Raw genomic sequence first — 57,671 nt, forward strand, 5'->3', positions numbered from 1 at the left:
CGGGGCCGCCAATGTCGAGCACGCGGTCGACGCCACGACCTCCGGTGAGCTCGAGGATGGCGGCGCCCCAGTCCGGCGTCGTACGGTAGTTGACGGTTGCCTCGGCGCCCAACGCGCGGGCGCGCTCGAGCTTGGTGTCGTCCGACGAGGTGACAATCGCACGCAGGCCAGCGGCCTTGGCAAGCTGCAGGGCCCAGATCGACACACCGCCGGTGCCGAGCAGCGCGACCGTGCCGCCTGGCGGAATCGGATCGAGACCGAACAAGCCGTGCCAGGCGGTGACGCCCGCGCACGTCAGTGTCGCGGCTTCGGCGAAGTCGAGATGGACGGGCATGCGCACCCAGGCCGTGGCCGGCAACACCACTTCCTCTGCGAGCACGCCATCCATGGAGCCCCCCAGCGCGCATGCGGCGACATCGCCGTTCGCGGGGCCGGCGAGCCAGTCGGGAAAGAATGTACTGATGACACGATCGCCGACCTGCAGCCCGGTGACAGCGGTGCCGACTTCGATGACCTCACCCGCTCCGTCGGAGGCCGGCACGAGGGTGCGCCCCGGGGTGCCGGCAGTGCCGCGGGCGACCATCAGATCGCGATAGTTCAGCGCGACGGCGCGGATGCGCACGCGCACGTCGTGTTCGCCGAGCGATCTGCGCGCCATGTCGCGCACGACGAGGCCGTCGATGCCGTCACCCCCCCGGATCGCGTACTGACGGAAGGTGGTCTCAGTGGTCGGAGGGATGGCGACGCATGCAGTCATGGGGACGCTCCGGAAAGATGGGCGAACTCTAGGCTCGGCACATTCGCCGTGGAAGTGGCAAAGTACGCCGATCATGTATGCGCAAATGCATAGGAGGAGACCATGCCCGAGCCGCTGGAGTGGAGCGACCTGCAATACTTTCTCGCCGTGTGCGAGCGCGGTTCGATCGGCGCCGCCGCGCACGCGCTGCGCGTTAACCACTCGACCGTGTTGCGCCGGATCGCCAGCCTCGAACGCACGCTGTCGGTGCGGTTGTTCGACCGATTGCCGCGCGGTTACGTCCTCACCGAGCAGGGCCATGAGCTGGCAGCAAGTGTTGCCGGCGTCACCGAACAGCTCGATGCCGCGCAGCGCAGGGTCACCGGTGCCGACCTGGCGCTGAGCGGCACGATCCGCCTCACGGCCCCCGACACGCTGCTCGATGCGTTGCTGCTACCGATGCTCGCCGAGTTCCGGTCGCTGCACCCGCAGGTGCGCCTGGAGATCGTCGCCAACAACACCTTCCTCAACCTGACCCAGCGCGAGGCCGATGTCGCGGTTCGTGGTTCCAACAAGCCGCCGGAGAATCTGGTCGGCCGGCGCGCTGGCCGGATCCAGACCGCGCTGTACGCCTCGCGCGATTACCTCAAGACACTGAAGCGGGGCCATACGCAGGCCGATTACGACTGGGTGGGCCACGACCCGGCGCTCTCGCACCTGGAGTCGGCGCGGTGGATGCGCAAACACGTTCCCGACGAACGCATGGCGCTTCGCGTCGACAGTCTGGTGGCCATGGCGGACGCCGTCGCGTTGGGATTCGGCGTTGGCTGGGTGCTCTGCCCGCTGGCGGATGCGCGTGGAGGACTCAAGCAACTGGCGCCGCCGCCCGCCGACCTGGACACACAGATCTGGGTGCTGACGCATCCGGACCTCAAACGCGTCGCGCGCATCAAGGCGCTGACCGATTTCCTGTTCGAAAGGCTCTCCACCGATGATCGGCTGGCCCATTAGGTTGACGGGTTTGATAGACAAACGCCCCGGCAAGCCGGGGCGTTCGTGCCTTGCAATGGCGCGCGCCGATCAGGGACTGGTGCGCAGCGTCAGGTTGTACGCCGACAGGATCGGCAGCAGCGGCTGGTAGAAGCTGCGGGTGCGGCTGTTCGGCTGCTTGCCCTTGCAGCTGCCGCTGCCGCCCGACAGCACACCCTGTGCCTGGCCGGGGCCGGTAATGAACGAGCCGCCCGAGTCGCCGCCTTCGGAGCAGGCGGTGGTGCGCGTCAGGTTGAGGATCGTTTCACCGCTGCTGTAGTTGACGGTCTGGTTCTTGGCCTCGATCGTGCCGCAACGCCAGCCCGAGGTACGGCCTGAGCGGCAGATCGCGGCGCCGACGGCGGCTTCGGTGCCGCCCCTGACCGTGACGTCGCCCTTGCCCCAACCGTAGACCGCCGGCAGCAGCGTATTGCCCGCGTCGACCCTAACCCAGGAGTAGTCGTTGCCGGTCTGGCCCGGCTGCGGGAATTTGGATGCGGCGAACGTGCCGATCCTCGGCCCGACCGTCCATTGCGGCGAGAGCTCCAGGTACACGGGCTCGTTGGCGGTGCCGCAGTGGCCAGCGCTGACGTAGCCCGGCATGCTGCCCTGGGTGACCGTGAAGCCGATCGAGCAGGCATAGAGATAGCCGTCGCCGGGGTTGCGCAGATAGCCCAGCCCACCCTGCAGGGTGCTGCGCAGGCTCGGCTGTTCGTCCTCGGTCACCAGGCGCACGTTCTGGACATCGACGCCGCTGGCGGCGACGAAGTCGATGCCGGCCTGCTGCGCGCCCTTGCCGACGCTCACGACGACGCTGTTGCCGGGCAGGTCCACGTACCAGCCGTACACGCCCTTGGGTACCTTGCCTCCGCGCGCCTGCACGGCGTCGAGCTGGGCCTTGGAAGCGTCGAGATCGGCCAGGCTGTGGCGTGCGTTGCGGACCTCGACATCGGCGCCCGCTTGCTGCGGGCGGATCGTGGTGGTCGCGACGACCAGCTTGAAGCTGCCGTTCGCCTGCTCGATCCAGCTGCCGGCGAAGTTGCGTCCCTGCGCCTTGGCCAGTTGCTTCTCCTGCTGCGCCGCGAGGCGTTCGATCTTGAGGTACTGGGACAGCTGGGCCGAGGTCAGGCCGAGGTCACGTTGCATGGCCGCACGCAGCGAAGGCGACACCGAGTCGGACGGTCCCGCCGCCGAAGCGGACATGGCGAAGGCGAGCGGGAGTGGCGAGAGCACGATCAGGCCGCGCTTGGCCCAGGAGGCAAACTTGCGCATCTGCAAATCTCCAGTCGGATTAGGTTCGGATTGCAGGACCCCTGTCGCCCCCTGCGATAGAGGAAACGCAGTTCGCGATGTAGCCCGGCCGGGGGATGCTGATCACGGGCCCATGCAGGCGGCGTGAAGCCTCAAGTGCCGGGCGGCATCCAGCCCCTGCGTTGCGGGTGGCGGACTGAACTGTTCATCCAAGGCGCCGCCCTATCGGGGCGCTTCGCTCAGAGCCGTCCCCGCTATCGACCCGAAGCGGTCATTGGCGCGGCTATTCCGTCGAAGCCGCGGATTGCTGCAGTGTCTTGTCGATTTTTCTTTCAAGTTCTTCCGGCAGATCGGAATCCAGGACTCTCGGGCTCCACTTGGACAGTCCTGCGACGATTCTCTTGCGTCTGTCTTCATCATCGGATCTTGCGCAGAGAAGCAAGGCCGACTTTCCCGGCGTGAGTTCCGCTTTCACCTTGTCGATAAAGCTATTGGTAACGCCGTCGTCGGTCAGCTTTCCGAAGATTTCCCCTGCGATCGTGCCAGCCAGAATCAACGGCCTCATGCCGGTCAGATTGGCGGCGATGAGGCCTATCAGGTGCCCGGTCTGCTTTCGTTTCGAAACGATATTGATGTCCTGCGTAATGCGTACCTTTTCACCGTCCTTCCTGACGACAACCGCGGTCTCATCTATGTCCAGCAGCCCTTCGCCTTCCATGCGGAACAGGGCTGCCCGTGCTTCATCTGCTTTGTAGAGATCGTCAAAAACCAGTGCGATGAGCTTGCTCATGTCGGCTCCTTGAATTCGGCTTGGAATTCCGCTCAACGCCAACTCGATGCGTATGCCAGATGGTCAGAACTCGATGCTGGCCATCATCATGAACGGGTCGCCTTCGAGCCGGTTCTTGACATCGAACTCGTGCACCCAGCGTGCCGAGAATTCGACCGAGCCGCCCTCCCACTTCTTGTCATACGTGACGATCGGGCCAAGGCCCAGCGAACGGCCGCGGAAGCCATCCAGGCGATCGGCGACCACCGAGTCGTCGTCCTGGACCTGTTCGATCCAGCCCCCGACGGCACCGAACCCCCAGCCGTTTTCGAGGCGCTTGATCAGCAGCGAGTCGACGCGGAAGTCCGCGCCGTTCTGGTAGTCGGTGGCGTCATTCCTGGTGTAGAAATCGATCGCCGTCGTGGTGCTCCACTCGAGCGTGCCGTCCTGGAACAACTGGGTGTAGCCGACGGTGGGCGAGTAGACCCAGGTATTCAGGCTGAGCACGGCCAACCGGCCCTCCTCATACGAACCCGTCGGGGCTGAGATGTAGAGCGCCAGCGACATGTGCTTGGTCGGGCTGAAATGGCGGCTGGCTACGACCGGCACGAAGCTCATGTCGAACAGGCCGGTGTCGCTATCGCTGACGCTACCGCTTGTCGACCCGATCCGCAGGTCGACGCCGGCATCGATCTTGGCGATCGGAAGCGCAGCGACCGATGCGAAGTTCCAGGCCCCTTCGCCGGTGTCCCAGATGTAAACAGCGCTGATCGAGAACATCTGCGCCGTAAGGTTCAGACCCAGGGCGCTGCCACCGCCGGGGATCGGACTTTCTCGGGCGGCCCCGATCTCGCCGGCGTAGTAGAGATAGGAGATCCCCAGGTTCCAGCCCGGAGTTGGCGGCACCAGGCCGGCGAACGAGCCAGCCTGCATGCCAGTGATGGGGCGCCCCAGGCCGCCTTCGGAGGCGTTTGCCGAGAACGCGGTACCACTTGCCAGGGCGGCCAGCATGACGCCAACTGCCGATCGCACGAGCTGCCTCTCCACGACGTGGCGAGGTGCACCTTCCGACTTCGTGCTCATCGCCCTGCTCCTTTGCACGTATCAACGCTGACTCGGGTTGAAGTCAGTCCCTCACTGCGTCGCCTTGGCCATGCGGACCTGGGCCTCGTGTTGGGCGGCGAGCTGTTCGAAAGTCGCTTCACTGACGTCCACCATCACGCGAAGGATCGTGCCGGTAAAGGCGAACGGTGTTTCGTACAGATTCGAGACCGGCGAACAGGTGTCGCAGCCAACGTCGAAGCTTTCATTCGCTGTATAGAAGCCACCTATCTGCTTGTCGAAGCGACCTTCGCCGATCTTGTTCTTTCCGAGCCGCAGGATCACCGAGCCGCCGGTCTGGAATTTTCCCTGCTCGTCGACCTTCACCTCGACCGAGATCGTCTGGCGCCCTGCCGGGATCGTATCGGTGGACGAGACGCGGTAGCGGACCTCGTTGTAATAGTTGTGCTCCCAGTGCAGCAGCCCGTCCTTCATGAAGACGGTGAAGCCACCCCCAAGGCCGCCGCAGCAGACGAGTACTCCTTCGGCCCCTCCCTCCGGTATTTCCACCTCGGCGGCAATCGTATGGTGAAGATTCTTGGTATACGGCGATGACCGCTCGGGCACACGAACCGTACCGGCTGGATAGATGAACTTGGTCTTCCCGCGCAGATGGCTGGGTTTCAACGCAGGATCGGCGCGCTCGGCGAAGCGGTCATCGAGAGGAAGGACATTGAATTTAGCGGCCTCGGCCATGAAGCGGTCCTGCAAGTCGCGCAACTTCTTCGGATCCTTGGCTGCGAGGTCGTTCGCCTGCGAGAAGTCTTCCTCGATGTTGTAGAGCTCCCATTTGTCGCTGTCGAAGCTGACGCTGCCGGCGGTGACCCATGGCACTTTGCCGTGCAGACATCCGGCAACCCACCCGTCATGGTAGAGCGCGCGGTTGCCGAACATCTCGAAGTACTGGGTCACTCGTCTGCCGGGGGCATCCCCATCGGCGAAGGTGTAGGCCATGCTGACACCCTCGATGGGTTTCTGCGGCACGCCATCCACTTCACGCGGTTCCGGGATGCCGGCGACTTCGAGGATCGTCGGTGTGATGTCGATGGCGTGGTGGAACTGCGAGCGCAGAGCGCCGCGATCGGTAATGCGCTTTGGCCAGGACATGACCACGCCGTTGCGCGTACCGCCAAAGTGCGAGGCGACCTGCTTCATCCACTGGAACGGCGATGAACCGGCCCAGCACCATCCGACGGGATAATGGTTCTCGAACTGGTCGCTGCCGATGTCGTCGATGTGCTCGAGCATCGCCTGCACGTCGTCCGGAAGGCCCATCATGGTCTTCATCACATTGAGCGTGCCGGTCAAGGTGCCCTCGGCACTGGGACCGTTGTCACCGACGATGTAGATGATCAGCGTGTCATCGCGCATCCCCATCTGTTCGATGGCGTCCACGACCTTGCCGACCTGGGCGTCGACATGCTCCAGAAAGCCGGCAAACACTTCCTGCATGCGCGCATAGAGCCGTTTCTCGTCCGGTGAGCGGGAGTCCCACGACGGAATGGAGTCAGGCCGCGGCGTCAGCTTCGTGTTCTCGGGGATGAGGCCCAGTTTCTTCTGGCTCTCGAAGGTGTTCTCGCGCTGGCGATCCCAGCCGTGGTCGAACTTGCCCTTGTACTTGTCGGCCCAATCCTTGTGCACGTGATGCGGGGCGTGGGCGGCGCCCGGCGCGAAATAGATGAAGAACGGCTTGTCCGGCGCGGCCGCCTTCTGCTGGCCGATCCAGCCGATGGCCTTCTCGGCGATGGCTTCCGACAAGTGCCACTTCGGGTTGTCGTTCGGCATCTCGATGGGTGCGCTGTTCTCGAACAGCGGTGTGCGCCACTGATTCGTCTCTCCACCCTGGAAGCCGTAGAAATAGTCGAAGCCTTTTCCGGTCGGCCAGCGGTCGTAGGGGCCGCCGGCGCCAAGCTCGTGGTCGGGTGTGTTGTGCCACTTGCCGAAGGCGGCCGTGGCGTACTGATTACCTCTGAGGATTTCCGCGACGCACGCCGCTTCTCGCGGCCACTGGCCGTCGTAGCCCGGGAAGCCGGTCGCCAGCTCGGTGATGCAGCCGGTGTGCACGGAGTGATGGTTGCGACCGGAAAGCAGCGCGGCCCGCGTCGGCGAGCACAGTGCGGTCGTGTGGAAGCGGTTGTAGCGCAGTCCTTCGTCGGCAAGCCGCTGCAAGGTCGGCGTGTGCACCGGCCCGCCGAAGGTGCTGGTCTGGCCGAAGCCGACGTCGTCGAGCAGTACCAGCAGCACGTTGGGCGCGCCCAGCGGCGCGGCCGGCAGCGAAATGATGTCTGCCTCTGAGTCGGCGTAGGTGCTGCCGATGCGGCCTTTGAAGCGGGCTTCGGGCAGCGGCAGGATGTCGGATAGCAATTGAGTACCGGACTTGTCCGCGCTTGTGCTCGAAGGGCTTTGCTTCCTGTCGCCCTGCTCTTTCGTTCCCATGTCGCGCTTCCTCTGCAAGCAGAGCTGACGAAAGATGCATCCTTTGCCGTTACCTTCACGTCAATTCAACCCGGTCCGGGGCACTTTCCCAGCGCGTCGGAAAGAATGCCGGAGCGCTCCGAGTGCGAAACTCCCGGGAGAAGATCGATGAGCGCAGCCCGTCCGAACATCGTCTATTTCCTCGTCGATAACCTCGGCTTCGGTGAGCTCGGATGCTATGGCGGCGGCATCCTTCGCGGAGCGGACACCCGACGCATCGATGCGTTCGCCGGTCAGGGCAAGACGCTACTCAACTTCGCACCAGAGGCGCAGTGCACGCCTTCGCGATCGGCCCTGATGACCGGCCGCTATGCCATCCGCTCGGGGAATCACACCGTCGCCATGGCAGGCAGCGAGGGCGGCCTGGTCGCGTGGGAAAGGACCATGGGCGACGTGCTCTCGGAACACGGCTATGCAACAGCCTGTATGGGCAAGTGGCATATCGGCGCGTCCGATGGACGCTGGCCAACCGACCATGGTTTCGACGAGTGGTATGGCATTCCCAGGACATGGGACGAGAGCCTCTGGCTCGATGACCCCTGGTACGACCCGGAGCGCGATCTGGTCAGCCATGTCATGGAAGGGCGGAAGGGAGAACAGGTCCATCCGGTCACGCAACTGACGCTCGATGTCCGAAGGGATATCGATGCGGAGTTCATGGCTCGCAGCAAGGCCTTCATCAAGCGCAGCGTGGACGCGGGAACCCCCTTCTTCCTCTACTTCAACCATTCGCTGATGCATCTCCCGACCATCCCGCGAGCGGAGTTCAAGGGAACCTCCGGGCAGGGCGACTGGGCGGATTGCCTGCTTCAGCTCGATGCCGATTTCGGCACGATGCTCGATTACCTGGATGAACTCGGCATCGCCAACGACACCATCGTCGTCTTCTCCGGCGACAACGGCCCCGAAGAACTGCAACCGTGGCGCGGCCATGCGGGATTCTTCTCCGGCTCCTATTTCACCGGCATGGAAGGGTCGCTGCGGACGCCTTGCCTGGTGCGCTATCCGGGGAAGGTGCCGGCGGGCGGGCGCACCAACGAGATCGTGCACGTCACCGACATGTTCACCACGATATTGCGCTGGGCAGGAACCGATGCGCCTCTCGATCGCATCATCGACGGCGTCGACCAGCGCGATTTCCTGGAGGGCCGGCACGAGACCTCCGCCCGCGAGGGTTTCCCTTACTGGATGGGCGACGTCCTCTACGGCGTCAAGTGGAAGAACTTCAAGCTTGTGATGTACTCCCAGAAGACGCTGATCGAACCTGCCCAGAAGCTCGCCTCGCCGTACCTGATCAACCTGGTGACCGATCCCGGCGAGCGGGAACCCTTCGATCTGCCGCACCTGCACTCCTGGGTCGGCGTGCATTTCGGGAAGATATTGGGGAGCTTCGCCAACAGTGTCAGACGTGAGCCGCTGATCCCGGCGGGCGCGCCGCTCGACCACGTCCCGTTGCCACAACAACGGCACGAGTAGCAGCGACGCGGCGCTGGCTGCCTTCGCGGCTTACTGCCGCGCCATCGCGATGCGGTATCGCTCCTCGGCACCTATCATGTGATCGGCGTCCTTGGCCGCGGCATCGATGTCGATCTGTACCCAGTGGATCTTGCCGTTGAAGGCATTGTCTTTCGGGCCGTAGTCTTCCGACACGGGCTCGCCCGCCTCACAGCCCACGTCCATCGTCTCGTCCATCGAGAAAAGGAAGGCATGCGTGCGTGCGACATGCCCTTCGCCGACTTTCGTGCCGTCGACGTAGAGCGTGATGCCGGCCCCTTTGCCCAGGCCGCCGCCGTCGTAGGCGAATTCCATCCGCACCTGGTGCTTGCCCGCCGGCAGCGCCGAGCCCGCTTCCACTTCGGAGCGCAGCAGGCCAAGGAAGTTGTAGTGGTACTTGAGCTTGCCGTCGTGAGCGTAGAGGCTCCAGCCGCCCATGTGGCCGCCGTGGGCTGCGATCACGCCCTTGGCACCGCCTGCCGGGAGCTCGACCTCGGCAGTGACGGAGTGGGACTTGTTCTTCGTGTTGATCGCCGTGTTCTCGCCGAGCCGGCGCATGCCCGAGAAGAGGAGTTGCGTGTTGCCATGCACGACCGTCGGGCGCCCGGCGATGTCCGGGTTCGTGCGCTCGGCCTTGCGGTCGTCCAGCGGGAATACGTTGTACTTCGACGCTTCGAGGTCGAACAGACGCTTCATTTCGGCGACCTTCTCCGGCATCTCCTTGGCGAGATCATGCGCCTGCGACCAGTCCTTGGTCGTGTCGTAGAGCTCCCAGACGTCACCGCTCAGCGGTGGCTGCGCGCCAACGACCACCCACGGCGGGTTTCCGTGGCGGGTCACCGCAGTCCAGCCCTTGTGGTAGATGCCGCGGTTGCAGACCATTTCGAAGTACTGCGTCTCGTGCCGTTCCGCCGCCTTGGCGTCGTCGAATGAGTAGCGCATGCTGACGCCGTGCAGCGGCTCCTGCATCACGCCATTGACGAAGGTCGGTTGTGGCAATCCCGCCGCTTCCAGGATCGTCGGCGCCACATCGATCACGTGGTGGAACTGCGTTCGCAGTTCGCCTTTGGCCTTGATGCCATTCGGCCAGTGAATGATGGTGCCGTTGCGTGTGCCACCGAAATGCGACGCGACCTGCTTGGTCCACTGGTATGGCGTGTCCATCGCGTGCGCCCAGCCGACCGCGTAGTGGTTCTGCGCGCGGGCCGAGCCCAGCTCTTCTATTTTCTCGATCATGAGTTCAGGCGTGGCGAGGTCGGGTGCCTCCGCGCCGGCCTTGTCGTTCCAGGCGCCGATCAACGAGCCCTCCGCCGAGGCGCCGTTGTCCCCGATGATGTAGTAGACGAGCGTGTCATCGAGGATGCCAAGCTCCGACAGCGAATCGACGACGCGGCCCACATGGTGGTCGGCATACTCGAGGTATGCCGCATAGATCTCCATCTCGCGCGCGAGCACCGGATACAGCCGGGCGTCCATCTTGTCCCACGCCGGAATCTCATCCGGCCGTTTGGTGAGCTCGCAGTCCGGCGGAACGACGCCGAGCTTCTTCTGGCGCGCGAACGTTTCTTCGCGAACCTTGTCCCATCCCTGGTCGAACTTGCCTTTGTACTTCGCGATCCAGTCTCTCGGCACATGGTGCGGTGCGTGCGTTGCACCCGGTGCGAAGTAAACGAAGAACGGCTGGTCGGGCGTGATCGCCTTTTGCTGGCGGATGTAGCCGATAGCCTTGTCCGCAAGATCCTCCATGAGGTGATAGCCCTCTTCGGGGCTGCGCTCCGGCTCCACTGGCGTCGTGCCGTCGTAGAGATTCGGGTAGTACTGGTGGCTCTCCCCACCGATGAAACCAAAGAAATGTTCGAATCCCGAGCCCGTCGGCCAGTGTCGGTACGGGCCGATCGGGGTCGCTTCGAAGACGGGCACTTCGTGGCACTTGCCGAACTGCGCCGTCGAGTAGCCGTTGAGCTTGAGAATTTCCGCCAGCGGTGCGCAGGTATTGGGACGCAGCGAGTTGTAGCCGGGCGCCGAGGTGGCGATCTCGGTGATGCCACCCATGCCTACGGCGTGGTGGTTGCGGCCCGACAGCATCGCCGCCCGCGTCGGGGAGCACAGCGCCGTGGTGTGGAAGCGGTTGTACTTCAGCCCGTTGCCTGCAAGTCGTTCGGCCGTGGGCGTCTGGCATGGTCCACCGAACGCGCTGGAGGCACCGAAGCCAACATCGTCGATCAGGATCACCAGGACATTCGGCGCGCCAGCCGGCGGCCGCAGCGTGGTGATCGGCGGGAACTTGGTGTCCGGATCCTTGGCGTCGTAGGTGGTCAGGCCAACCGGCTTGCGGTCCGGGATCGGCAGGACTTCGCGTGGGATAGCGTCGGGTGTGGCCATACGGACCTCTGCCGTTGGAGATGGCCCGAGAGGAATGCGCCCGCGCGCGTTCAATGCTTGTGAATGCCCGTTTGTGGCAGTCGCCTGGAGCGCGCGATCACCAAATCAAGTCGTCGGGCACCTGGAACTGCGCGTAGTACGCATCATCTTCTGAGGTCGTGGCGGAGGGCTCGGTGCCCGCCTCCTGGCCGTGATCGAGCACGATCATGCTGGCGTCGCGTTCGCGCACCTTGTCGCCGGCCGCACGCGGAAGCAGTTCGTAGCGGTCGCCAAGACGGGCTATCACCAGCGCGCCGGAAGACAGCTTCCTGCGCAGGTCATCGTTGACGAGCACGGTGCGGATGGCGCCGTCGGCGGTGAAGCGATACTCGCTCTCCCCCGAGCGCGGCACCTTCTTGTCTTCGATGATCTGCCGGGCCTGGGCAAGCAGTTCAGCCTTGCGCGCCTGGGCTTTGCGCTCGGCGGCCAGCGCGCGGTCCCGCTCGGCCTTTTCGGCCCGCGCCCGCTCGGCTTCCCGCTGGATCTCGTTGAGTTCGGACGGCCCTTTGGCATGCCGGGCCTTGTTCTGCTCACGCGCAACCTCGGCCACCTTGGACTTCTTGACCAGGCCCGCCTTGAGCAACTGTTCCTGGAGCGGATTCGCCTTTGCCATGTCGCAGTTTCTTGTTCCGGGTTTCCGCCCCATCATACCCGCCGCCCCACCCCCGCCTTGGCCCCTTCCGTCTGATGGAATCCTTGAAGTACCTCGCCGGTTACCCACCACACGTGCAGGCGCGGGTGCGAGAGCTGATCGAACAGGGACGGCTGGGCGCGGTACTGGCCGACAAGTACGGCCAGTCCCACACCGTGCGCAGCGACGGCCAGCTGTACGACTACGTCCAGGCGCTCAAGGACCGGCACCTGCGCCGATCGGTGCCGCTGGGCAAAGTGGTCTACGACAGCAAGCTACAGGTGATGAAGCACGCGCTCGGCACCCACACCGCGATTTCCCGGGTGCATGGCGACAGGCTCAAGGCGAGCCGGGAGATTCGCATCGCCACCGTGTTCCGCGATGCGCCCGCTGAGTTCCTGAAGATGATCGTGGTGCATGAACTCGCGCACATCAAGGAAGCCGAGCACAACAAGTCCTTCTACCAGCTGTGCACGCACATGGAGCCGGACTACCACCAGTTGGAGTTCGACTTACGCCTCTACCTGACTCAACTTGACCTGGGGCAGCGCTGAGGCTGCACCGGCGCCAGCTCAGTTCTTTCTCGCAGTCTGGACGCGGGGGAAGTAGCGCATCACGAAGAACAGGTACACCAGCCAGAGTGCGAACCATGCAGACGCCACGGCAATAAGCCCGACCGTGAAGAGGACCAGGCTCGGAGCCAGGAACAACAGGACGCACCCGAGCAGCCAGAAGCCATCGCCCCGACGCGAGTACCGGGCACGCTCGACATCGTCGATCCGGCCGCCTAGCGAGGCGCCGTAATAATAGAAGGACGAGAACGCGAACGAGAACGTCGCCACACCCATCATGATCAACGTGGCTTGATACGCAAAGGCGTCGATCTGGCCGTCTGCGAACTTCGGATACAGAAAGAACAGCAGGAACGTGAAGATCGCGATGCTCGACGCCGCGAGCTGGTACGACCGGTTGACATTGGCTGCGGCAAGTTCGTCGGCCATGGATCTCCCCTCTCCTCGCCTGGTTCGCAATGGTCGTAAAGATACTACGGCCGAATGCGGCATTCGTTCCCGCAGACAATCAGCACTCAATCAGGCACCTGAAAAAAAGAACCCCGGCCAAGGCCGGGGTTCGCGTTGCACTTCGGTCTACTGAAACGGATCAGAACGCCGCGGCAGCGGACACTGCTGCATTGGCATCGATGATGCCGTTGCCGATCGGCTTGTCGTTGCTGCCCGGGAAGGCGCGCAACGTGCTCTTCAGGATGCTCTCCACCTGCGCCGGGGTCAGCGGCGTGGTGCGCACGGCCTGCATCAGTGCAACGGTACCCGCTACGTGCGGCGCCGCCATCGAGGTGCCCGCCATGCACAGGTAGTTCTCGGTGGTCGGGCCGCTGGTGCCGGCGTTGCCGGTGGACACGATCAGCGTGGTGCAGTCCGGGCTGTCGCCACCTGGTGCGGCCACGTCGATCAGGCTGCCGTAGTTGGAGTAGCTGGCACGGGTGCCGTTCTTGTTGGTCGCGGCCACGGCGATGACGTTGCCGCAGCTGGCCGGGGTGAAGCCGGCGGCGTCGGCGTTGTCGTTGCCGGCAGCCACCACCACGGTGGTGCCACGGGCGACGGCGGCGTTGATCGCGTTCTGGTAGGTGCTGGAGCACGCACCGGCGCCGCCCAGCGACATGTTGATGACTTCGGCCGGATTGGCATTGACCGGAGCGCCGGCGACGGTGCCGCCCGACGCCCAGGTGATGCCGTCGACGATGTCGGAGGTGTAGCCGCCACCACGACCCAGTACGCGCACCGGCACCACCTTGGCACCGTAGGCCACGCCGATCACGCCCACGCCGTTGTTGCCGACCGCGGCGATCGTGCCGGCCGTGTGGGTGCCATGCCAGCTGGAGTTCTGGGCGCGGTAGTAGTCGCCCGGATCGTGCGCGTCGGCGTCGCGGCCACCGCCGTCGCCGGCGACGGTCTTGCTCGAGATGAAGTCGTAGCCCGGCAGGATGTTCGCGAGCAGGTCGCTGTGGTTGGTGTAGCCGGTGTCGAGCACCGCCACGACCACGCCGTTGCCGTTGGTGGTGTTCCAGGCCTGGTCGGCGCGGATGCCACCGGTGCTGGTCTGCATGCCCCACAGGTAGGTGCTGTAGTGGGGGTCGTTCGGGGTCATCAGCGGCTTCATGATCCGGTCGACCTCGACGTACTCGACGTTCGGGTCGGCGGCGATATTGCGCATCAGGCGCTCTGCATCGGCACGGCCCAGCCCATGGCTGGCCTCGACGACTTCACCGCCGACGGACAGCGTGCGCAGGTGACCGACGGCCAGCGCCTGGCCATTGCTCCTGGCGGCGATATCCAGGTTGTGCTGCCGCGCAACGGCAGTGGTGCCGGCGCGGTACTTGACGATGAAGCGATCAAAGCTGGTCTGGTCCGCGGACTGCAGGCCGGCAGTATCCACGCGACCCGCGGCAGCAGCGGAGCCAGCGAACCCGGCGGTCAGTGCAATCGCCATGGCCGTGGCCAGCGCGTGCTGGTGCAACTTGTGCGACTTCGACATCAGGATGTTCCCCTGTGGGATTTTGAAATGTGGCTTGCCTGCATCGGCAACCCACGCCGTGACCCGGCCGCACACTCCAGTGGCCCATTCCTGGAGCGGCGTCTCTCTCGCCGGGACTGACCGGCAGGACGCCGGTCGGTTTCAACCTAGCGAGAAATCCTGCCTGCAAGCAATGCGTGTGCGTGCCTGCGCTCAAGGCCTGTCTGTCCGCGCCGCGGCCGCTTGGCGTTTCACGGCTAAAAAGCAGGGGAAACCGGCAGATCCGACGGATAGTGAACCGGTCAGGGTGATGATCGAAACCGGGAGCGTCGTCACACGTGCTGTTGCGTAGCAGCACAAATGATCCCATTGCAGTGGCTTGGGTTGATGCCACCCGTGCCCGCAGCGTGACGAAATCAGCGCCGCATCAAGCCGCGCTCCGCCCTTAGAAAAACACCCGCACGCCCACCTGTACCTGCGTGTCGACCTGCCGCGCATCGAGTCCTTCGCTACGCCGCTGGTTGCGGCTGCTGTCGACGCGCAGGACTTCCCCCGTGACGCGCAGGCGTTCGTGCGGACGCCAGTTCAGTGCAAGGGTCAAGGCATTGCCATGTTCGCTCAGCGGCGACGACAGCGCCCCGGATCCCTGCCGGCTCTGGAACAGGTCGACGCGCAGCGCGGGCTGCCAGGCCCCGTATTCCCGCGCGAGCATCAGGTAACCGGCATTGAATCCCGTGTTGAGTATGAACTCGTCCACGGGCTCGAAGATTGTGGAACCGTGCATGACCTGGCCCAGCAGTGCCCACTCGCCGAAACGCTGCTCCGCCCCTGCGCTCCAGAAGTACGTGCGCCAGGCCATGACCGTGCGACCGGAATAGCGCACCGATTCGTAGAGGTCGGCATGGTTGTCGTAATACAGCGCAGTAAAACGGCGTTGCGACGACGGTGCCCACCCTACCGCGCCATAGAACCCGGGGCGGTCATCCATCTCGACGAACGGGCGGTACTCCATCGGCACGGGTGCGAACGCCACGGGCGCATAGACATCCGGTTGGCGCAGGCTGCCATCGATGCCCGTGGCGATGTCACCCATGCCCCAGCCGCGCGTGGCGAGCAGTTCGCCCGCCGGATCGTTCTTGAAGAACATCGCCGCGCGCGCGTCGAACGTGCCGTGCTGGCCGCGGTGTTCGACGTGCACCTCCGCCCCGATGGTCCGCAACTCCTCGCCGACCCAGCTGTTGATCGCCGAAGGCGTCAGCGTCCGCGTGGTGCTCCAGGCGACGCCGTCGTGCTCGAGCGAGATCGGCGGGAAGAACGCGCCGGCCTGGATCGACCAGCGCCACGGCGTGGTCGACACCGGGCGATAGCGGACCCAGGCCTCGGTCAGATCGACCGACTTCGGCAGTTCGGGCTGGTACTGCGCGGTGGCGCTCGCCAGCAACGACGGCGTGATCTGGAACGCGACGTTCAATGCGGCGCCGCCCGACACGGCGTCGTCGTCGCCACCGAAGCGGGTCTTGCCCAGGCCGCCGTCGAGCCAACTGGTTTCGTCCGCCGGGGCCACCACGCGCAGGTCCACGTAGCCGTCCACCTGCACCGACTGTGCCTGCACAGGACGTACCAGCAGGTACGTCACCACGGCCACGGCGACGGCTGTTCTTCGCATCAGCTCTCCAGACCCGCCGGCTGGCGCCAGCGTTCGGCGTGGGTCAATCGTCCGAACTCCTCCACCGGCAGTGGTGGAGAGATCAGGAAGCCCTGCGCGTGGTCGCAGCCGAAGTTACGCAGCCAGTCCAGCGCCGTCGCATCGTCCACGCCCTCGGCGGTGACGCGATATCCCAGGTGGTGGCCGAGCTCGACGATGGACCTCACGATGATCCGGTCTTCGCGCGAGTGCGCCAGGTTCGTGATGAATGTCTTGTCGATCTTCAACTCGCGCACTGGCAGCCGGCGCAGGTAGGCGAACGACGATTGGCCGACGCCGAAGTCATCGATCGCCAGGTCGATACCCTGGTCGGCGAGGCGGCGCAGCACGGCGATCGCCGCATCGGGCTTGCCCATGATGGCGCTCTCGGTGATCTCCAGCACGATCTGCGTGGGTGCCACGCCGTGCGCCTGCAGGAGCCCGGCAATGCGGCGCGGAAGATCGACGTCGTCGAGGTCACGCGCGGAAATGTTGATGGACACCCGGATCGCGCGTCCCTCTGCTTTCCAGCGGCTCGCCTGCGCGATGCCAGCGTCCAGCGCCCAGCGCGTGACGCGGCGGATGTTGCCGGTTTCCTCGGCGAGCGCAATGAAGGCGTCCGGGGCCACCGGACCGACGATCGGATGCACCCAACGCGCCAGGCCTTCGGCGCTGTCGATGCGTCCGTCCTGCAAGTTGAGCTTGGGCTGGTAGTGCAGATGGATGCCGCCGAATTCCAGCGCATGGCGCAGGTCGCCCATCAGCGACAGGCGCTCGGGTCGATGCGGGTCGGTCGCGGGGTCGTAGACCGCGACCGGATCGACCGCGCGCAGTGCCCCGATCATCGCCACCTCCGCGCGACGAAGCAGCACGCTGGCATCGGCGCCGTGCTCCGGCGCCAGCGCGATGCCGACGGCGGGCGCGAAGTCGAGCGTGAGGTCGGCTTCGTGGTAGGGCTCGGTCAGCGCCTCAACGATGGCGTGCGCGAGCTCGCGCGCGCCGCCGCGCGCCGAACCCGGGAGGAAGATCGACAGTTGCGTATCGGTCGCACGCGCCACCAGTGCTTCGCCGGCTGTCGCCTGCACGCGGGCGCCCGCTTCGCGCATCAGCCGGTCGGACACCACGTGACCGAGGGTCTTGATGATCTCGGGCAAACGCTCCAAGCCCACCATAAGCAGGGCCGCAGGAGCATCCGGACGCGCGGCACGCGCGTTCTGGATCGCCGCTTCGGTGTAAGCGCGGTTCGGCAATCCGGTCACCTGGTCGTGGCCCGCCTGGTGCAGGATGCGCTCCTCGCGGTCGCGGATCGCGTGCGCCATGTTGCCGAACGCATTGGCCAGTTGGCCGAGCTCGTCGGCGCGCGCCGGCGTGTCCGGTGGGCTGTAATCGCCCAACGCGATGCGCCGGGACAGCGCCGCCAGTTGCTCCACCGGGCGCGACACCCCGCGCGCGATCAGCCACGCACAGACCAGGCCGACGATCAGGCCGAAGGCCAGCAGCGCGGCCCAGGCGAACCCCACCGGCCGGTACGGCTTGAGCGCGTCGTCGACGGAGAAGCCGAGCACGGCGGCCACGCGCGGACTCTGGCCCGAGCCCCGCAACCACACGGCCTGCGAGACGTATTCGCGGCCGCCGATATCGACCACGACGGGCAATGTGGGCAAGCGCCCGCGCGCGGCCAGCGGCACGGCTAGCTGGCTGGGATCACTGCCCCGCGCCAGCACGGTGAAGCCTCCGGAGGCATCGGCGGCGGCCAGCTCGATGCTCCTGGGCAAGCTCGACTGCTGCTGCAGCCGCAATACCACCCGGTCGTCCACGGGGATGGCGGCGCCGATGTAGCCCACCAGGTCCGGGGCGAACACCGGCACGACCACCATCCAGTACGCGCGCTGTTTCCGGGCAACGATCGCCGCGACCGGTTCCTGCAGCGCGCGCTCGACCAGGTCCGCATAAGGGAACGGAGTGCCCACGGGCCACTGCGCGGTAGTGTCCGCTTCGATGCGGCCATCCACGCCGATCAGCAGCATCTGCGTGGCGCCGACGCGGCGGCCGTGGTTTTGCAGCGCCGATGCGAGCGTCGCCCCGTCACCCTGCGCCACGGCGGAGCGCAATGCGAAATCCTGCGCGAGCACCTCCACGCTGGCGGCGGTGCGGTCGGACATGTCCTGGAACTGGTGGGCGAAGGACTGCGCGACCACCTGCAGCTGGCGCTTGCCCTCCCCTACGAGTTCGCCGCGGGTGACCTGGTAGACGAGCAGGCCGGTGAGCCCCTGCACGACGACCAGGGCCACGACAAAGAACGACCCCAGGCGGAAGCGGAAGCCCATGGCCGGCGCCCTCGCCGTCAGTACCGTGTGTGTTCGCGGTCGAACTGCCGCCGCGAGTCCGGAAGCAGCGACAGCGAGAAGCCCAGGCTGCGGCGCTCATCGCCACGCAGCGCGAGACCAGACTGCACCAGGTCCGGTCGCTTGGGCGGCAAGCGCGGATGCCAGACGCGTACGTCGAACTCGCCCGCAGGCAGGTCCTGGAACTTCGCCACGCCGTTTGCATCGGAGTGTGCGACCCACGGTGCGTCGGAAACGTACAGGTAATTGATCATGCCGTCGTGGATGTTGCAGCCCACGGCGATGACTCCGGAACGCTCGAGTTTCAGCGGGTCCGAATGGGCCCCGGGCGCAAGCACGAACTCGAAGGCCTTGATCGGCGAGAACGAATAGACGTGGTGGCGGGTGCGGTCGCTGTTGCGGTAGACGACCTCATCGCCGGGCCGGAACACTTCGACGTAGGGGGTGAAGGCCAACGCCTTCTGGTCGATCACGCGCGTGGATGCCGGACCGCGGGCCGGCGCCCTGCGCGGCTCGCCCGATACGGCATCGCGGACGACCATGCTCACTACCGCGTCGGCGACGGGCTGGCCTTTGCTATCGGTGACGCGGACTTCGAGTTCGGCCGCGGCGGCCGTAGTTTCGAGCAAAGCCAGTATCCAGAACGCCACTGCCTGCTTCCGCATGCCGCTCCCCCTGAAGGCGCCACTGACGGATGGGCGACCCCACGGCCCATGCCGCGAGGTTAGCACTGCCGGCGTTGGGCGCAACGGGGTGCAGCGATGGACATGGCCGCTGTGGTCGTTGGTGCCCGCGAACGCGGCGCAACGCGCCCTTCAAGATGGGCTCCAAGATCGCTAAACCTTCCGCCCCGGAGGAACATCCAAGCGCACGGAGATCCCTTCCGCCGCATGCACGACAACAGCAATCGAGGAACCACGATGCCCAACCTTGCCAGGGCCCGCGCCACGCGCCAGCTCGCCGTGTTCCTTTTTGCTGCATTCCTGTCGGCCTGCGCTGGGTCGATGCCCGCGGGCCAAGCGCCGAAGGAAGCGAACGCCGACCAGGACGCGCCGCGCATCGCCGCCTTCCGACAGCAGGTCGACGCGGACCGCGAGCGCCTGAAGATCCCGGGCCTGTCCACCGTGGTCCTCGAGGACGGCAAGGTGCTGTGGACGGAGGGCCTCGGTTATGCGGACCTCGAGCACAAGGTGCCTGCCACGCCGGACACGCTCTACCACGTCGCCTCGCTGACCAAGACCTTCACCGCGATCCTGGTATGGCAGCTGGTCGAACAGGGCAAGCTCGATCTCGACGAACCGGTGTCGCACTACTCGAGCGACTTCAAGGACGACTCGGTCAAGATCAAGCACCTGCTCAGCCACACCTCCGAAGACCTGCCCGGCGACCACTACAAGTACAACCCGGACCGCTTCGAATACCTCAAAGCCGTGCTCGAGAAGAAGACCGGCAAGCCGTTGCGCCAGCTGTTCGTGGAGACGTTCCTGGATCCGCTCGACATGCAGGAAAGCGTGCCCGGCCCCGACGTCGCCAACGATGCGGCGAAGTGGGCGGTCCTCGGCCAGGACCACCTCGTGCGCTACAAGACCAACCTCGCCCGCCTCGCCGAGCCCTACACCTACTACGGCGAGGGCGAGATCCTGCACGAGGCGCAGCCGCCCGCGGACTTCTGGGCCTCGGCGGGATTGCTCTCCACCGTGCGCGACATGGCGAAGTACGACGCGGCCGTCGACCGCCACGCCCTGCTGAAGCCCGAAACGCTGGCCCGGGCCTGGACGCCCTTCACTTCCAACGCCGGCAAGCCGCTGGCCCATGGCCTGGGCTGGTTCGTCACCGACTACCGCGGCACGCGGCTCGTGTGGCACTACGGGCACTGGGGCACCGGCTTCTCGGCGCTCTACCTCAAGGTGCCCTCGAAGCACCTGTCGATGATCCTGCTGTCCAACAGCGAGGCGCTGGCCGACCACATGTTCCAGATCGGCGAGGACATCACCACCAACGTCTTCGCGTGCGACTTCCTCGATACGTTCGTGCCCGAACTGGCGAGCGCGAGCGGGCCGACGTCCGCGACTGCGGTCGCGGACTGCAACGTCGGATCGCGTGCGGCGCTGGCGAAGTGGATCGAGGATCGCCGCGCCAAGATGCGCAAGGCGATTACGGTGGACCCCGCCCTGCTGCAAGCCTACGCAGGGCGCTATGACGTGCCGGAGCGTGGCGTGTGGACCATGACCGCGGAAGACGGCCACATGTACCTCGTCGGCTCCAGCGGCAAGCAGTACGAACTGTTCGCCGAAGCGCCGAACCGCTTCTTCCTGAAGACCCGGCCGTGGACGGTGATCTTCGTCAAGGAAGGCGGGCGGGTCACGCGGATGGACATCGAGGACACGGGATTGACGCTGCACGCGCCCCGCGTCAAATAAGCCGCGCGTGGATGTGCCGCCATCCTGGATGGCACGTGGACGCCGCCGAAGGTCGAGCCGGTGCAATGAAGAAAGCCCGCCTTTCGGCGGGCTTCCTTGTGCAGCGATACCTGTAGCTCAGTCGTATCCCCACACCTTGAGCTTGGCCGACTTCGCCTTGCCAAGGATCTGGTACTGGATGGTGATCGACGTCAGGCGCGACTTGATCCCGGGAGCATTCATCGGGGCCGTCTGCCCCCCGACCTTGATGACACCGACATCCATCATCGTGGCGTCGGGGCGGTTGTCCCAGTGCAGGGCGAGCTGCGTGACCTTCACGTCAGCGCCTTCGACGGAGAGCTTCACCTGCTTGATGTTCTTGTTCCATATATCGCCGCTGCTCGTGATCTCGGTGCTCGGGTCGGCGGCCTTCAGCGTCTTTTCGCTGAGCACGAACCACTGGTCCCCCGCACTGGCGCTGCCGATGAAGGCAACTGCGCTGACCACAAACGAGGCCATCAAAGTGCGAATGTTCGTCTTCATGGACATCTCCTGGTTGCGGTGGTTGCCGCTGGCTTCGCAGCGGCACGGTCCCCATCCCCATGTATATCCACCACGGCGTTAACGCCCGGTCGTATCGCACGCGCCGCCGGCTAAACCGGGGGCTGCGGATTCACCGGCAGTCGCCGGGGTCGACTCGGGGTAGGCTTCACCCACCCGGCAGCATTGGCCCCATTCCCTTCCCACGTCGCTGAGGATGCCCATGACCCGTCTGCTCGCAATACTGCTGACCCTGCTCGTGCCCGCCCTCGCCTCTGCCGCCAAACATCCCAGTTACAGTTACTTCCGCGTCGGCAACAGCGCCGATATCGCGCCGGCACCACAGCCGGGCATCGTGCTGATGGGTGGCAGCACCGATGTCGACGCGGCCTTCCAGTGGCTGTGCCAACGCTCCGGTGGCGGCGATCTGCTGGTGATCCGCGCGACCGGCACCGACGCGTACAACCCCTACATCCAGGACCTGTGCCCGGGCGAAAATTCAGTCGCCACGCTGATCATTCCCGACTCCGCGGCGGCGAACAACGCAACGGTGGCCGACATACTGTCGAAGGCAGAAGCGGTCTGGATCGCGGGAGGCGACCAGTCGAACTACATCAACGTCTGGACCGGCACGCCGGTGCAGGCCACGCTCAATGCCCTGATCGCCAGCGGCGTACCGGTAGGCGGCACCAGCGCCGGCCTCAACGTGCTGACGCAATTCGTCTACACCGCGCAGGCCAGCCAGGGCGTGACGTCGAGCCAGGCCCTGGCCAATCCGTTCAATCGCTACATGACGCTCGGGCGCGACTTCGCCAACCTGCCCGTGCTCGCCGGGATCATCGGCGATCCGCACTTCGGTGCGCGCGATCGCATGGGGCGCGACCTCGCATTCCTGTGCCGCATCGCCGTCAACGGCTGGAGCAGTGCACCGCGCGGAATCTCCGTCGATGAGCAGACCGCATTGCTGGTGGATGCGCAGGGCAACGCCAGCGTGGTCGGCAGCGGCAACGTCTATTTCCTGAAGGCGCCCGGCCTGCCGGAAACCTGCCAGAGCAAGGTACCGCTGACCTACCGCAACATCGCAGTCGATCGCATCCGCGCCGGCGATGCGTTCAACGTTTCGACCTGGCAACGCACGGGCGGCAGCGCGTACCTGGTCTCGGCGGAGGCAGGCGTGCTGGGTTCGACACAGCCGGGCGGCTCGCCTTACTGACGTCCGTGGATGCGTCGACGGTGCGGGTGAGCTTCCGGTCAATGCAGGCGTCGTCGACGCCTGCGCGGACGGTCAGCCGCATCTCTCCAGGTCGTGGTCACTGTCCGAGGTAACGGTCCCGTTGGGATTGATCCTCAGGTGGAACGTCTCGCGAACCAGGAAGTTGTTGCCGGGCCCTGGACCGATGACGAGGAAGTTGCCTACGAGGGTCGTGTTGTAGTCATGACCGTCCTGGATGGAACCCATCACCTGGCCGTTCAGCCCTCCGGTGGCCCGGTATGCGTCCCCCGTGGTCAATCCCACGCCGGTGACCTCATGCATATCCACGTGCATGCCGCTGCGGACCTGGCTGCCGTTGATATTCAGGCGGAACTGCTCGTGTCGTGGCCCTTCCAACAACACGAGTTCCCCGTTACCGCCGTTGGCGCAAGGGACGAACGTCAGGAAGCTGTAATCGTAGGTATCGTTCACGACAACTTCCGCGTGGGCCGGCGCCGCAATCGCTGTGAGAAGCACGCCTGCAAACATCACACCTCGTTTCATCGGAGCTCTCCGCTCGTTGGGTAGTCCTGCCCGTGAGACTGGCGTGGCCGTTCGGCTCGTGCCATCCCCCGAAGGAGCTACAAGCGAACCGACACCTCGACCGCGCCGCCAACAAGGAAGGCGCCGTTTTCCACTTCGAATGTGCCGACTGCAACAGCAGCAAACCTCCATCGCGTCGCGCGGCCCGAGCCAGCGTCGGCGGCTGCCAGCCGGCCCCCGCATGCCACCGCGGGTCGGCCGGCGCCTGGCCGTAGCCCTTGCTGATGTGCGCAACGATGTCCGGAGTGCCGTCAGCGTTCGATATTCCCCAACGCTCCCCGGAAACATTTAGGGCCCGGTTTCCCGGGCCCTAAATTTTGATTCAATTCGCATCCTCAAGCTTAGCTTGCAACCTCCGGCTTTCCGCCTGGTTAGTTCCCAGGTTCGGGCGGCTGCGGAATGACCCTCGTCGCCAGGCATTCCACATTGGACTCTTGATGGGGCCCGACTACCGACGCCAGGTGCAGCGGTGGATCATAAATCGCGGTGGCGAAACCATCGCCATGGGCGAGATGGGCCGCTACTGCATTGTCGCCGCTAGCCCCGATCAAAATCCCCAGGAATTGATTTCCCGTAAAGGTCACGGTTCCGCCATTCGGCAGGATGAAAGTGCAGTTACCGGTGGCTTCGCAATTGGCGCCAAGATCGAATGGCCCGCCGATGTTGTGACACAGAATTTTCGGTTGTGGGTGAGAGATTGCGGAACCGGCAATCAAGGTGGCGCTGACACCCAGAGCAATCGTCATCAGTGATTTCTTTAGCCCAATCACTCCAGTCTCCTTCTCAAGTCAGTGGGCACTGTCCGTGCCCGTGCGGTAGCCGCACGGTGCGCGGGTCGAAATCGAGAGGCCATTCCCCATGGGGGTTATTTGCTTAAGCGTTCAGCTGCAGCGAGCAATGGCGAGGACTGAATGCGTGAACCCGCCCATCCGCGAGGCCATCGGAGAGCCAATCGAGGTAACTCGATCCGAAAAAAAGAATTTGCGCGCACCGGCGGCGCAGTGCGCTTCGCTTATTGCGCTCTACGCTTTAGAAGCGGAGGTGTTGTCGACATCAGTGAATGCGCGACAGCAGTGCCTGGAAGCGAGGCTCGTCATGCAGGGGCACCAGGTCGCTGTCGTTTTCCATCCAGTCGCGATCGCCCCAGCCGAGGCTGACGGCCTGCTCGAGCAAGTCGATGGCGCGTTCCTTCTCGCCCAGGCCGGTGTAGAAGCAGGCGACGTTGTAGAGCACGACCGGTTCGTTCATGCCCTGCTGCATGGCCTGTTCGGCCAGGGCAATCGCCTTGTCCCGCTCACCGATGCGGTAGAGGTTCTGCGCGGCGAAGTAGATCGCGCGGGTGTCGTGCGGGTTGAGCTTGAGGTGCCGCTCGAGGGTGCCGAGCGCACCCAGGCGCACGCGCATCTCGTCCTGCTTGCGGCCGAGCGAGGCGTACGCCATCGCCAGGAACATCGGCACCTGGAAGTCGGCGGGATTGACCTCGGACGCCCGGGTGTAAAGCTCGACCGCTTTCTCGACCTTTCCCTGCGACGAGGCGGCCATGCCGTAGTAGTACCAGGCCTCGAACAGATTGGGGTTGCGGCTGATGGCGATTTCGAACTCGGCGTCGGCCTCGTCGTAGCGGTTGCTGATGCATAACGCCATGCCACGCGCGGCATGGGCCTCGGCCGAGTCGCGGTCCAGCACCACGGCCTGCTCGCTGGCGCGGTTGGCCTTCTCGACATTGTCCGGCGTCGCCTCGACGTAGCGGTACATGTGCGAATACGCGTCGGCGAGCCCGGCATAGGCGAGCGCGTATTTGGAATCCAGGCTGATGGCCTGGTCGAACATGCGGATGGCGTGCTCGTAGTCGCGGCGCGCCATCGAATACATGTAATTGCGACCGCGCAGGTAGTAGTCGTAGGCCTCCGGGTCGGTGGTGGCGGCCGATTGGATGGCGCGGCGTTCCTGCGGGCTCAGCGTCACCTGCATCGCCTTGACGATGCTGTGGGCGATGTCGTCCTGGATGGCGAACACGTCCTTCATCTCGCGGTCGTAGGTTTCCGACCACATGTGCGAGTCGGTATCGGCCTCGATCAGCTGCGCGGTGATGCGCACGCGGTCGCCGGCGCGGCGGACGCTGCCTTCCAGGATCGTGCTGACGCCCAGTTGCCGGGCCACGGTCGGGATGTCGACCTTCTCGCCCTTGAGGTTGAACGAGGAAGTGCGCGAGGCGACCTTGAGCTGTGGCAGCTTGGCCAGCAGGTTGAGGATCTCCTCGGAGATACCATCGCTGAAATACTCGTTCTCGGCGTCGCCGCTCATATTGACGAAGGGCAGCACGGCGATGGTGCGACGGCCTTCGTCGACGGCGGAGACCGCGCGCGGCGCCGGGGTTGGCGTCGCCCGTGGCGTGGTTCCCCGTTCTGTCGACGCGATTGCCGGCGCATCGGTCGACGTCGTCGCGGGGTTGGTGATGGCCGCCGCAGCGGGCGCATCCACCGGACGGGTGCGCTGCACGCCGCGCGGGCCGATGTCGAACATCCAGCCCATCACGAATGCGATCGGGAAGCCGAGCACGACCAGTGCGATCACCAAGGTGACAGTCCAGTCGGGCAGGTGCAGCCCCGGCAGCATGGTCGAGGCGACCTCGATCACGACCCAGCCGGCGATGGCATAGACCACCGCGACGCGGATCACGCGGCGCCGTCGCAGCTCGGCGAAGAAGCCGAGCCCCGACGACTCATTGCCTGGTTCAGCCATGGGCGTCCTCCAGGGGATGCGCGGATGGTGGGCGTCCCGCCCCAACCGTGCAACTTCGCGACCGTGGAAGCCCGGCAGGCCTGCATGTTGCGGCGGCACGTCATACAGCGTGGCTGATCCGGCCAGGGAATGCGCCTTCACCGACTGCAACAACGTGGCGAAGAGGGTCTGGCGGTCATGGGCGGTTTTCGGGAGGCCAGCTCCGAATCGACCATGCGCTCGGTGAGGCGCTGCAGCCCGCCAGGCGGTTGACCTGTCCGGGGAATCGCGCGCGTTGTTTACGCCGAGGGACCGACCACTGGAGAAAGGCCATGAAGACCTTGCTGCTGTCCTTGCTGCTTGCGGGTTCCGCATTCAACGTCCAGGCACAGCCCGTCACCGCATCGACGGACCTGCTCGAACTGCCCCCGGCCCTGCCGTTCGAAACCTCGCCCTGGGCGACGGTCGTGTTCACCAACCAGACCGACAACGCCATCGATGTGTACGGCCTCGGCTCGAACGGGCCCTTTGGCTTCGACTGGCAGTGCAGCGGAGGCACTTATGTGGAACTGCCGCCGCGGGGCACCTGCGTCCTGAGCGTCCGTTTCGAAGGCGGTGAAGGCCAGCCCCTGGGTGTCATCGATGGCCTGGTGGGATTCCGGTTGTCGACCGGCACGGTGCTCGTGGACCTGCGTGCGTTCACCTATGCACCCATGGCCCCGTTCGGGGTGCGCAACCTGCGCTCGTCGCTGATCCCGCTCGGGTTCGACCTGGAGCTGGTGCAGACGCTCGACGCGCGCTTGTCTACGGTGGAAACGTTGCTGGGGGATGGCAGCGCCGCCAACGACCGCAGGGCCTGTGGCCAGTTGCAATTCTTCGAACAGCGCGTCCTGCAGGAAGCCGCGCACGATCGCGTCCGCGACTGGAGCGCGGCAGTGCTGGTGGTCCAGAAGGACGCGATGTGGCTCAACCTCCACTGCGGCGGGCCGTGGCGGAACCGATGAGCGTTTGGCATCGGCCGCACGCCACTGGTGTGCGGTCGATGTTGAACATGGGCTCGATGCACCCCGGCGCGGCGGGCCAGTCGCGGCACGCTGCCACAAGCAGACTTTGATGCCCTTGCCGGGGAGATCGAAGCACGCGATCTTTCACTGGAAGAGATCGAGAACTTCTCTCCTCCAGCGCCGTGAATGAACCTGACCCCTCTCCCTGGATCGTGAATCCTCAATCGCGTGCCTGGAGATGTCGTGCGGCCGTCGCCGCCGCTGCCCGCAACACGCCGGCATAGAACGGGCGGGCCTGCCCTGCCTCACGGGCCGCAGTCTCCAGCCAATCGATGTAGGCCGTGAGCAAGTCCCGCGCGTTGTATTGGGATCCGAGGTCGGCGATGGTCTTTGCAACGGCATCCCGCACATGCCAGTCAACGTTGGCGCCTGTCTCGGCCTGCCTGGCGAGATCAGCGACTCTAAGAACATGCGGCGTGATTAGACCGACGACTGTGGCCTTCATTGGTTCGACCCTGATTTGCTCCAAGCCGGGGAAGATAGCGCAACCGCCATGAATGGTGCTTCCGAAAACCGCGGACGGCGGCATGAATCAACCTGCCCCCTCTGCCGACGCTGACCTCTGGTCAGGAACGACGCCGTTGTCATATGGAGAGGGAGCGGGCAATGCCATTCAAAAGGAGCGGCACCATGGCAAGAACACCTCTCAACCTCCAGATCCAGCTCTACAACCTGGACTGTCACGACGAAGCGGATGGCTGGGGCGACGCAGAACCCTACTTGTGGCCGGTCTTCTTCAAGATCGACGGCGACGGCTATGCCGTGGGCTCGGCGGGACTGATCGGCTTTCCGCCCATCGAGGTCAAGAACGGAGCCCACGGCAATCTCGGCGACGAGGACGTCGATGAAGGCGACCGCGTCCTCATTCCCACCTCGCTGGGCGCGTGGACCACGCAGCTCAAGCCGATTCCCGTGTACGACCCGACCTTCCGCCAGGTGCTCGGCGACGACCTGCCGGGGATCGCCGGCGTGGTCGTCGTACTGATGGAAGAAGACGGCTGGCCCGACGATATCGCCACCACCGCCTATGCGGCCCTGTGCGATGCCGTGCAATTCGCGGTGGCAAAAGCCGCCGCCAGCTTCCAGCACGCCACATCGCCGCCGACGCCGGAGGAGATCGCCGCGCAGATCGCCGCCGTGAAAGAAGCGGCCGCCACCGCCGTCAGGGCCGCTGTCGTCGATTACATGAGCGGTGCCCAGATCGCCTGGTATGGAACGTTCGGCAACAACGACGACAAGATCGGCGCCGAGGCGTTCACGGTGACCCAGGACGACTTCGAGCAGACCCCGGTGATCGAGTTCCAACGCCGCTGGGACGACGACGAAAGCGATGGCAACGGCGACTGGGAGATCCATGGCGGATTCATCAGCCGCGACGCATCCGGCTCCAGCCCGGCCTCGTGCGACGACATCCAGGCGGCGATCGACTCGCTGAAGGAAGACCTGCAGAGCGACATCGACGCCAACGAGCGCAAGAGGATCCAGCACGCCATCGCCGATCTGTTGCGCAAGGCGAAGCTGATGGGCTGCGCCTGATCCATGGAAGCGACGCGTCCGGGCTGCCGGACGCGTTCTCGTATCGACTCACAAGGAGTGATGACATGAACCTCACCCGATCCACGCTCCGCACCGTGGCGCTCGTCCTGCTCGCGCTGCTCGCGTCGTGCAAGCCCACCGATCCACGCGCGGACCTCGCCCGTTCCCTGAAGGGCGCGAACGTCGAGGGTTACCAGTTCACCATGAACGAGGACGACGCCTTTGTCGTCACTTCGCTCAGCAACCCACAGGCGCGCACCGTGATGAAACTGGGCGATGCACAACGCACGCCCCTGCAATACACGCGCGTCCTCGACCGCAAGTCGAAAGCCCAGACGCTCTATCGGACCGATGTCGTGCGGGACAAATCCAGGCTCGCGCTGGTCGTCACCAACCTGGCGAACGACGCCGTCGTCAGCCGCAGGGACTTCCCCGCACCGCAGGACGACGGCACCCCACCCCCCACGCCCACCACCACCGGCTACGACTCGATCCAGCAATGCATCGCCGATTTCAACTGCGAACACGGCGGGCAGCTCCAGTGCCAGGCGAACCGCAGCTGCCAGGACCAGCTGGCGGCACTGACCTGCTGCCTCAAGAGCGGCGACTGCTACAGCGTGCACCTGGTGATCAAACCGACCGCACCGCGATGCCTCATCAAGGACTTGGTGCCGCCGATCGAAGGGCTGGTACTCGAGCGATAGCACCTCACGAGATATGCAGCGCTGAAGCAGTGGCACGCCGAATTCAGGATCCCACCGCCCAACAAGAAAGCCCCGCGAGCGGGGCTTTTCTTGTTCTCAATTTAGCAACCTCATGTTCGCGCGCCCCACATTGACGACAAGAGGCTCGCAGCCGAAGGTGGAAGTGCGATAAGCATCCACCCGTCGATGCGAAAACGACTTGATGACTATGAGCGACACTCAATCGCTGATTGGACGCAATGTGGAGGTCCAAGGCAATGTCATCTTCGATGGCGAACTTCGCGTTGAAGGGAAAATCAAGGGAAGCGTGATATCCACCGTGGCAAATGGCGCCTTATTGGTAATTGCCAACACGGGCATTGTGGAAGGTGAGATTCATGCCCCTGCCGCGTCCATCAATGGGGTCGTATCCGGCAGCATCTACACAGAGGGACTGCTCGACCTTTCATCAACCGCCTTTGTTGCCGGAGATGTCTATTACAAGTCGTTGGCAATGGCAGCAGGCGCCCGGGTAGATGGCAACCTGGTTTGCACCGCAGATGATCCATCTGGAACGGTAATCCCCCCACCGTAGCTGACGCCAGAAGTGGGATGCGGGAACGCTCCCTGCTCATTGTCGGACGATGTCACGTACAACTCGGCGCGCCGTCTGTCTCTGTAACATCCATCATTAGTAGGAACTCCCTCGCTGTTTTGGGAGCCCCGGGTGCGCTTCGCTTACCGGGCTACGATGGCTGTCTAGCAGGCCGCCTCACCAAACCGCAGCGAGGCGCTATTTCACGAGAGCGCCGCCTGTCGGGGCCGCCACGGGCTTCGCATCCGTCGAAACCGCAGCGGCCGTCGCCGGCGAGCCCAGATACTGCTGCAGGAAGCCAGCAATCCCGGTCCAGACGATGGCTGCGATCTCCGGGTCGTCGAGATCGTGCTCCATGCCGGGGATGGCCATCAGCACGGGAGGCCGCTTCTCCAGGTTGAGCATGCGCACAAGGCGGCGGGTGTGTTCGAAATCGACGCGCACGTCTTCCCGCCCGTGCACGATCATCACCGGAACGGTCAGCGCGTCGGCGTGATACAGCGGAGAGACCGCCTGCATCTCCGCCATGTCGGTACGCGGGTTGCCCAGAAGGCGTTCGAGCTGCGGACGCATCTTCTCCGAGCGTACATTGTCGCTGGCGCTGAAGAACAGGGCGCGGTCGCTGACACCGGACATGGAGATGGCGCACTTGAAGCGATCCGGCCAGCGGATTGCGGAGATGAGCGCCGAGTAGCCGCCATAGCTGGCACCCAGCATGCACATGCGCGTTTCATCCAGCGGATAGTCGGCGAGCGCCGCAACCAGCGCGGCGTCGATGTCGTCCTCGATCATCCGGCCCCAGCTCCGGTAGCCCGCTTCGCGGAAGGCTTTGCCGTAGCCCTCGGAGCCACGGTAGTTCACCTGGAGCACTGCGTAGCCTTGCGAGGCCAGGAACTGCACATCCCTGCTGAAATCCAGGCTGTCGCTCACGCCGACCGGACCGCCGTGCGGATACACCACCAGTGGCCGCTTGCCCGCGCCAGCAGGCAGAGTGAGAAACGCTTCGATCGGCAGGCCATCGCTGCCCTTGGTCTTGATCACGTGCGCGGCGGCGAAGGTCTTGCCCGACAGCCAGGGCGCCATCTCGTCGATCAGCGACGCCTTCTTGCTGGCCACGTCGAGGTGGTAGAGCTGCGGTGGATGGTCCGCGCCCTCCACCCACAGGATCAGCTGGAGGTTGTCGTCGCTGCGATCGATCACCGTCACTTCATTGCCGGAAAACGCGGTGCCAACCCACGCCACCAGCTTGCGGTTGGCGTCGTCGAAGTATTCGGTGACCAGGCGGCCGGCCTGGTGGTAACGGACGGCGATCGGTTCGCGGCGATCGTTGAAGACGGCCTGGGTGATGTCCACCGCCGGCTTGGAGAACACGGTCCGGGTGATCTTGCGCGTGACGGGGTCGAGCGCAACAAGGTCGCGCTGCGAACGGTCTTCGTCGGTCAGTCCGTAGATGGTGTTGCCGTCGAAGGAGAGTCCAACCGGATCGAACTCGTGGTCGTCGTCGCTGTTGAGCACGTCGCGAAAGACGCCGTCCGCACCGTGCACGAGCACCGTGGCGTCATCGCGCTGGATGATCGCCGCGCGCAGGCGGCCGCTGCCGTCGGTGTACCAGCCCCGGTCGTTGGTAACGCCCTGGTTGAGGCGATTACGCGACTTGGCGGTACTGAACCCGTTGATGGACTTGTCGCCTTCCAGCACGACGCGGTGCACGACGAGCCTGCCAGTGCTGTCGTACCCCTCCATCAGGATGGTGTCGGCTTCCTGCGGGAGCATGTCGACCACGCTTCCCGTTCCGGCCAGAGGCAGTTCCTTCACCTGGTGCTTGTCGCCGGCGCGATCGCCGATGACGTAGACGATGTGCGAGCCGTCGCTGGACGCGATCAGCTTGCGATTGCCCTTCCAGCGCAGGGTGTCAAACGCCTTGGCGGCCAAGCGCTGTGAAACGCCGGCGCGCAGGTCGATCAGATTGAGCGTGTAGCGGTCCGTGTCCTCGCGGATGGTTTCCGCCAGGAGATCGCCGGCGGGATTGATGGCCACGGCGATGACGCGGCCGGGCTTCCACATCACGTCGGCGGCGATGGGCAGGCCCGACGGCTTGGGCGCCTCGCGCCCGCCATTGAGGTCGAGGCCGGGATCGACGCGCTTGGCCAGCGCGGCCCGGTAGTAGGCGGGGAACGGATCGGGGTAGTAGCCGGTGTATTCGAACGGCAGGCGCGCGTACAGCGCCGCGTGCTTGGCCTGCAGCCAGTCCATGATCGGCAGCGTGCGGTTGTGGATCTGGATGTAGGCGCTGGAGAGTGCCGAAGCGCGCACGACCAGGTCGCCCGGGTAGACGATCTTTCCTGGTGCGACCGTAAAACGGAACTCCGGCTTGCCGATGGTGAAACGGCTGTACATGAAGCCGTTGGTGAGCTTCATCTGCGCCCATTCGTACTCGCCCGCCTTGGTGGCGAACAGATACGAATTGCGCCCGGCTGGCAGGTAATTGAGCACCGTCGCAGTGCCGCCGCCCACCCGTCCCACATGCACGGTGTTGATCGGTGTACTGGTATCGACCGAAACGACGACCAGCCCTTCGTCGGCCGACAGCTTGGGATCCTCACCCGGATCGATGCGACGCATGGCCAGCACATCCAGCGCGCAGAAAAACAGAACTGCGGCCAGCAACCATTGCGACCACTCGAGACGCACCCGCAACTGGCGCTCGCGACCGCCCTTCCCTACCTGCGACATGCAACTCCCCATTTCAGGCTTGCCGGGCGTGCGCCCTTCCCCGCAACCAGAATATCGCAGCAGGGTGGAGCAGCACGCATCTCCGTCTGTGTCTGCTCTCACGCTCTGGTAACCCCACGCGCCCTACGTTGCCGCCGTCGCCCGAGGTCAAGGAGCGCGCCATGGCTGCGATACGGCTGGTCCCTCCATGGAGCAACCTCGCCCGGATCCTGCGCTCGGCGAAGCTCCCGGCCACAGGCTTGTCGCTCGTTCTGCTCACCGCAGCCAGCGCAAGCGACGCAGACGATAAACCGACATCCGCGGCCGCAGCCGCGTCGGTGGGCGGGACCCTGCAGTGCAACCCCTCCGTCGCGACGGCGGTTCCGCAACCCACGCAGGAGCAACTCGAGGCGGCGGGGCTCGCGGACCTCACGCTCGCGCCGGATTCCGCGCGCCGCGACCTGGTGGCGGCGCCGTTCTCGCATCCCACGGCGGTCACCAACCCGCTGTTCCCGATCGCCTCGCTGCGTTCGGCGATCCTCAACGGCCATGTCGACAACAAGGTCTTTCATACCGAGACCACGCTACTGCCCTACACCCAGCTCATCGAGTGGTCGCCCGGGCAGTGCATCCGGGTCCTCGTTTCGCAGTACATGGCCTGGCTCGGCGGCAGCCTGCAGGAGGTGGCCATCGACCTTTACGCGCAGGCGGACGACGGATCCGTGTGGTACTTCGGCGAAGCCGTGTCCGACTACGACGTCAACGGGCGCATCGTCACCAACGAAGGCACGTGGCATGCCGGCATCGAGGGCAGCGCGGCCATGATCATGCCCGCCAATCCGCAGGTCGGCGACGCCAACCGCGCGGAGAACATCCCGGGCATCGTCTTCGAGGAAGTCGTGGTCAACAAGATCAACCGCACCTATCCGGGCCCGTCCGGTCGGGTGCATGGCGCGATGGTCGGTGTGGAAACGCACGACGACGGCACGCACAGCGGCAAGGTGTTCGCGCCGGGCTACGGCGAGTTCATCTCGACCGACGGTCCCGACATCGAGGCGATGGCGCTCGCTGCGCCGATCGACGCGCTGCCGGGCGGCGTGCCAGCGGCGTTGCGCAAGATCTCGAAGGGCGCCGACCGCATCTTCGCGTCGCATCTGGACACCCCGGCGCAGTGGCAGGACGCCGAGAAGACGGCGATGGACATGCTGGATGCGTGGAATGCATTCCGCACCGGCAACGTACCGCCGCGGCTGATCGAGCCGACCGACCTCGCCCTGCGCAACCTGCTGGCGCAGGTGCGGAACCGCAACCGCACGAAGACCCTCGCGGCTTCGGTCGACGCGGCGTACGCGTCCAACGACCTGCAATTGCGCTATCGGCCGATCGTGAAGATCGACGAGGCGCGGTTCGAGCTCTGGGCCCGGCGCGCGCTGATCACGGCCAGCACGGGTTCCCGCGGCGGCGCGCGCAGCGCGTTCGTGTCCATGAAATGGATCCGCGACCGCTTCGCGAACAGGCTCGACCCCACTACCCGCACGATGGTCGAAACGCTGTTGAAGGACCTGGACGGGGCCATCTTCGACAACGACCTGCCTGCCGCGGCCGAGGCGGCCCGCGACCTGCGCGAGGTGATGCTTGCGCTGAAGTGATCGGGCGAGACACGCGTGCCAACGAGCCTTCCCTGGAGAAGAGCCGTCACGAAAAGTCCCGCCAGTGGCGGGCCTCCGTGGGTGCTCGGGAGCCTGCCCCGCTCAGTTCCCTGCCTGCGACGCCGCTGCTACAAACCGGATCGCCTCGGCTACGGCCTTCGGGTTCTCGCGGTGGATGTTGTGTCCGGTGACGAAGTACTCGTGGATGCCGCGCGACACGCCGGCAAACAGGTCCGCGTGCTCACGCTTCCACAGCGCCTTGCCCTGCTCGGTTTCCTCGAAGACGAACGGCTCGGCCGCCACCTGCGTCGCGGTGAGCAGGGCCACCGGCAGGTCGGGTAGGCTGCGCGGCGTTGCGGCGGCGTTGTCCAACTGGGCGATCAGCAGCTTGTAGTCCTGCGCCATCGCCGGCGGCAGCATCGCCAGCAACGCCTTGTCGTCGGCCAGCACGCGCTCGCGATCGGCACGCAGGAAGTCATGGCGTTGCCCCATGGTCGCCGGGTCGACGAGCACCAGGCCCGCCAGGCGCTGTGGATGCTGGCGTGCGAACTCGGTGGCCAGCAGGCCGCCGTAGGAATGGCCGACCAGCACGACCTTGCGGTCGGGCGCCAGCGCGTCCATGACGGCATTGAGGTCCTGCAGGTGCTGCTCGATGGTCTTCGGGGCGCCGTCCGTGCCGGACTTGCCCAGGCCGGCGCGCGCATAGGCGATGCAAGTGCACTCGGCACCGAGGTTGGCGATCGTGTCCTTCCACACGCCGGCGCCCTGGCCGAAGCCGGACTCGAACACGACGGTGATCGCGCCCTGCCCCTGCCGTTCCGCCTGCAGGTTGTAGCCCTTGCGGGCGACCTGCACTGCGGTCGCCTGCACCCCGCTCTCCTTCACGTCTGCCGCCTGCACCGTCGCCGCCGTGCAGGCCAGCGCCAACGACAGCAACCATCCCTTCATTCCGAACGTCTTGCTCATTTACTGCTCCGTGTTGTCCATGCGCGAATTGTGACCACGCGAACGGATGTGGCGCAGTGCACTTGGTCATGCAACGAGCCGACGTGCTTGCTGCACCTGCAATGAAAGAGGCCCGCAGAAGCGGGCCTCTCGTTTCATCCAGTGGACTCGCGTCCTGCGACCCCGGAGAGTTTCAGTCCGCCAGCAGGCGGGTCATGTCCGCATCCTTCTCCCGCCACAACCCGTTCATCCACTGCTGGAAACGGGCACGGAACGCGCGGTCGTCCTGGTAGTCGCCATGCAGCAACTCATCGGGGATCGGGCGCTGGCGCAGGTGCACGCGGACCGCGGGGATGCGGTCCGACAGCAAGTCCATCATCGAGGGTCGCCCGCCGGGATACGCGATGGTCACGTCCAGGATCGCGTGCAGGCCCTCGCCCATCGCGTCCAGCACGAAAGCCACGCCGCCGGATTTCGGCTTGAGCAGGTGGCGGTACGGCGCTCCCTGTGTGGCGTGCTTGCCCGGCGTGAAGCGGGTGCCTTCGACGAAGTTCATGATCGCCACCGGGATCGCGCGGAACTTTTCGCAGGCGCGGCGGGTGGCCTCAGTGTCGCGCCGGGCCAGTTCCGGGCGACGCGCGATCTGCTTGGGCGTGTAGCGGCCCATGAATGGGAAATCCAGCGCCCACCATGCCAGTCCCAGCAGCGGCACCCAGAACAGCTGCCGTTTCAGGAAGAAGCGCAGCAGCGGAATGCGGCGGTTGAACACCTTCTGCAACACCAGGATATCCACCCAGCTCTGATGATTGGCCAGCACCAGATAGTGCCCGTCCACCTGCAGCACCGCGTCCTCCTGCACGTCGACGCGGGTGCCGGTGAAGCGGTCCATCATCCAGTTGTTCACTCCGATCCAGCTTTCCGCCAGCCCGGTGAGCACGGGATTGCTCGCCCGCCGCAGACGGTCGAACGGCAGCAAGGCCTTCACCAACGCCACCAGCAGCAGTGGAAGCACGTGCAACACGGTGTTGGCTGCGATCAGCAGGGAAATCGGTACCAGACGCAATGGAAGCATTGGAAACACGAGAGTCTCGGACGAATGCCTATTGTCCCGAGGAAACCGAGGCCACGTCATCCTGCCGGCCGGAGCTGGCCCATCCCGCTGTCCGGGCCGTCGTCTGTCTCATGTTTCCCATCATGTCTTCCACCGCCCATGAAACTGCTGCTGTCTCATCGGTCTCGCCAAAAAAAGGCCCCGCGATGCGGGGCCTCTTTCCGTGCAGACAACGGGCCATGCAGGCCCCAACCCTGCCGCCTACTGCGCCAGCGCCTTCACCAGGTCGAACAGGTAATCGCGGCCGACGTAGACCGATCGCACTTCGAGCCGTTCGTTGAGTCCGTGCGCGCCATTGCCATCGGGATCACCCCACATGCCAGGCACGCCGTAGGTCGGGATGCCCACGGCCGACATGTAGAGGCCGTCGGTCGCGCCGGTCGACATCGAGGGGATGACCGGCACGCCGGGGAAGTACTTCGCGCTCAGGGTCTCCATCGGACCGATGATCGCCGGGTCGAGCGCGGGCGACTTGGCCAGGGGCTTGTCCTTGCGGGCCAGGTCGATCGAGATGTTCGGGTTGCCGATGACCCCGACCAGCTCGTCCTTGATCTCCGCCGGCGTATGGCCGGGGAAGATGCGGCAATTGACGTTGGCTTCGACGCGCTGCGGCAGCGCGTTGACCGCGTGGCCGCCGTTGAGCATCGTCGCCACGCAGGTCGTGCGCAGCATCGAGTGGAAACTCTTCTCGGTGTTGACCACCGCGGCCGCCTTGGCGTCGTCCGGGTCCTTGGCCAGCGCCACCATCGCCGCGCCCATCTCGTCCTTGCGCGCGGCACCGGCACGCGCGAAGAAGGCGCGGGTGGTGTCGCTGAACTCGGCCGGGAACTCGTGCGCGCCGACTTTCAACAGGGCGTTGGACATCGCGTAGATCGCGTTGTCGGGCACGGGCTGGGAGCTGTGTCCGCCGGGGTTGGTGGCGACCAGCTTGTAGTCCTGGTAGATCTTCTCGCCGACCTGGATCGACTGCGCGACGAGGTGGCCCTTGCCGTCGGTGTCCCCGCCGCCGCCTTCGTTGAGCGCGAAGGCCGCGTCGACCAGGTCACGCTTGTTATTGGCGAGGTATTGCGCGCCGTTGAACGCGGTGTCGGTTTCCTCGCCGCAGGTCAGCGCCATCTTGACCGTGCGCCCGGGCTTGTAGCCGCCCTGCTTGAAGCGGATCAGCGCGTCGGCCCAGGTTGCCGCCATCATCTTGTCGTCGGCGATGCCGCGCGCGTAGTAGTAGCCGTTCTCCTCGACCAGCGTGAATGGATCGCGCACCCAGTCGGCGCGTTTGGCCGCAACCACGTCGATATGGGCGAGCAGCAGGATCGGCTTGAGCGTGCTGGACGTGCCGGGATAGACGGCCACGATCCCGCCCTCCTTCGGGTGGTCGGGCACCGAGAACAGCGTGATCTGATCGTCGGCGAAGCCCGCCGCCTTCAAGCGCGCCGCGATCTGCCCGGCCGCCTGGGTGCAGCTGCCGGTGGTGACCGAGGTATCGGTCTCGACCAGCTCCTTATAGAGCTCGAAGAAGCGCTGCTGGTCGGGACGCAGCGCGCCCATCTTGCCAGTCGGCACCTGTGCCGCCACCGGACCTGCGACGAACGCCGCTACAGCGAATGCAATCAACGCCAATCTCATGAACCTCTCCCCTTGTTGTGTCCCCGAAGGTCGCGCGAAACCCGCGCAATCCGTGCCCATGGATGGGACATCGGCCCTGGGCTGATTCTTACAGCATCCGGCGGCCAGCGATGCGGTGGACGGCAAACTTGTGCGTCGCCTGGGAGAGAAAAGCGTGTCAGTGCAAAAGCTGGGTCGGGTTTGTGCAAAGTCAGCTCTGCCCACCGACGCATCTGCTGCGGCAGTCGCAATGAAAGAGGCCCGCGGACGCGCAGGCCTCATGGGCGAATCCGACTAGTTGATCGTCGCCAACTGCGGACTGGCCGGCTCGATCCTTGCCGGGTCGCTGGCATCCACCCTCGCCAGGCGCTGCGTCAGCTCGCCGTCCGACAATGCGCCCTCGCGATGCAGCCACTTGAAGCGGTTGCGGTGCTGCTCGGCCGTCTCGTCCTGCGGCATGAAGTCGTACTCGCGGCGGTAGTAATCGGCGCGGCGCGATTCGAGTTCCTTGAGGATGCGCTGGCCGTCGGCGTCGTCGATCACGAGCAGGTTGCCCTTCTCGGACGGGACGATGGTGAAGCGGGTGGTGCGCAGGCGGTAGCCGGCGTAGCAGGCGGCGCCGATGAACAACCACAGCGACGGCGCGAACTGGCCCTTGATCGCGGCCATGCCGGTGAGGACGGCGCCCAGCGCCAGCCAGAACAGGCCGGCGTTGCGCAGCCAGGCATTGCGCTCGACGAAGACCTGGCGGTCGCGACTGATATCCGGATAGCCGACGGACATCGAGCGGCTACCCGAACTGTCCTCGATGAAGTAGTGGATTTCATCCGTGTCGAACTTGTAACGGATGTGGTTGGAATGACGGCTCTGCAGGATTTCCACGGACGCCTCCCCTGACGGTCGTGTACGCGCGCATGGCGCGGTGGGAAATATAGCCGACAACTTTGGAGGGCGCTGCCCGCTCATCCTGAACGCCTCGCCCTTCGGGCACCCTGGCGCCGCTGCGCGGCGCGCCCTCACCCCAACCTCTCCCGCGTGCGGGAGAGGGAGTTAAGCGGAGAGGGAGTTTGGCGCCGCTGCGCGGCGCGCCCTCACCCGGCCCTCTCACCCTTGGACACCCTTCGGGCGCCGCGAGCGGGAGAGGGAGTTAAGCGGAGAGGGAGAGGGAGGTGGCGCCACCGATGTTGCCTGCTTCACGGCTGGGGCCGGAGGCACATTCGCACTATCCGTTCACAACTCGTCCGTTCTCCCACCCACGTGCAGCACGTACTCGAAGTTCTGCACCATGCGGCCGTAGCCGGTTTCGTCGGCGGCGTAGTTGGCACCGATGGTGAGGATGTGGCGGCCGAGCGGCAGCGGCTTGATCAGCAGCCAGTAGCCGTCGGAGGCGGTGCTCGGGGACTCCTTGTCGCCCTCCACCAGCGGGAAGCAGCCGTTGCTGCGGATGCGGTAACGGCTCACGTCGCTCACCGGCGTGCCGTCGATCATGACGATGGCGCTGCCCAGGCGGTCGTTGTTCACCGCGGCGCCTTCCTGCAACACCTTGCACGGCAGCGCCAGCGTCTTGCCGTTGTGCTGCTGCGTATCGCTGTAGCGCATGTTGATGATGGGTACCAGGATGTGGCGCTTGGCGGGGACCACGCAGGTGCGGTTGGCGCTGAAGGTGCCATCGGTGCCGGCGAGGAACCACACGTCACCGCCCTGGTCGTAGCCGCACAGGCGGCCATCGGGATCCAGGTAAGGCGGGAGTGGCATGCGATCGGCCCACTGCCACCAGCGTGCGGTGAGGTCGCCGAAGGTTTCATCACCGACCTTGGCATCGGGCGGAAGCAGCCACTGGTCCGCGGCCGTGGGCTTGGCGGTCCGTGGCGCGGCGGCGATGGCGCCGGTGAGCAGGAGCCCCGCGGCCAGCGCGATCGGGAGGGTGGTTACACGCATCGAGTCTTCCTTGGGTTCTTGCGCCGGGCGGCCGTGATTACGGTCGCCCGCGGTGTGATGGTCGAACGGGTTACTTCCTGCCCTGCGCGGCGTTGCCGGCCGCGTCGCGCTTTGCACGCAACCGATCGAGGTCGGGCGTCCAGTCGTTGCGGATCTTCTCGAGCGAATCCCGGTTGATCTGCGTGTCATCGGCGTACCGGGTGAACTGTTCCACGGCTTCCAGCACGGCGGGATCGTCCATGAGGCGCAGCGTCCAGGCGCGCAGGCGCCTGCCCTCGCCGCTCGTTGGGAATTCGGTGATGAGGTCGCGGGTGCACGCGTCCGCCTTCGGCTGGAACGTGGGCAGCAGGTAGGTCTGGCAATACTTCTCCATGGCGGCCTGGCGCAGTTCCCCCTTCATGGCCTGCTCGAAGTAGGGACGCGCGGCGACGTAATCGCCCTGCGCCTGCGTGATCCGGCCCAGTTGGAACAGGGAGCGGCTGTCGTTCGGCTTCTCCTGCAATGCCATCTTGAGGTCCGAGCGCGCCCATTCCGCATCGCCGAGTTCGTCGAACAGCAGTGATGCGCGCCTTTCCCAGTTCGCCGCTTCGTTCGGACGGAAGCGCACGGCCTGGGACAGATACAGCAGCGCCTGCCAAGGGTCGCCCTTGGAGCGGTAGCCCCGCCCCGCGTTGCTCGATTGCGTGGCGCTCGGCCCCATGCGGGCCGCGGCAGCCAGTTCGTCGGCCACGGTGCCCAGGTCATCCGCGAGCGAGGGCTCGTATCCCACCGCTTCGCCCAGCAGCGCGCCCAGCATCGGATTGCGATCGGTGCGGGCGGCGGCGTACGCCACGGCGAGGCGCAGCTGCTCATCGGAGCCGCCCCAGCGCGGCTCGGCCGACACCTTGCGTTCCAGCGCTACGTAGTAGGAATCCGGATCGACCTTCGTGCAATGCGCAGACGCATACGCCTGCAGCGCATCCGAACTCATGCGGCCGATGCCGCTGAGCCCCATGCAGGCGACACTCAGGCGCGGCTGCAGTTCCAGTGCGCGCAGGTACAGCGGCACGGCCTTGGAAAACAATTCGCTCATGCGGCGAAGCTGGTCCTCCGAGGTCTCGCGCGCCCAGCGGGTGCCGCGCGCCTCCCAGCCGGCCGTGTCGTAGTGGTTGCCCGCGGCCGTGTTGGCGAAGGGGCTCTTGGGAGCCAGTGCGAGCCAGCGCCGCGCCACTTCCCGGGCCCGGTCACTGCCATCGAACGCTGCGAGGGCGACGAAGATCTGGTCGCGCTGGGACTGGTCGCGGTAGTGCGCATCCAGCAGTGCGGCAAACCCCCGCTCCAGTTCGGCCACGCCCTCGGGCGTGCCCAGCAGGCGGTCGATGTCGTCCAGCGACCACTTCGGTTTGCGCAGGATGGAACAGCGCCCCTGCGCGGCGCCGGCGCGCCATTCGTTGCCGGGCAAATCGGGATAGGCGTTGCAGCGCGCCTCGTCGTCTGCAATGGCGTCGGCCTTGCGGACCTGCTCGAAGTATTGCGCCCATTGCGCAGGCGGCGTCGGCCGCTGCCTTTCACCCGCGTGTGCCTGCAGCACCAGCAACACACTCCCCAGTGCGATGCCGGCGACGGCATTCCGAATCCTTGTCATCGTTGCCCCCTTGGCGTGCGCACTAGGCTAGCGCAGTCGGGCGACGATGGCGCGCGATGACGTCCCCAGGTGGGCTGCTGCTTTGCAATACCGGGCCGTTGGCGCCGCTGCGCGGCGCGCCCTCACCCCAACCCTCTCCCGCAAGCGGGAGAGGGAGCCAAGCGGGAGCGGGAGTTGAGCAGGAGAGCGAGGTTGGCGGTCAGCCGTCCTTGTCGGACGAGGTCACGTACAACTCGACGCCATCGGTTTCTGGTGAAGTGACGCTCCAGCTGCCATGGACCGGACGACGTCGGCGCTCGAAGAAGCCACGGGACGTCCACCCGGCATGACAACGGGCTGGCGCGCCGATCTCGACGGATACGGCGGAATGTCCGGTCGCGCGGGCGGCCTGCAGCAAGGCGTCGATGCAGGATCGGCCGACGCCCTCGATCGCATCGACGGACCAGAAGTCCCGCACTCGCAGGATGTCGGACTCGCTGCGGGTGGCGAACCAGGCACGCAACCCGCCCGCTTTGTTGCTGACGAACAGGTATCGCGTTGCGCCAAACGGGGCGCGGTCGAAGCGCCAGCGCGCGTAGGCGGCGTCACGGATCATCACCAGGGCATTGCCATGGTCGGATTCCCGCCACAGGACATCCATGCGCTCATCGGCACGCTCGGTCCACTCCACGCGTAAAGGGCGTGAGCCCAGGCGACGGAACCCGTCGCGTGCGCCGACCACAAGATCGATCAATGCACCGAGGATGCCGGCGAGTGGCGCCGGCAGGTAGCGGCCCAGATACCGGCCATGCCGCAGCACGCGGACATAGCCGACGATCTCCGCAAGTTGCGCGAGACCGGCGCGCTTGACCACCGCGACTGCCTTGGGATTGGGGAAGCCGTAGAGCAGGTCCAGTTCGCGCGCGCCCGCGTTGATCAGTCCCTGTTGGAGCGTGAGCGCCGGACCCAGGGAACGATGTTCCGGAAGCACGGCGAAGTCGACGATCGCACCCGCACGGATTTCACGTCCACGCCACAGCATCCGGCGTTGGCCGGCTGCGCATACGCCCACCCAGTCACCGCTGGGTTCGTGCCGCAACAGTTGCAGCAGCGGGGGTGGGCCTTCGCTGCCCACATAGAACCATTCGTACTTGGCTTCGTGCCCGCATCGTTCATGGCCCAGGTTGCCGCGCCAGATCGAAATCACCGTGTCACGGACCTGCCCCGGGTCGGCATCGTGAACGGTGTATAGCAGCGGCGGGCGCGCGGCTGTCATGGCTCGTGCCCGACCTCCGCCACGGCGGTGACCAGCACCGGCGCAAGATGCAGGTAGCGCGTGGTTCGACGCTTGTTGTCGATGTCCTCGTATACGGCTTCCGCGTGGGCCTGGCTGATGTTCAACATCGAGGCGACCCACGAGGCCGGCTTGCTGTTGTTGTGCGCCCACAGGGCGAGGTCCATCTGCTGGTAGGGCAAGCCGTAGTAGAACTCGTCCTGGCCCTGGCTGAGGCTATAGGTATCGGTGGTCGGGACCGCCGCGCAGATGCGTTCGGGCAGGCCCAGGTGGCGAGCCATGCCGTACACCTGGGTCTTGTAGAGGTGCGCGATGGGCTTCACATCGGCCGAGCCATCGCCATTCTTCACGAAGAAGCCCTGGTCGTATTCAACGCGGTTGGGCGTGCCGACCACGGCGTAGTTCAGCCGGTCGGCGTGGAAGTACTCCAGGGTCTTGCGGATGCGCTGTTTGAAGTTGGTGGCGGCAACGATGGTGAGGTACTGATCGAGTCCAAGGTCGCACGCATGCGGCGAGCCATCCGGGGATTGCGCGACCAGTCGAAACCGGTTGATGCGGCCCTCGGTACCGCCGTCGATCACGATCTTGAACTTCCAGCCTTCACCGTAATCCGGGAGCAGGCTGCGCACGGCCGCATCGCGGGCCTGGTAGCAGCCGATGGCGGCGAGCACCGGCGCAATGTCGACGCTTTCGATGCGAACGCCGAGGTGCTGTGCCAGCAGGCGCGCCCGCACCGCGCTGTCGTCCGACGAATCGCGTTCCGGCAGGATCAGGGTGAGCACTCGTTCGGGGCCGAGCGCGCGCACCGCCAGCGCAGCGCTGACGGAGCTGTCGATGCCACCGGAGATGGCAACGACGAGACCGCGTCGATGCAGCTGGCGTGCGGTGATGTCGCGCAGGCGCGCGGCGATGAGGTCTGCTTCCGCTTCGTAATCGATCGCCAGCGTGTTCCAGTCGAGTGATGTCCGGTCGAGTGATGTCATGAGGCAACGTGGGTAGCCAGCAGGTGGACACGGCGAACCTTCCCCGATGCGGTGCGGGGCAAGGCAGCCACGAATTCGATGTACTTCGGAATCTTGTAGGGAGGCAGGCGCTCACGGCAGTGCGCCTTGATCTGGTCGGCACCCCGCTCCGTCGCCGCTTCGACCACCACGAAGGCTTTGATGGCCTGGCCCATCACTTCGTCATCCACGCCCACGACCGCGGCCTCGATCACGCCTGGAAATTCCGCGATCGCCTCTTCGATGTCGCCGGGGTGCACGCGGTGGGCACCTGTCTTGATCACGTCGCTGCGGCGGCCTGCGAGGAACAGGTAGCCGTCGCCATCGAGATGACCCAGGTCGCCGGTTCGCAGCCAACCGTCCCGCAGCACGTCGCGCGTGGCCTCTACGTTGTTCCAGTAACCCAGCATGACGTTGGGGCCCTTGGCCCAGACTTCGCCGATCTCGCCCGTGGTGGCGGCCGTTCCGTCGTCGCGAACTATCTTCAGGGTCACGCCGTTCACGGGAATGCCCACCGAGCCCAGCTTGTCGTCCAGCCGCTCCGGCGGGAGCCAGGTCAGGCGTGAGGTGGCCTCGGTTTGCCCGTACATCACGAACAAGCGCGGGTGCGGCAACGCCGCGCGCAACTTCCTGGTCAGCGCCGGCGTCATCGGGCCACCCGCCTGCGTGAGGGAACGCAGGCACGACAGGTCGTGATTGCCCAGTTCCGCATGGTTGAGGAGCAACGCGAACGTCGAGGGCACGCCAGAGAAGCAGGTGATCCGATGTGCAGCAAGCGCTTCGACGATCAGGTTGGGAAAGACGAGGTTCTTTTCCAGGTGGATGCGCGCGCCACTGATGAGGTGCGTGTGCAGCACGGACGCGCCGTACGCGTAATAGAACGGAAGGATGCTCAGGACGCTGTCGTTGCAGTCCAGCCCAAGGTAGGCGATCACCGACTCGGCATTCGCCAGCAGGTTGGCATGGCTCAACATCACGCCCTTGGGTGCGCCCGTCGTGCCCGAGGTATAGAGGATCAGCGCCAGGTCGTTGGCCCGGGCGACATCGTCCTGGGTGTCGCCCGGCGACGGCTTGCCCGACAGTTTGGAGGCGCAGAGCGGCTTCTGCTCCGCGAGCGCGACCGAAAGGCGTATGGAAGGCAGTTCGGCGATGGCCAAGGTGGCGTCGCGATGACCTTGTTCATGCACTACATAGCGTGCATCGCAGTGACGGAGCCACGGCGACAGATCGCGAACGCGTGCCTGCACGTCCAGTGGCACCACGACACCACCCGCCAGCCAGGTGCCGTAACAAGCGGTCGCTGCCTCGATGCGGTTGGGGAGCACGATGGCGACCCGATCGCCGCGTTGCAGTCCGTTTCCGCGGAGCATCTCGGAGAACGCTTGTGCCTGGGCCCAGAATTCCCCGTAGCTCGCCCGGCGCTCGCCATCGGTGATCGCGGTCCGCTCAGGTGCAGCGCTGGCGATGCATGCGACCCTGGATGCCAGCGTGCTCACAGCCCAGAGCCTCAGGCTTCGAGTTTGCGCGTGACGAATTCATCGACCGACCGGATCGAGTCGAAGATCGCCGGCGTCATTTCTTCCGGCGACACGGAAATCTTGAAGTTGCGTTCCAGGAACACGATCAGCTCGTGGATTCCAATCGAGTCGACCACGCCGCCCCGGATGAGCGGATCTTCGTCGCCGATGGCGGCGTCGTTGTCTGAGAAAAGGAAGTTCTGCAGTACGAACTGCTTGATCTGTCCGCGCCGTTCCATTCGATGCTCGCTGTTTTTTGTGCACGGATGCGTGCCCGTGGACGCCAGGGCCAGTCCCGACTGCTCCGTGTCCTCTAGGCTTAATAACGCTTACCGGTACGCGTAGCGGTCAGGTCCGGTGGGCTGGGCTCGCACGACAGAGCGCCATTGCGCGCATTCATGGTGGACCAGCATGGTCGACAGGACGCCGACGAACGCCTGATTGTCGGCAAAGCTGGTGGCACCACCGGTCCGGCACTTTTCGAACAGACGGCCCACCGCCGTCGGGTCGAAATAGCCTGCCGAGCGGATCCGGTCGGCGCTCATGAGGTCGGCCACGTAGTCGAGCGGCTTTCCATCGAAGAAGAAGCTCTGGCTGTCGGGGGCACGATAGGGCTGTTTGGTCCGCCGCAGGATGTCGTCTGGCAACAACCCCGACAGCGCCCGCCGCAGCAGGTACTTCTCGGTCATGCCGCGGACCTTGAAGCTCGGGGGTAGGCGGCTGGCGAACTCGATGAGGCGATGATCCAGGTACGGGTAACGGCCTTCGACCGAATGCGCCATCGAGACCCGATCGCCCTGTGCCGACAGCAGGTAGCCCGCCAGCAAGGACTTCGCCTCGACGTACTGGTCGCGCGCCAGTGGGCTCCAATCCATGATGTCGGCGGGCAGGGTCTGCTCGTAGGCGGACAGGGGATCCCACGGGCCGACGCAGGCGCGCAGTTCCGGCGACAGCATCGCCATTGCGCGCATCGACGTGCTCCAGCGCGGCACGTGGGCGAAGATCGGGCGCCCGAGATGCTCCATCCCCTGGCCGAAGAAGGACTGGGCGAAGCCGGATTGGCTGACCGGCGAGTTGTTCAGGTAGCCGTAGAGGCGGCCGAGCAGCAAGGGGCGCGCCTTTGAGTGCGGTTGGCGCGCCCAGAAGCGCCGTACCTTGGCCTCCTTGAACAGATCGTAGCCGCCGAACACCTCGTCCGCGCCTTCGCCGGTCAGTACGACCTTGTACCCATGCCGATGCACGCTTTCGGCGAGCAGCATCAAGGGCGCCGGCGCGGTGCGCAGGATCGGCGTTTCGACGTGCCTGAGCAGACGGGGGAAGGCCTCGCCGATGTCGCGGCGGCTGCAGCGGAGCGTGGTGTGGTCGGTGCCCAGGTGCCTGACCATGGCGGCCTGGTGGACGCTCTCGTCGAACTCGCCGTCCTCGAAGGCAACCGAAAACGTGCGCACCGGGGTATCGGTGAAGCCGCGGATCAAGGCGACGATGCCGGAGGAATCCAGGCCGCCGCTGAGGTAGGCGCCCACCGGCACGTCGGCGCGGAGCTGCAGGCGCACCGCGTCGACCAGGAGTTCGCGCAGGTCCGCGGCGGCCTGGTCGACATCGCGATAGACCCTGGCCGGAGATGTTTCCTCGGCCGGGGGAAACGTCCAGTCCCAGAAGCGGGTCAGGTTTTCGCGACCGTCGCGCTCGATGCTGAGCACGCAGCCCGGCGGCAGACTGCGCACCCGCTCGTAGACCGTGTCCGGATCGGGAATCGACCAGTAGGTGAGCGCCTGCACCAACCCCAATGGAGAAAGCGTGGCGGTGTCCGGCAACACCGCGTGCAAGGCCTTCACTTCGGACGCGAACCAGACGCGGCCGCCGCTCCGTGCATGGAACAGCGGGCGGATGCCTGTCCGGTCACGCGCCAGGACCAGGCGCTGGCGTTCGCGATCCCACAAGGCGATCGCGAACTGGCCATTGAGATGATCGACGAAGCGATCGCCGTAGCGATCGTAGAGATGAACGATGACTTCGGTGTCCGAGCGCGTGTAGAAGCGGTGGCCAGCCGCCTCCAAGGCTTCGCGTAGTTCGACGTAATTGAAGATCTCGCCGTTGAACACCGTCCAGACGGTCTGCCGTTCGTTGTGGATGGGCTGGTCGCCGGTCGCCAGGTCGATGATCGACAGGCGCGCGTGCGCCAACCCCACGCCTGGTTCGGCGTGGAAGCCATAGCCGTCCGGACCGCGGTGCTCGAGGGTATGGATCATGCGTTCCAGGACCGGCCGGGCCTGGTCGGGCATGGCCCCGGGACCGCTGAAACCTGCAATGCCGCACACGGGAGCTGCGCTCGTTATGTCGTGGGTACTTATGGTCCTACGCGTGGCGCTTGGCGATCCGGCCAAGTGCCGCCCCCTCCCCGACCCTCCCCCGCTGCGCGGAGGAGGGAGTTGGAATTGGGAGGCGGGCTATCCCTGGAAACAACGAAGCCCGCGTGTGCGGGCTTCGTAGGGATGCGGCAACCGCTTGGACCTTACATGTTGCGGCGGTACTCGCCGCCCACGTCGTACAGCGCGTGGCTGATCTGGCCGAGCGAATGCGTCTTCACCGCCTCCATCAGGCTGGCAAACACATTCCTGCGTTCACGCGCCGTGGCCTGGAGCCCCTTGAGCCCCTCGCCTGCATAACCGTTGCGGTTGCGCTGGTAACCGGCGACGTTCTCGATCTGCTGGCCCTTCTCGCCTTCGGTCGAGCGGATCAGCTCGATCTCGGTGACGATGTCGCCGCCGTGGTCCTTGGGCAGGAAGGTGTTGACGCCGATCAGCGGCAGCGAGCCGTCGTGCTTCTTGTGCTCGTAGTACAGGCTCTCTTCCTGGATCTTGCCGCGCTGGTACATGGTGTCCATGGCGCCGAGTACGCCGCCGCGCTCGCTGATGGCCTCGAACTCCTTGTAGACCGCTTCCTCGACGATGTCGGTGAGCTTGTCGACGATGAAGCTGCCCTGCCAGGGGTTCTCGTTGAAGTTGAGGCCCAGTTCCTTGTTGATGATCATCTGGATCGCCACGGCGCGGCGCACGCTTTCTTCGGTCGGCGTGGTGATCGCTTCGTCGTAGGCGTTGGTGTGCAGGCTGTTGCAGTTGTCGAACAGGGCGTACAGGGCCTGCAGCGTGGTGCGGATGTCGTTGAACTGGATCTCCTGCGCGTGCAGGGAGCGGCCGCTGGTCTGGATGTGGTACTTCATCATCTGGCTGCGGGCGCTGGCGCCGTAGCGCTCGCGCATCGCGCGGGCCCAGATGCGGCGGGCGACGCGGCCGATGACGGTGTACTCGGGGTCCATGCCGTTGCTGAAGAAGAACGACAGGTTGGGCGCGAAGTCGTCGATCTTCATCCCGCGCGCGAGGTAGTACTCGACGATGGTGAAGCCGTTGCTCAGGGTGAAGGCGAGCTGGCTGATCGGGTTCGCGCCGGCTTCGGCGATGTGGTAGCCCGAGATCGACACCGAGTAGAAGTTGCGGACGTTGCGGTCGACGAAGTACTGCTGGATGTCGCCCATCATGCGCAGGGCGAACTCGGTGCTGAAGATGCAGGTGTTCTGGGCCTGGTCTTCCTTGAGGATGTCGGCCTGCACGGTGCCACGCACGGTGGCGAGGGTGTGGGCGCGGATCTTCTCGTAGACCTCCGGCTCGACGATCTGGTCGCCGGTGACGCCAAGCAAGCCCAGGCCGAGGCCGTCGTTGGTCTCGGGCAGCATGCCGCTGTACTGCGGACGCTGGCGACCTTCGAACATCTTCTCGATCTTGTCGTGCGCCGCGTCCCAGCGCGCGTTGTCCTCGCGCAGGTACTTCTCGACCTGCTGGTCGATGGCGGTGTTCATGAACATCGCCAGGATGATCGGTGCCGGGCCGTTGATGGTCATCGACACCGAGGTGCTGGGCGCGCACAGGTCGAAGCCGGAGTACAGCTTCTTCATGTCGTCCAGGGTGGCGATGTTGACGCCGGAGTTGCCGATCTTGCCGTAGATGTCCGGGCGCACGGCCGGGTCTTCGCCGTACAGGGTGACGCTGTCGAAGGCGGTGGACAGGCGCGCGGCCGGCTGGCCGACGGACAGGTAATGGAAGCGGCGGTTGGTGCGCTCGGGCGTGCCCTCGCCCGCGAACATGCGGATCGGGTCTTCGCCGGTGCGGCGGTACGGATACACGCCGCCGGTGTACGGGTAGTAGCCCGGCAGGTTTTCCTTCTGCAGGAACACCAGCAGCTCGCCCCAGCTCTTGTAGGTGGGCGCGGCGATCTTCGGGATCTTCTGGTGGCTCAGCGACTCGCGGTAGTTCTCGACCCGGATGGTCTTGTCGCGGACCTTGTACTCGGTGAATTCGTCGGTGATCGACTTGAGGCGCGCCGGCCAGTCGCGCAGGAGCTTGAGGGCTTCGGAGGTCAGCGACTGCACCGCGTCGTTGTAGCGCTGGCGCAGCGTCAGCAAGGTACGGTCCGGCGGATCCCCATGCACCATTGCAAGGTCTTCGCTGGTCACCGGAACCGCAGGCGACGGGCTGTCCACTTCGACGGCGTCCGGCGACACGGCATGGTGCGACGACGGCGCGACATCGGCGGCGGCGTAGAGATCGAGCGCCTTGGGCAGCCTGGCGTCGCCCAGGTCATGCAGCGACTGCCAGTACGACTGCGCGCGGTCGGCGACTTCGGCCTGCGATTCGATCTTGCTGTTGATGCCGCGGCCCTGCTCGGCGATCTCGGCGAGGTAACGCACGCGGGCGCCGGGAATCAGCACGGTGGCGCGCGGTTCTTTCAGCGAGGTGTCGAGGTCCGGCGTCCACTTGGCTTCCGGCAGCGCGAGCTTGGTGCGCAGCAGGCGGCACAGGTTGGCGAACATCCAGCTGATGCCGGGGTCGTTGAACTGGGACGCGATGGTCGGATAGACCGGGACGTCCTCGTCCTTGGTCTGGAAGGCGACGCGATTGCGCTTCCACTGCTTGCGCACGTCGCGCAGGGCGTCTTCGGCGCCGCGCTTGTCGAACTTGTTGAGGACGACGAGCTCGGCGTAGTCGAGCATGTCGATCTTCTCGAGCTGGCTGGGCGCGCCGAAATCGGAGGTCATCACATACATCGGGAAGTCGACGAGATCGACGATCTCCGAATCGCTCTGGCCGATGCCGGCGGTCTCGACGATGACCAGGTCGTAGCCCAGCGACTTGAGGAAGCTGATGCAGTCCTTGAGCACGATATTGGTCGCCATGTGCTGGCGGCGGGTGGCCATCGAACGCATGAAGACGCGGTTGGAGCGCAGCGAGTTCATGCGGATGCGGTCGCCGAGCAGCGCGCCTCCGGTGCGGCGACGGGTCGGGTCGACCGAGATCACCGCCATGCGCATGTCGGGGAAGCTGGCGAGGAAGCGGTTGAGCAGTTCGTCGGTGACCGAGGACTTGCCGGCGCCGCCGGTGCCGGTGATGCCGATCACCGGCGTCTTGCCGCCGGCGAGCTGCCATTCCTTGCGCAGGTGGGCGAGCTCGGCTTCGTCCAGCGCGCTCTCCTCGATGGCCGAGAGCATGCGGCCGATCTCGATCTCGTTGTCGAAGGCGACCTTGTGCGGCTTGTCGACCGGCAGGCGCGCGGCTTCGGCGCGGCGCACCACGTCTTCGATCATCGCCACCAGGCCCATGTGCATGCCGTCGTTGGGGTGGTAGATGCGCTCGACGCCGTAGGCCTGCAGCTCGCGGATTTCTTCCGGGGTGATGGTGCCGCCGCCGCCGCCGAACACGCGGATGTGGCTGGCGCCGCGTTCCTTGAGCATGTCGACCATGTACTTGAAGTACTCGACGTGGCCGCCCTGGTAGCTGGACAGCGCGATGCCGTCGGCGTCTTCCTGCAGCGCGGCGCGGACCACGTCCTCGACGCTGCGGTTGTGGCCCAGGTGCACCACTTCGGCGCCCTGCCCCTGGATCAGCCTGCGCATGATGTTGATCGCGGCGTCGTGGCCGTCGAACAGGCTGGCGGCGGTGACGAAGCGCAGCGGAGTGGTCTCGGTGGCGGCTTCGGGGAGGTTGCTGGCGGGGGTGCTCATGTGACGCGCTCAGTACGGAAACGATCGAATCCGCATTGTACCGCGCCGACGCGGGGCGGCCTTTACCCCGATTGGAACGCGGCCTTGCACGGAGATCCGTGATTGCGCGGCAGGTGTGCCGCGCATCGACCTCCACGCTTCGACCTCCGCGCATCCACAATCTGGCGCCCGGGCTACACTCCGTGCCTACTTCCCGGCACCGCCGATTCGAATGAGAAACGACACAGACCCGGCACTCGCGGAGTTGCGGCGCGAGGCCGAAGGCGGAGCGCCGCAGGCGCTGTACCAGCTGGCCAATGCCCTGGTCATGCAGCACGAACTCGAAGAGGCACAGGCCCTGCATCGGCGCGCCGCCGAGGCGGGGCTGGGCAATTCGCAGGTCGAATACGCGCGGATGCTGATGTACGGCGTCGCCTCCGACCCCGACCCCGTGCAAGCCCGCGAATGGCTGTTGCGGGCGGAGGCCGCGGGCAACGTGGTCGCCGGCTACCTGCTGGTGCTGATGCAGTTCGGCCAGGGCCGCCACGGCGAGGGTGCGTTCAACGACCGCTTGCTGGCGGCCATCCGCGCCGAATACCCGCCCGCCCTGCGCGCGGCGGCCATCCATTTCGGACGCAGGGCGAACGCCGCCGACCAGACCCGCTGCCTGCAATTGCTGGAACGCGCGGCGGTTCGCGGCGATGCCGTTGCCGCGCGCCTGCTGGCCGAGCGGCTGATGCGGGGAGAAGGCTGTCCGCCGCAACCGCAGGCCGCCCGCGACATCGCCGAGCAACTCGCGCGCATTGGCATCGGCCCGCTCCCGGCCATCGACGTTGCGCCCATGGACCACAGCCTGCCCGCGGCCGCGCTCGCGCTGGACGAAGTGCTACGGCCGGTACCCGCGCAGGAACAGTCGTCACGCCCTCGTGTCCTGACTGTCGATCACCTGCTGTCGGCGGACGAGTGTCGCCTGCTGATGGCCAGCGCGGAGCCCCGCCTGCAGCGGTCGCAGACCGTGGATCCGGAAACCGGCCTGCCCCTGAAGATGGAACTGCGTACCAGCGAGGACGCCGCCTTCGATCCCATCCTCGAAGACCTGTCACTGCGCCTGGTGCAGGCACGCATGGCGACGGCGGCCGGCCTGCCCCTGGCCCATGCGGAACACCTGACGATCCTGCGTTACCGCCCCGGCCAGGAATACCGGCCGCATCGCGACTATCGACCGCCCGGATCGATCGAGCGCGACCACCCGGAGGCTGGAAATCGCCTGCGCACGATCTGCGTGTACCTCAACGAGGTGGACGCCGGCGGCGAAACCGAATTCCCGGTTTCCGGCGTGAAGGTGGCGCCGCAGGCGGGTCGCGCGGTGATCTTCGACAACCTGCACGCCGATGGCCGCCCGGACGTGGATTCCCTGCACGCCGGACTGCCCGTGCTGCAGGGCGAAAAGTGGCTGGCGACGCTGTGGATCCGGCAGGGTCAGTACCGCGCCTATTGAGTCGCCACGCTGGTCCGCCGCCCCCGGGCGTACGCCTGCGTATCGATTTCCTCGGTACTTCCGCCGTTTCCGGTACGGGCCCGTTTACGGCGATTGGATTAGACTACGCCGCCTGCGGAGACGGCTTCGACCGAACTCAGACCGCAGTTTCCCGCCCATTCAATGACTTACATCACCTTGTTGACGTCATGTGCCACGCGCATATCGATGTTCGACCGGAGCATCCGATGATTTTTGAAACCCTCGACACCTTCGGCCACGAGCAGGTCGTGTTCTGCCACAACAAGGATGCGGGCCTGAAGGCCATCATCGCCATCCATAACACCGTGCTGGGCCCCGCACTGGGCGGCACGCGCATGTGGCCGTACAAGACCGAAGCCGACGCGCTCAACGACGTGCTGCGCCTATCGCGCGGCATGACCTACAAGAACGCGGTCGCGGGCCTGAACATCGGCGGTGGCAAGGCGGTGATCATCGGCGACCCGGCCACGGACAAGTCGGAAGCGCTGTTCCGCGCGTTCGGCCAGTTCGTTGAAGCACTGGGCGGCCGTTACATCACCGCCGAAGACGTCGGCATCGACGTCAACGACATGGAATACGTGTACCGCGAGACCGAGTACGTCACCGGCGTGCACCAGGTCCACGGCGGTTCGGGCGACCCCTCGCCGTTCACCGCCTACGGCACCCTGCAGGGCCTGATGGCCACCCTCAACAAGCGCTTCGGCGATGAGGAAGTCGGCAAGTACTCGTATTCGGTCCAGGGCCTCGGCCACGTCGGCATGGAATACGTGAAGCTGCTGAAGGAACGCGGCGCCAAGATCTTCGTCACCGACATCAACAAGGGCCTGGTCGACAAGGCCGTGTCCGAGTACGGCGCGGAAGCCGTCAGCCTGGACGAGATCTACGACGTGCCGGCCGATGTCTACTCGCCGTGCGCGCTGGGTGGCACCGTCAACGAGCAGACCCTGCCCCGCCTGAAGGCCAAGATCATCTGCGGCGCGGCCAACAACCAGCTGGCCAACAACGCCATCGGCGACGAAGTGGCCAAGCGCGGCATCCTCTATGCACCGGACTACGCGGTGAACGCGGGCGGCGTGATGAACGTGGCGCTGGAACTCGACGGCTACAACCGCGAGCGCGCCATGCGCATGATGCGCACGATCTACCACAACCTCGCGCGCATCTATGAAATCGCCGAACGCGATGCGATCCCGACCTACCGCGCGGCCGACCGCCTCGCCGAAGAGCGCATCAGCGCGATCGGCAAGCTGAAGCTGCCGCTGGGCCGTGCGCAGCCGCGCTTCCAGGGGCGAATCCGCGGCGGGCATTGATTTCCAGTCTGCGACTGGAAATCCCCAAAGTTTGCTTTGCAAACTTCGGGCCCCAGCCATCGCTGCCAAATCCCCGCCGCTGTCGCGGCGCCCCCTTTACTAAAGGGGGCTTGGGCTCCGGTTGGATTGCGGGTGCTGGCGGAAATTGTTTGAACAAAACGCCCGGCTTGGCCGGGCGTTTTGCGTTCTGGCGCAACTCCATCGCGATCGGACTGCCAGCCTGCCCGCCGCCGCATACAATATTGGGCTTCGAGTCACAGGTTGCGCGCTCCGGCGCTGCACCTCCCACCTTCCAAGGACTGCCATGCGCCCGTTCCCCCTCGGTGAAGAAATCGACGCCCTGCGCGATGCCGTTCGCCGCTTCGCCGACGCCGAGATCGCACCGCGCGCGGCGCAGATCGACCACGACAACTGGTTCCCGCAGGACCTGTGGCCGAAGCTGGGCGAGATGGGCCTGCTCGGCATGACCGTGCCGGGCGAGTACGGCGGCAGCGACCTGGGTTACCTCGCCCACCTGGTCGCGATGGAAGAGATCTCGCGCGCGTCGGGCTCGGTCGGCCTGTCGTATGGCGCGCACTCCAACCTGTGCGTCAGCAACCTCTGCGCCAATGGCAACAGGGCGCAGCTCGCCAAATACCTGCCCAAGCTGTGCAGCGGCGAGTGGAAGGGCGCGCTGGCGATGAGCGAGCCGGGTGCGGGTTCGGACGTGGTCGGTTCGATGTCCTGCCGCGCCGAGCTGCGCGACGGCGTGTGGGTCGCCAGCGGCAACAAGATGTGGATCACCAACGGCCCCGAGGCCGACGTGCTGATCGTCTACATGCGCACCGCCGGCAAGGAATCGGGCAGCAAGTGCATGACTGCCTTCATCGTCGAGAAGGACATGCCGGGTTTCTCCACCGCGCAGAAGCTCGACAAGCTCGGCATGCGTGGTTCCAACACCTGCGAGCTGGTGTTCGAGAATTGCGAGATCCCGCAGGAGAACGTGCTCGGCGAAGTCCACAACGGCGTCAAGGTGCTGATGTCGGGCCTCAACACCGAACGCCTCGTGCTGACCGGTGGTCCGCTCGGCCTGATGCAGGCCGCGCTCGACCTCGCCCTGCCCTATGTGCGTGAGCGCAGGCAGTTCGACCGTGCCATCGGTACCTTCGGCCTGATGCAGGGCAAGATCGCCGACATGTACACATCGCTGCAGTCCTCGCGCGCGTTCGCCTACCAGGTCGCCCGCGACTACGACGCCGGCCACAAGAGCCGCATCGATGCCGCTTCCTGCCTGCTGCATGCGTCCGAAGCCGCGGTGCAGGTCGCGCTGGAAGGCATCCAGGCGCTGGGCGGCAACGGCTACATCAACGAGTTCGCCACCGGCCGCATCCTGCGCGATGCCAAGCTCTATGCGATCGGCGCGGGCACCAACGAGATCCGGCGCATGCTGATCGGACGCGAGTTGTTCGACGGGCGGAGCTGAGTCGCTCCCCTCGAGAAAGAAGCCGCCGGGAACGGCGGCTTTTTCTTTTGCCGATACCGGCGGAACGCGCCATTCCACGCCGATACCCACTGCACCCGCGCCAGCGCGCCCGAAGCACCCGCAATGGGTTTGCGGCAGTGCAACAAATCGCCGCATAATCGGGACCATACCGGCCCCGGCGCCGGCCCCCAATCCGGAGTTCCCATGAGCGACGTCGTCATCGTCGGTGCCAAGCGCACCGCCATCGGTTCCTTCCTTGGTCAATTCACGGGCGTACCCACGCCGACACTCGGTACCGCCGCGATTGTCGGGGCGCTGCAACACGCCGGCCTTGCGCCGGACCAGGTGGACGAAGTGATCATGGGCTGCGTGCTGCCGGCCGGCCTCGGCCAGGCTCCGGCTCGCCAGGCTTCGCTCGCCGCGGGCCTCCCCGCTTCGGCTGGGTGCACCACCATCAACAAGGTCTGCGGCTCGGGCATGAAGGCGATCATGCAGGCGCATGACGCGATCAAGGCAGGCTCTTCGAACATCGTTGTCGCCGGTGGCATGGAGTCGATGACCAACGCTCCGCACCTGCTCAACAACTCCCGCACCGGCACCCGCTACGGCAGCGCCGAGATGCTCGACCACATGGCGTGGGACGGCCTCACCAGCCCCTATGACAAGCAGGCGATGGGCGTGTTCGGCGATATGGCGTGCAACAAGTACGGCTTCGATCGCGCCTCGCTGGACGCGTATTCCGAAGCGAGCGTGAAGCGTGCCCAGGCCGCCATCGCCAATGGCGCCTTCAAGGACGAGATCGTCCCGGTCACGGTAAAGGGCCGCAAGGGCGAGGTCGTCATCGATACCGATGAAGAGCCGGGCAAGATCGACCCGTCCAAGATCCCGTCGCTGCGTGCTGCCTTCGGCAAGGACGGCCTGTTGACCGCCGCCTCTTCCTCGAAGATTTCCGACGGTGCCGCCGCCACGGTCCTGATGTCCGCGGACGAAGCTGCCAAGCGCGGCCTCAAGCCGCTGGCCCGCGTCGTCGCCCACGCCACCCATTCGCAGGCCCCGGAATGGTTCACCACCGCCCCGGTCACCGCGATCGCCAACGTCCTGAAGAAGGCCGGCTGGGACGTTGCCGACGTGGACCTGTTCGAGATCAACGAGGCCTTCGCCTGCGTGCCCATGGCTCCGATGAAGGACCTCGGCATCGCCCACGAAAAGCTCAACGTCAACGGCGGCGCCTGCGCACTGGGCCACCCGATCGGTTCCAGCGGCGCCCGCCTGGTGGTGACGCTGATCAATGCGCTGCGTCAGCGCGGCGGCAAGCGGGGAGTGGCTTCGCTTTGCATCGGCGGTGGCGAGGCCACGGCCGTGGCCATCGAAATCATCTGACCTTGAGGGCCTTTCTGGTTGGCTGGGCGGGCTGCATTTCGATGCAGCCGCGTAGACGTACCGTGAAAAACGCAGCCAGATGGGGACGATGTCCTGAACCCTTGGTAGCCTAACAACGTAATAACGAAATAAAGACGGCCACCCCGCTTGACACGCGTAATGGCCTTGTCATCATGTTATAGACGCGCTCCCTGCGCGTTGACCCATCCACGACGAGGAAACGAACATGACTTTCAATAAGGCGCTGATCGCCCTGGCTCTGGGCTTCGCTCTGGCCGCGTGCTCGAACCAGAAGCAGGCCGAAGACGCTGCTGCCGACGCCTCCGCTGACGCCGCTGCGGCCCAGCAGGCTGCCGATACCGCCGCTGCCACCACCGACCAGGCTGCCGGCGACGCCGCTCAGCAGGCTGCTGACGCTGCCGCCCAGGCTGCCGACGCTGCTGCCACCTCGGCCGACGCCGCTGCCACCGCAGCTACCCCGGCTGCTGCCGACGCTGCTGCCGACACCGCTGCCCAGGCTGCCAACGCCGCCGAGCAGGCGAAGGACGCTGCCAAGGACGCGACCAAGGACGCGACGGAAGAAAAGAAGTAACAGTACTTCCTTAACAGGCTGAATCTGTTACAGTGAACAGGGTAAGGGCCGCCGGCAAGCCGACGGCCCTTTCCATGTGGGTCAGTGAACGATAGGAAGCCGGCACTCTGCCGGATCGCTGCGCGCACTGGCGTTGCCTGACGGTAAAAACAGTTTTTTTCAGACAACTCCTCGGAGACATTCATGAACACCAAGCTTTACGTC

At 65.6% G+C, this 57,671-nt stretch carries 45 protein-coding genes and 1 pseudogene (2 of these 46 running past the window's edge); 16 read left to right on the forward strand and 30 right to left on the reverse strand.

The features are described from left to right. Positions 1-757, reverse strand: the 5' portion of a protein-coding gene (locus ACYVGE_RS06540) for a zinc-dependent alcohol dehydrogenase family protein (RefSeq protein WP_460728197.1). 296 nt of this gene lie to the left of the window's left edge; only the first 757 of its 1,053 coding nucleotides appear in the window; its start codon is at positions 755-757; its stop codon lies beyond the left edge, outside the window. Between the two features lie 102 nt (positions 758-859). On the opposite strand from ACYVGE_RS06540, the gene ACYVGE_RS06545 reads away from it, so the two are divergent. Beyond that, positions 860-1,747 carry a LysR family transcriptional regulator gene (locus ACYVGE_RS06545; protein ID WP_460728199.1) on the forward strand — a complete coding sequence of 296 codons (888 nt, stop codon included), beginning with the start codon at positions 860-862 and terminating at the stop codon, positions 1,745-1,747. Positions 1,748-1,816: 69 nt separating this feature from the next. Here the strand turns inward: ACYVGE_RS06545 and ACYVGE_RS06550 are convergent, their stop codons facing one another. From ACYVGE_RS06550 to ACYVGE_RS06565, 4 genes are all read right to left on the reverse strand, one after another. Next, positions 1,817-3,037, reverse strand: a complete 1,221-nt coding sequence (locus ACYVGE_RS06550; protein WP_460728201.1) for a S1 family peptidase — start codon at positions 3,035-3,037, stop codon at positions 1,817-1,819. A 262-nt stretch (positions 3,038-3,299) separates the two neighbouring features. After that, positions 3,300-3,806: a DUF1269 domain-containing protein gene (locus ACYVGE_RS06555; RefSeq protein ID WP_460728203.1), complete on the reverse strand. Its 507-nt coding sequence runs from the start codon at positions 3,804-3,806 to the stop codon at positions 3,300-3,302. Between the two features lie 63 nt (positions 3,807-3,869). After that, positions 3,870-4,868 carry a SphA family protein gene (locus ACYVGE_RS06560; RefSeq protein ID WP_460728205.1) on the reverse strand — a complete coding sequence of 333 codons (999 nt, stop codon included), beginning with the start codon at positions 4,866-4,868 and terminating at the stop codon, positions 3,870-3,872. A 51-nt stretch (positions 4,869-4,919) separates the two neighbouring features. After that, a complete protein-coding gene (locus ACYVGE_RS06565; RefSeq protein ID WP_460728207.1) occupies positions 4,920-7,322 on the reverse strand; it encodes an arylsulfatase in 2,403 nt (800 codons plus the stop codon). A gap of 147 nt (positions 7,323-7,469) precedes the next feature. On the opposite strand from ACYVGE_RS06565, the gene ACYVGE_RS06570 reads away from it, so the two are divergent. Continuing rightward, complete coding sequence (locus ACYVGE_RS06570; protein ID WP_460728209.1) at positions 7,470-8,837, forward strand: arylsulfatase; 1,368 nt, start codon at positions 7,470-7,472, stop codon at positions 8,835-8,837. A 30-nt stretch (positions 8,838-8,867) separates the two neighbouring features. On the opposite strand, the gene ACYVGE_RS06575 is transcribed toward ACYVGE_RS06570, so the two are convergent. Further along, complete coding sequence (locus tag ACYVGE_RS06575; protein WP_460728211.1) at positions 8,868-11,237, reverse strand: arylsulfatase; 2,370 nt, start codon at positions 11,235-11,237, stop codon at positions 8,868-8,870. 97 nt (positions 11,238-11,334) lie between these two features. Beyond that, complete coding sequence (locus tag ACYVGE_RS06580) at positions 11,335-11,889, reverse strand: DUF2058 domain-containing protein (RefSeq protein ID WP_460728213.1); 555 nt, start codon at positions 11,887-11,889, stop codon at positions 11,335-11,337. A 74-nt stretch (positions 11,890-11,963) separates the two neighbouring features. Here ACYVGE_RS06580 and ACYVGE_RS06585 point away from each other — a divergent pair, with 74 nt between their 5' ends. Then, on the forward strand, positions 11,964-12,461 hold the full coding sequence (locus ACYVGE_RS06585) for a M48 metallopeptidase family protein (protein ID WP_460728215.1): 498 nt from the start codon (positions 11,964-11,966) through the stop codon (positions 12,459-12,461). 18 nt (positions 12,462-12,479) lie between these two features. Here the strand turns inward: ACYVGE_RS06585 and ACYVGE_RS06590 are convergent, their stop codons facing one another. The 5 genes and pseudogenes from ACYVGE_RS06590 to ACYVGE_RS06610 all read right to left on the reverse strand — a co-directional run bounded on the left by ACYVGE_RS06590 (position 12,480) and on the right by ACYVGE_RS06610 (position 19,133). Then, the gene (locus ACYVGE_RS06590) at positions 12,480-12,908 is read right to left on the reverse strand and encodes a hypothetical protein (RefSeq protein WP_460728217.1); all 429 of its coding nucleotides are present in this window, start codon (positions 12,906-12,908) and stop codon (positions 12,480-12,482) included. 172 nt (positions 12,909-13,080) lie between these two features. Then, positions 13,081-14,415, reverse strand: a pseudogene (locus tag ACYVGE_RS06595) (S8 family peptidase); the annotation flags it as partial. Positions 14,416-14,884: 469 nt separating this feature from the next. Next, positions 14,885-16,105, reverse strand: coding sequence for a hypothetical protein (locus ACYVGE_RS06600; protein ID WP_460728219.1), 1,221 nt, complete (start codon positions 16,103-16,105; stop codon positions 14,885-14,887). Then, positions 16,105-18,450 carry a putative bifunctional diguanylate cyclase/phosphodiesterase gene (locus ACYVGE_RS06605; protein ID WP_460728221.1) on the reverse strand — a complete coding sequence of 782 codons (2,346 nt, stop codon included), beginning with the start codon at positions 18,448-18,450 and terminating at the stop codon, positions 16,105-16,107. Before ACYVGE_RS06605 ends, ACYVGE_RS06600 begins: the two co-directional genes overlap by 1 nt. 17 nt (positions 18,451-18,467) lie before the next feature. After that, positions 18,468-19,133, reverse strand: coding sequence for a cupredoxin domain-containing protein (locus tag ACYVGE_RS06610; RefSeq protein ID WP_460728223.1), 666 nt, complete (start codon positions 19,131-19,133; stop codon positions 18,468-18,470). A 255-nt stretch (positions 19,134-19,388) separates the two neighbouring features. On the opposite strand from ACYVGE_RS06610, the gene ACYVGE_RS06615 reads away from it, so the two are divergent. Next, entirely contained in the window at positions 19,389-20,888 is a 1,500-nt protein-coding gene (locus tag ACYVGE_RS06615; protein WP_460728224.1) for a serine hydrolase, read from the forward strand. Between the two features lie 117 nt (positions 20,889-21,005). On the opposite strand, the gene ACYVGE_RS06620 is transcribed toward ACYVGE_RS06615, so the two are convergent. Beyond that, on the reverse strand, positions 21,006-21,410 hold the full coding sequence (locus ACYVGE_RS06620; protein ID WP_460728226.1) for a hypothetical protein: 405 nt from the start codon (positions 21,408-21,410) through the stop codon (positions 21,006-21,008). Positions 21,411-21,630: 220 nt separating this feature from the next. On the opposite strand from ACYVGE_RS06620, the gene ACYVGE_RS06625 reads away from it, so the two are divergent. Further along, on the forward strand, positions 21,631-22,620 hold the full coding sequence (locus ACYVGE_RS06625; protein WP_460728228.1) for a cyanophycinase: 990 nt from the start codon (positions 21,631-21,633) through the stop codon (positions 22,618-22,620). 72 nt (positions 22,621-22,692) lie between these two features. Here ACYVGE_RS06625 and ACYVGE_RS06630 read toward each other — a convergent pair whose 3' ends face one another. From ACYVGE_RS06630 to ACYVGE_RS06640, 3 genes are all read right to left on the reverse strand, one after another. Beyond that, positions 22,693-23,163 carry a hypothetical protein gene (locus tag ACYVGE_RS06630; protein WP_460728230.1) on the reverse strand — a complete coding sequence of 157 codons (471 nt, stop codon included), beginning with the start codon at positions 23,161-23,163 and terminating at the stop codon, positions 22,693-22,695. A 410-nt stretch (positions 23,164-23,573) separates the two neighbouring features. Then, entirely contained in the window at positions 23,574-23,948 is a 375-nt protein-coding gene (locus ACYVGE_RS06635) for a hypothetical protein (RefSeq protein WP_460728232.1), read from the reverse strand. Positions 23,949-24,255: 307 nt separating this feature from the next. After that, the gene (locus ACYVGE_RS06640) at positions 24,256-25,944 is read right to left on the reverse strand and encodes a TPR end-of-group domain-containing protein (protein ID WP_460728234.1); all 1,689 of its coding nucleotides are present in this window, start codon (positions 25,942-25,944) and stop codon (positions 24,256-24,258) included. A 311-nt stretch (positions 25,945-26,255) separates the two neighbouring features. On the opposite strand from ACYVGE_RS06640, the gene ACYVGE_RS06645 reads away from it, so the two are divergent. Then, positions 26,256-26,927 carry a hypothetical protein gene (locus ACYVGE_RS06645; RefSeq protein WP_460728236.1) on the forward strand — a complete coding sequence of 224 codons (672 nt, stop codon included), beginning with the start codon at positions 26,256-26,258 and terminating at the stop codon, positions 26,925-26,927. A 220-nt stretch (positions 26,928-27,147) separates the two neighbouring features. Here ACYVGE_RS06645 and ACYVGE_RS06650 read toward each other — a convergent pair whose 3' ends face one another. Then, positions 27,148-27,432, reverse strand: a complete 285-nt coding sequence (locus ACYVGE_RS06650; protein WP_460728238.1) for a hypothetical protein — start codon at positions 27,430-27,432, stop codon at positions 27,148-27,150. 185 nt (positions 27,433-27,617) lie between these two features. Here ACYVGE_RS06650 and ACYVGE_RS06655 point away from each other — a divergent pair, with 185 nt between their 5' ends. The 3 genes from ACYVGE_RS06655 to ACYVGE_RS06665 all read left to right on the forward strand — a co-directional run bounded on the left by ACYVGE_RS06655 (position 27,618) and on the right by ACYVGE_RS06665 (position 29,801). After that, positions 27,618-28,523 (forward strand): hypothetical protein, encoded by a 906-nt coding sequence (locus tag ACYVGE_RS06655; RefSeq protein WP_460728240.1) that lies wholly within the window; start codon positions 27,618-27,620, stop codon positions 28,521-28,523. Positions 28,524-28,588: 65 nt separating this feature from the next. After that, positions 28,589-29,227 (forward strand): hypothetical protein, encoded by a 639-nt coding sequence (locus ACYVGE_RS06660; RefSeq protein ID WP_460728242.1) that lies wholly within the window; start codon positions 28,589-28,591, stop codon positions 29,225-29,227. Between the two features lie 202 nt (positions 29,228-29,429). Continuing rightward, positions 29,430-29,801, forward strand: coding sequence for a bactofilin family protein (locus ACYVGE_RS06665; RefSeq protein ID WP_460728244.1), 372 nt, complete (start codon positions 29,430-29,432; stop codon positions 29,799-29,801). A 198-nt stretch (positions 29,802-29,999) separates the two neighbouring features. On the opposite strand, the gene ACYVGE_RS06670 is transcribed toward ACYVGE_RS06665, so the two are convergent. Continuing rightward, positions 30,000-32,534, reverse strand: a complete 2,535-nt coding sequence (locus ACYVGE_RS06670) for an alpha/beta hydrolase family protein (RefSeq protein ID WP_460728246.1) — start codon at positions 32,532-32,534, stop codon at positions 30,000-30,002. Positions 32,535-32,695: 161 nt separating this feature from the next. Here ACYVGE_RS06670 and ACYVGE_RS06675 point away from each other — a divergent pair, with 161 nt between their 5' ends. After that, entirely contained in the window at positions 32,696-34,162 is a 1,467-nt protein-coding gene (locus tag ACYVGE_RS06675; RefSeq protein ID WP_460728248.1) for a hypothetical protein, read from the forward strand. A 102-nt stretch (positions 34,163-34,264) separates the two neighbouring features. On the opposite strand, the gene ACYVGE_RS06680 is transcribed toward ACYVGE_RS06675, so the two are convergent. The 12 genes from ACYVGE_RS06680 to ACYVGE_RS06735 all read right to left on the reverse strand — a co-directional run bounded on the left by ACYVGE_RS06680 (position 34,265) and on the right by ACYVGE_RS06735 (position 51,225). Continuing rightward, positions 34,265-35,128: an alpha/beta fold hydrolase gene (locus ACYVGE_RS06680; RefSeq protein WP_460728250.1), complete on the reverse strand. Its 864-nt coding sequence runs from the start codon at positions 35,126-35,128 to the stop codon at positions 34,265-34,267. A 172-nt stretch (positions 35,129-35,300) separates the two neighbouring features. Continuing rightward, positions 35,301-36,179 carry an acyltransferase gene (locus ACYVGE_RS06685; RefSeq protein ID WP_460728252.1) on the reverse strand — a complete coding sequence of 293 codons (879 nt, stop codon included), beginning with the start codon at positions 36,177-36,179 and terminating at the stop codon, positions 35,301-35,303. A gap of 240 nt (positions 36,180-36,419) precedes the next feature. Then, positions 36,420-37,841 carry a M20/M25/M40 family metallo-hydrolase gene (locus ACYVGE_RS06690; protein WP_460728254.1) on the reverse strand — a complete coding sequence of 474 codons (1,422 nt, stop codon included), beginning with the start codon at positions 37,839-37,841 and terminating at the stop codon, positions 36,420-36,422. Positions 37,842-38,114: 273 nt separating this feature from the next. Next, complete coding sequence (locus tag ACYVGE_RS06695; RefSeq protein ID WP_460728256.1) at positions 38,115-38,702, reverse strand: hypothetical protein; 588 nt, start codon at positions 38,700-38,702, stop codon at positions 38,115-38,117. A 348-nt stretch (positions 38,703-39,050) separates the two neighbouring features. Further along, positions 39,051-39,758, reverse strand: a complete 708-nt coding sequence (locus ACYVGE_RS06700) for a hypothetical protein (protein WP_460728258.1) — start codon at positions 39,756-39,758, stop codon at positions 39,051-39,053. 70 nt (positions 39,759-39,828) lie between these two features. Next, entirely contained in the window at positions 39,829-41,382 is a 1,554-nt protein-coding gene (locus ACYVGE_RS06705; protein WP_460728260.1) for a DUF4034 domain-containing protein, read from the reverse strand. Positions 41,383-41,581: 199 nt separating this feature from the next. Further along, positions 41,582-42,637 (reverse strand): GNAT family N-acetyltransferase, encoded by a 1,056-nt coding sequence (locus ACYVGE_RS06710; protein ID WP_460728262.1) that lies wholly within the window; start codon positions 42,635-42,637, stop codon positions 41,582-41,584. Next, complete coding sequence (gene nadE, locus ACYVGE_RS06715) at positions 42,634-43,638, reverse strand: NAD(+) synthase (RefSeq protein ID WP_460728264.1); 1,005 nt, start codon at positions 43,636-43,638, stop codon at positions 42,634-42,636. The genes ACYVGE_RS06710 and nadE overlap by 4 nt, the downstream gene beginning before the upstream one ends. Then, positions 43,635-45,152 (reverse strand): class I adenylate-forming enzyme family protein, encoded by a 1,518-nt coding sequence (locus tag ACYVGE_RS06720; RefSeq protein WP_460728266.1) that lies wholly within the window; start codon positions 45,150-45,152, stop codon positions 43,635-43,637. The genes nadE and ACYVGE_RS06720 overlap by 4 nt, the downstream gene beginning before the upstream one ends. Positions 45,153-45,163: 11 nt before the next feature. Further along, positions 45,164-45,412 carry an acyl carrier protein gene (locus tag ACYVGE_RS06725; RefSeq protein ID WP_457097682.1) on the reverse strand — a complete coding sequence of 83 codons (249 nt, stop codon included), beginning with the start codon at positions 45,410-45,412 and terminating at the stop codon, positions 45,164-45,166. 90 nt (positions 45,413-45,502) lie between these two features. After that, positions 45,503-47,491 (reverse strand): asparagine synthase (glutamine-hydrolyzing), encoded by a 1,989-nt coding sequence (gene asnB / locus ACYVGE_RS06730; RefSeq protein WP_460728268.1) that lies wholly within the window; start codon positions 47,489-47,491, stop codon positions 45,503-45,505. 194 nt (positions 47,492-47,685) lie between these two features. After that, a complete protein-coding gene (locus tag ACYVGE_RS06735; protein WP_460728270.1) occupies positions 47,686-51,225 on the reverse strand; it encodes a methylmalonyl-CoA mutase family protein in 3,540 nt (1,179 codons plus the stop codon). Between the two features lie 211 nt (positions 51,226-51,436). Here ACYVGE_RS06735 and ACYVGE_RS06740 point away from each other — a divergent pair, with 211 nt between their 5' ends. The 6 genes from ACYVGE_RS06740 to ACYVGE_RS06765 form a co-directional block, all read left to right on the forward strand. Further along, complete coding sequence (locus tag ACYVGE_RS06740) at positions 51,437-52,702, forward strand: 2OG-Fe(II) oxygenase (protein WP_460728272.1); 1,266 nt, start codon at positions 51,437-51,439, stop codon at positions 52,700-52,702. 227 nt (positions 52,703-52,929) lie between these two features. Continuing rightward, a complete protein-coding gene (locus ACYVGE_RS06745; RefSeq protein WP_457097686.1) occupies positions 52,930-54,033 on the forward strand; it encodes a Glu/Leu/Phe/Val dehydrogenase dimerization domain-containing protein in 1,104 nt (367 codons plus the stop codon). 304 nt (positions 54,034-54,337) lie between these two features. Continuing rightward, a complete protein-coding gene (locus ACYVGE_RS06750) occupies positions 54,338-55,495 on the forward strand; it encodes an isovaleryl-CoA dehydrogenase (RefSeq protein WP_460728275.1) in 1,158 nt (385 codons plus the stop codon). Between the two features lie 204 nt (positions 55,496-55,699). Continuing rightward, positions 55,700-56,875: a thiolase family protein gene (locus ACYVGE_RS06755; protein WP_460728277.1), complete on the forward strand. Its 1,176-nt coding sequence runs from the start codon at positions 55,700-55,702 to the stop codon at positions 56,873-56,875. 226 nt (positions 56,876-57,101) lie between these two features. Continuing rightward, a complete protein-coding gene (locus tag ACYVGE_RS06760) occupies positions 57,102-57,467 on the forward strand; it encodes a hypothetical protein (protein ID WP_460728279.1) in 366 nt (121 codons plus the stop codon). Between the two features lie 183 nt (positions 57,468-57,650). After that, positions 57,651-57,671 carry the start of a hypothetical protein gene (locus ACYVGE_RS06765; protein WP_460728281.1) on the forward strand. Its footprint extends 336 nt past the window's final position, so only the first 21 of its 357 coding nucleotides appear in the window; its start codon is at positions 57,651-57,653; its stop codon lies beyond the right edge, outside the window.

It is taken from the genome of Lysobacter rhizosphaerae (assembly GCF_054779795.1).

Excerpts from the sequence above, each read along its gene's own strand:
- ACYVGE_RS06585 (WP_460728215.1), top strand. The coding sequence starts at position 11,964 with ATGGAATCCTTGAAGTACCTCGCCGGTTACCCACCACACGTGCAGGCG.
- nadE (WP_460728264.1), bottom strand. The coding sequence starts at position 43,638 with ATGACATCACTCGACCGGACATCACTCGACTGGAACACGCTGGCGATC.
- ACYVGE_RS06575 (WP_460728211.1), bottom strand. The coding sequence starts at position 11,237 with ATGGCCACACCCGACGCTATCCCACGCGAAGTCCTGCCGATCCCGGAC.
- ACYVGE_RS06615 (WP_460728224.1), top strand. The coding sequence starts at position 19,389 with ATGCCCAACCTTGCCAGGGCCCGCGCCACGCGCCAGCTCGCCGTGTTC.
- ACYVGE_RS06675 (WP_460728248.1), top strand. The coding sequence starts at position 32,696 with ATGGCTGCGATACGGCTGGTCCCTCCATGGAGCAACCTCGCCCGGATC.
- ACYVGE_RS06655 (WP_460728240.1), top strand. The coding sequence starts at position 27,618 with ATGGCAAGAACACCTCTCAACCTCCAGATCCAGCTCTACAACCTGGAC.
- ACYVGE_RS06755 (WP_460728277.1), top strand. The coding sequence starts at position 55,700 with ATGAGCGACGTCGTCATCGTCGGTGCCAAGCGCACCGCCATCGGTTCC.
- ACYVGE_RS06745 (WP_457097686.1), top strand. The coding sequence starts at position 52,930 with ATGATTTTTGAAACCCTCGACACCTTCGGCCACGAGCAGGTCGTGTTC.
- ACYVGE_RS06665 (WP_460728244.1), top strand. The coding sequence starts at position 29,430 with ATGACTATGAGCGACACTCAATCGCTGATTGGACGCAATGTGGAGGTC.
- ACYVGE_RS06555 (WP_460728203.1), bottom strand. The coding sequence starts at position 3,806 with ATGAGCAAGCTCATCGCACTGGTTTTTGACGATCTCTACAAAGCAGAT.
- ACYVGE_RS06565 (WP_460728207.1), bottom strand. The coding sequence starts at position 7,322 with ATGGGAACGAAAGAGCAGGGCGACAGGAAGCAAAGCCCTTCGAGCACA.
- ACYVGE_RS06545 (WP_460728199.1), top strand. The coding sequence starts at position 860 with ATGCCCGAGCCGCTGGAGTGGAGCGACCTGCAATACTTTCTCGCCGTG.
- ACYVGE_RS06640 (WP_460728234.1), bottom strand. The coding sequence starts at position 25,944 with ATGGCTGAACCAGGCAATGAGTCGTCGGGGCTCGGCTTCTTCGCCGAG.
- ACYVGE_RS06630 (WP_460728230.1), bottom strand. The coding sequence starts at position 23,163 with ATGAAACGAGGTGTGATGTTTGCAGGCGTGCTTCTCACAGCGATTGCG.
- ACYVGE_RS06710 (WP_460728262.1), bottom strand. The coding sequence starts at position 42,637 with ATGACAGCCGCGCGCCCGCCGCTGCTATACACCGTTCACGATGCCGAC.
- ACYVGE_RS06680 (WP_460728250.1), bottom strand. The coding sequence starts at position 35,128 with ATGAGCAAGACGTTCGGAATGAAGGGATGGTTGCTGTCGTTGGCGCTG.
- ACYVGE_RS06625 (WP_460728228.1), top strand. The coding sequence starts at position 21,631 with ATGACCCGTCTGCTCGCAATACTGCTGACCCTGCTCGTGCCCGCCCTC.
- ACYVGE_RS06735 (WP_460728270.1), bottom strand. The coding sequence starts at position 51,225 with ATGAGCACCCCCGCCAGCAACCTCCCCGAAGCCGCCACCGAGACCACT.
- ACYVGE_RS06600 (WP_460728219.1), bottom strand. The coding sequence starts at position 16,105 with ATGCGAAGAACAGCCGTCGCCGTGGCCGTGGTGACGTACCTGCTGGTA.
- ACYVGE_RS06610 (WP_460728223.1), bottom strand. The coding sequence starts at position 19,133 with ATGCGGAAGCAGGCAGTGGCGTTCTGGATACTGGCTTTGCTCGAAACT.
- ACYVGE_RS06580 (WP_460728213.1), bottom strand. The coding sequence starts at position 11,889 with ATGGCAAAGGCGAATCCGCTCCAGGAACAGTTGCTCAAGGCGGGCCTG.
- ACYVGE_RS06605 (WP_460728221.1), bottom strand. The coding sequence starts at position 18,450 with ATGGGCTTCCGCTTCCGCCTGGGGTCGTTCTTTGTCGTGGCCCTGGTC.
- ACYVGE_RS06700 (WP_460728258.1), bottom strand. The coding sequence starts at position 39,758 with ATGCGTGTAACCACCCTCCCGATCGCGCTGGCCGCGGGGCTCCTGCTC.
- ACYVGE_RS06590 (WP_460728217.1), bottom strand. The coding sequence starts at position 12,908 with ATGGCCGACGAACTTGCCGCAGCCAATGTCAACCGGTCGTACCAGCTC.
- ACYVGE_RS06725 (WP_457097682.1), bottom strand. The coding sequence starts at position 45,412 with ATGGAACGGCGCGGACAGATCAAGCAGTTCGTACTGCAGAACTTCCTT.
- ACYVGE_RS06650 (WP_460728238.1), bottom strand. The coding sequence starts at position 27,432 with ATGAAGGCCACAGTCGTCGGTCTAATCACGCCGCATGTTCTTAGAGTC.
- ACYVGE_RS06760 (WP_460728279.1), top strand. The coding sequence starts at position 57,102 with ATGACTTTCAATAAGGCGCTGATCGCCCTGGCTCTGGGCTTCGCTCTG.
- ACYVGE_RS06635 (WP_460728232.1), bottom strand. The coding sequence starts at position 23,948 with ATGACGATTGCTCTGGGTGTCAGCGCCACCTTGATTGCCGGTTCCGCA.
- ACYVGE_RS06620 (WP_460728226.1), bottom strand. The coding sequence starts at position 21,410 with ATGAAGACGAACATTCGCACTTTGATGGCCTCGTTTGTGGTCAGCGCA.
- ACYVGE_RS06705 (WP_460728260.1), bottom strand. The coding sequence starts at position 41,382 with ATGACAAGGATTCGGAATGCCGTCGCCGGCATCGCACTGGGGAGTGTG.
- ACYVGE_RS06570 (WP_460728209.1), top strand. The coding sequence starts at position 7,470 with ATGAGCGCAGCCCGTCCGAACATCGTCTATTTCCTCGTCGATAACCTC.
- ACYVGE_RS06645 (WP_460728236.1), top strand. The coding sequence starts at position 26,256 with ATGAAGACCTTGCTGCTGTCCTTGCTGCTTGCGGGTTCCGCATTCAAC.
- ACYVGE_RS06560 (WP_460728205.1), bottom strand. The coding sequence starts at position 4,868 with ATGAGCACGAAGTCGGAAGGTGCACCTCGCCACGTCGTGGAGAGGCAG.
- ACYVGE_RS06750 (WP_460728275.1), top strand. The coding sequence starts at position 54,338 with ATGCGCCCGTTCCCCCTCGGTGAAGAAATCGACGCCCTGCGCGATGCC.
- ACYVGE_RS06685 (WP_460728252.1), bottom strand. The coding sequence starts at position 36,179 with ATGCTTCCATTGCGTCTGGTACCGATTTCCCTGCTGATCGCAGCCAAC.
- ACYVGE_RS06670 (WP_460728246.1), bottom strand. The coding sequence starts at position 32,534 with ATGTCGCAGGTAGGGAAGGGCGGTCGCGAGCGCCAGTTGCGGGTGCGT.
- ACYVGE_RS06550 (WP_460728201.1), bottom strand. The coding sequence starts at position 3,037 with ATGCGCAAGTTTGCCTCCTGGGCCAAGCGCGGCCTGATCGTGCTCTCG.
- ACYVGE_RS06740 (WP_460728272.1), top strand. The coding sequence starts at position 51,437 with ATGAGAAACGACACAGACCCGGCACTCGCGGAGTTGCGGCGCGAGGCC.
- ACYVGE_RS06690 (WP_460728254.1), bottom strand. The coding sequence starts at position 37,841 with ATGAGATTGGCGTTGATTGCATTCGCTGTAGCGGCGTTCGTCGCAGGT.
- ACYVGE_RS06660 (WP_460728242.1), top strand. The coding sequence starts at position 28,589 with ATGAACCTCACCCGATCCACGCTCCGCACCGTGGCGCTCGTCCTGCTC.